The organism is Rhizobium sp. WYCCWR 11128 (assembly GCF_013416305.1).
Classification (GTDB): domain Bacteria; phylum Pseudomonadota; class Alphaproteobacteria; order Rhizobiales; family Rhizobiaceae; genus Rhizobium; species Rhizobium indicum.
Genome location: NZ_JACCEZ010000017.1, coordinates 56,204 through 108,689, shown reverse-complemented (window position 1 = coordinate 108,689; position 52,486 = coordinate 56,204). Strand labels below are relative to the sequence as shown.

The window sequence follows — 52,486 nt, the reverse complement described above, 5'->3', positions numbered from 1 at the left end:
CGTTTCCGGGCGGCCCGTTGCGGCCCGCGCGGAAAGCGAAGCCGACGGAAATCGCAAGCGCAAGCGCCGCAGGCGCCGCCGCGGCCGCAACGGCAATGCCGAACAGCCGGTATCGGCAGGCGAAGCCGGCGACGAGGATGAGGACGGCGACGACGAGGGCGGCGAAGGTGATGAAAACACCGAAGCCACGCCCGAGACACGCGCTGAAAGCGAGGAATCGCAGCGCCGCAAGCGCCGCCGTCGCGGCAAGCGTGGCGGCCGTCGCAATCGCGCCGAGGATGGTTCCGAACTGACGGCTGGCGAAGCCGGTGAAGACAATGGTGGCGACGAGGACGAAGGCGACGACGTTTCGAACGACGGCGCTCCGGGCGAAGCCGTAGCGGTCGAAGCGATTGCCGAACAGGCCGACGAAGGCCAGGCCGCGATGGCAGCCGTGGAGAGCGCGCCTGTCATAACCGAAGAGGTGAAGCCCGCCCGTGCCCGCGGCCGCCGCAAACCGGCTGCAGCGCCGGTCGAGGAACCGGTTGCAGCGCCGGTCGAGGAACCGGTTGCAGAGACGGCCCCTGCGGTCGAGCCCGAACCGGAATTGGTGGAAGCCTCCGCCGATCTCGAAACGGCCGTTCAGGAAGAAGCAAAGCCGGTTCGCGCCAACCGCGAATCCAACATCTCCTCCTCCGAGCCGACGGTGAAATCCACCCGCGTCGAGAATGGCGAAGGCGATGACGGCAAGCCCAAGAAAGCCGGCTGGTGGCAGCGCCGTGGCTTCTTCTGAACGCTGATTTTCGGACGTAAACACTGAAATCCGGCCGCGGCGACGTGGCCGGATTTTCGTTTATGACGAGGGCTCGTGGCCGAGCTTGAATAACGTGGCGCAGATGTGTATATTTTGCGATATTCATACACATGAGGCGCGATCGTGCGGACAAATATAGATATCGATGATGCCTTGCTCGACGCGGCAATGACCGCCACCGGACTGGCGACAAAAAAGGCCACCGTCGAACAAGCGTTGCAAAATCTTGTCGAGAGGCACCGCCGTGGCAATGCCATCGCAAACCTTGCAGGAATAGGTTGGGAAGGCGACCTGGACGTGATACGTCGCGACCGGCCCGACGATAAACGGTGATCGTCGTCGACAGTTCGGTCTGGATTGCGCATCTGCGTGGGATAGAAAGCGCCGCCAGATGGCGGCTGCAGAACATCGAGGATCCGCTGGATATTGTTGTCGGGGACCTGATCCTTTTGGAAGTGCTTCAGGGCGCGCGCAATGAACGCCATGCAACGGTGGTCGAAGAAAGCCTACGCCAGTTCACAGTCCGCCCGATGCTTGGCGACAGCCTCGCCGTCAAGGCGGCTCGTAACTATCGCCTGCTGCGAGAACGCGGCATCACGGTGCGCAAGACCATCGATGTGATCATCGGCACCTTCTGCATTGAGGAAGGCTATGCGCTCTTGCACGATGATCGCGACTTCGATCCGATGACCGAGCATCTCGGCCTCAGGATCGCCTGACTTCAGAGAGCCCGATCGGACAGATCGGTTGCTCCCCATGGAAAGTGAGGAACAGGTGCTCTCGCCATCCTACCATCCCGACAGATGAGCGGCATCAACGGCCGCCATCGAGGGTAACGAGACGGCGCAAAGCGCTTCTATATCGCTTGGTTCCACTCAGCGAAGCGCGATCATCATCCCTCGGCGGCGATCAGGCGGCCGGGGGATAGAGCAGGTCGACGATATAGCTGGCGTCGAAGCGGGAATCGAGCATGCCGTAGGTGGAGCGCCAGCCGCCGGCAAGACGCGTCTCGATGAAGGCATCGGCAATGCGCCCTGCCCCCAGGCGATAGAGCTCAGCGGCACCGGCGGCGAGCGCCAGCTGCTCGACGAGCAGGCGCGCGGCGCCCTCATCCTGTTCGCACAGCGCGATTGCGGCGCGCAGCACGTCGATCGTCTTCTTGCCGGCGGGGCCAAGATCGCGGGCAAGGCCGGCAAAGACCGTTTCGAACAGATCCTTGCCGCGGTTGAGCACGCGCAGCACGTCGAGCGCCATGACGTTGCCCGAGCCTTCCCAGATGGCGTTGACGGGAGCCTCGCGGTAATGGCGGGCGATCGGGCGCTCTTCGATGTAGCCGTTGCCGCCGATGCATTCCATCGCCTCGTAGATCAGCGCGGGCGCGATCTTGCAGCACCAGTATTTGGCGACCGGCGTCATGACGCGGGCATAGGCCGCCTCCTCGGCGTTGCCGCGCGCCTTGTCGAAGGCGTCGGCTAGACGGAAGGACAGTGCCGTCGCGGCGGCGACATCGAGTGCCATGTCGGCGAGCACGCGCGTCATGATCGGCTGGTTGACGAGCATCTTGCCGAAGACGCTGCGGCCGCGGGTGTGGTGCACGGCTTCGGCGAGCGAGGCGCGCATCATGCCTGACGAGGCCAGCGCGCAGTCGAGCCGGGTCAGCGTCACCATGTCGAGGATGGTGCGGATGCCGGCATCCGGCCCACCGAGCAGGAAACCGAACGTGTCTGTAAACTCGACCTCGGAAGAGGCGTTAGAGCGGTTGCCGACCTTGTCCTTCAGCCGCTGGAATTGCAGGCCGTTGGCGGAACCATCCTCCAGAAGGCGCGGCACGAGAAAGCAGCCCATGCCCTCCTTCGTCTGCGCCAGCATGATGAAGGCATCGCTCATCGGCGCCGACATGAACCACTTGTGCCCGGACAGCCGGTAGATGCCCTCGCTGACCTTTTCGGCAGCGCTCCTGTTGGCGCGCACATCCGTGCCGCCCTGCTTTTCCGTCATGCCCATGCCGATGGTCACGGCGGATTTCTGCATGGCGGGCTTGTTCGACGAATCATATTTGCGCGAGAGGATTTTCGGCGCCCAGTCCTTCTGGACCGCGGGCGAAGCCGAGAGCGCCGCAACGGAGGCGCTCGTCATCGTCAGCGGGCAGAGATGGCCGGATTCCAGCTGCGACGTCAGATAAAACCGCGCGGCACGAACCTTGTGGGCCTCGTCCTTGGCTTCCGTATCGGCCTGGGGATCCCAGACGGAGGAATGCAGGCCGACCGACATGGAGCGGCGCATGAGCGCATGCCAGGCGGGGTGAAACTCGACGACGTCGACGCGTTCACCACGCGGACCGTGGGTGCGCAGCTGCGGCGCGCCCTGGTTTGCCATGCGCGCCATCTCCTGCGCCTCCGGCGAGGTGACGTAGCGGCCCATGTTTTCCAGGTCTTCGCGGATGCCGCGCGGCAGGGCCGCCGTCAGGTCGACGATCAGCGGATCGGACCGATAGGCGTTGATGCCGGACCACAGGCTCGGCTGGTTGAGTTCTGCGAGTTTGTCGTCAGTCCGGTTGGCGGAGGTCATAATTCGCTTCTAGTGTAAGAGCCCGGCAAAGGGAAACCGGAAGTTATGATTCGGTTCATTCTGCTCTATCGGAATTCGGGCGAAAATGCATGGGGACATAAGCCTTTGCCCACAGCACATGCTTGCCCCGGCGGGCAGCACTCTTTATAGACCCGCCAGACACAGCAAGAGGCAGGGTCATGGTCTTTTTCCCCCACCGCCACCTCATCGGCATCAAGGGCCTCACCGAGCAGGATATCACCTATCTTCTCGACAAGGCGGACGAGGCCGTCAAGATCAGCCGCCAGAGAGAGAAGAAAACGTCGACGCTGCGCGGGCTGACGCAGATCAACCTCTTCTTCGAGGCATCAACCCGCACGCAGGCCTCCTTCGAGCTTGCCGGCAAGCGGCTCGGCGCCGACGTCATGAACATGTCGGTCGGCAACTCCTCTGTGAAGAAAGGCGAAACGCTGATCGATACGGCAATGACGCTGAATGCGATGCGCCCCGACGTGCTGGTGATCCGCCATTCGAGCGCCGGTGCGGCCGCCCTTCTTGCCCAGAAGGTCTCCTGCTCGGTCGTCAATGCCGGCGACGGGCAACACGAACATCCGACCCAGGCACTGCTCGACGCGCTGACGATCCGCCGCGCCAAGGGCAAGCTGTCGCGCATCATCGTGGCGATCTGCGGCGACGTGCTGCATTCGCGGGTGGCGCGCTCCAATATCCTGCTGCTCAACGCCATGGGCGCCCGCGTGCGTGTCGTTGCGCCCGCGACTCTCCTGCCTGCGGGCATCGCCGAGATGGGCGTCGAGGTCTTCCATTCGATGAAGGAAGGGCTGAAGGACGCCGACGTGGTGATGATGCTGCGGCTGCAGCGCGAGCGCATGTCCGGCGCCTTCGTGCCTTCAGTGCGCGAATACTATCACTTCTACGGGCTCGACGCCGAAACGCTGAAGGCGGCCAAGGAGGATGCGCTGGTCATGCATCCCGGCCCGATGAACCGCGGCGTCGAAATCGCTTCGGAAGTGGCGGACGGGCCGCAGAGCGTGATCGCCGAACAGGTGGAAATGGGGGTCGCGGTGCGCATGGCCGTCATGGAGACGCTGCTCGTCTCGCAGAACCAGGGTCCCCGAAGCGATGGAATGATGGCATGAGCAACCCGATCGTCCTCAAGAACGTCCGCATCATCGACCCGTCGCGCAATCTCGACGAGGTCGGGACGATCATTGCCGAAAACGGCGTGATTCTCGCCGCGGGCCACAAGGCGCAAAACCAGGGTGCACCTGATGGAGCCGTCATCCGCGACTGCACGGGCCTTGTCGCGACGCCCGGCCTTGTCGATGCGCGCGTCCATGTCGGCGAACCCGGCGGCGAGCACCGTGAGACGATCGCCTCGGCGAGCCGGGCGGCGGCGGCCGGCGGCGTCACCTCGATCATCATGATGCCGGACACCGATCCCATCATCGATGACATCGCGCTCGTCGAATTCGTCAAGAAGACGGCGCGGGATACGGCCGACGTCAACGTCTATCCAGCAGCCGCCATCACCAAGGGCCTTGCCGGCGAGGAGATGACGGAGATCGGCCTGTTGATGCAGGCGGGCGCCGTTGCCTTCACCGATGCCCATTCCAGCGTCCACGACACGCAGGTGCTGCGCCGGATCATGACCTATGCGCGCGAATTCGGCGCCGTCGTCTCCTGCGAGACGCGCGACAAATATCTCGGCGCCAACGGCGTCATGCATGAGGGGCTTTTTGCCAGCTGGCTCGGGCTCTCCGGCATTCCAAAGGAAGCCGAGCTCATCCCGCTCGAACGCGATCTCAGGATCGCGCAGCTGACGCGCGGCCGTTATCACGCCGCGATGATCTCTGTGCCGGAATCGGTCGAGGCGATCGAGCGTGCCCGCAGCCGCGGCGCCAAGGTGACCTGCGGCATCTCGATCAACAATCTGGCGCTCAACGAAAACGACATCGGCGAATACCGCACCTTCTTCAAGCTCTATCCGCCGCTGCGCCCGGAAGACGACCGGGTGGCGATGGCCGACGCCGTTGCGAGCGGTGCGATCGATATCATCGTCTCCTCGCACGACCCGCAGGATGTCGATACGAAGCGCCTGCCCTTCGGCGAGGCAGAGGATGGCGCGATCGGCCTCGAAACCATGCTGGCGGCAGCGCTCAGACTTCATCATGGCGGCCAGGTGAGCCTAATGCGCCTGATCGACGCTATGTCGACCCGCCCCGCTCAGATTTTCGGCCTGAATGCCGGCACGCTGAAGCCGGGCGCTGCGGCCGATATCGCGCTGATCGATCTCGATGAGCCTTGGCTTGTCGCCAAAGACATGCTTCTCTCCCGCTCGAAGAATACGCCGTTCGAGGATGCGCGCTTCAGTGGGCGGGCGGTCGCGACATACGTCTCGGGAAAGCTTGTCCACGCAATTTAGAACCGACACGATCGCCGTCCATCCCGCAACGGGAGAAGGCTGACTCGAGGATAGGCCACGGAGAGGCTGAGGGGACATATGTTATCCAATCTCATGTCATGGCAGATCACGCTGCCGATCGCGCTTGCCGCCGCCGTTATCGGTTATCTCTTCGGCTCGATCCCGTTCGGCCTGATCCTCACGCGCGCCGCCGGCCTCGGCGACGTGCGCAGCATCGGCTCCGGCAATATCGGCGCGACCAATGTGCTGAGAACAGGAAACCGGACGCTCGCCGCGGCGACGCTGCTGCTCGATGCGCTGAAGGCATCGGCCGCGGCCTGGGTCGTCGGCTATTTCCTCGGTGAGGAGGCCGCGATCATCGCCGGCTTCTTCGCCTTTATCGGCCATCTTTTCCCGGTCTGGATCGGCTTCAAGGGCGGCAAAGGTGTCGCCACCTATATCGGCACCCTGCTCGGCGTCGCGCCGATCATGGTCGTGCTCTTCGCCGCCGTCTGGCTGGCGGTCGCCTTCACCACCCGCTACTCCTCGCTTTCGGCGCTGGTTGCCATGCTTGTCATTCCAGTTGCCCTGTGGATATTGGGCAATGAAAAGGTTGCGGCTGTCATGGCGATCATGACCCTCATCTCCTACTGGAAGCACAAGGCGAATATTTCGCGCCTGATGGGCGGGACGGAAAGCAAGATCGGGGCAAAGGGATAATGGATACGCTGAGCGCCGGACCAAAAGGCGTCGTGCTGACCGAACGGCAAAGAATTGCCTGGCTGCGTCTCATCCGTTCCGACAATATCGGCCCTGCCACCTTTCGTGACCTCATCAATCATTTCGGTTCGGCCGAGGCAGCACTTGCCGCACTGCCGGAGCTTTCGGCGCGCGGCGGCGCCACGCGGGCAATCCGCATCGCCAGCGAGGCCGAAGCGCATCGGGAGCTGGAGGCGGCGCGTCGCTTCGGCGCCCGCTTCGTCGGCATCGGTGAACCGGACTATCCGCAAGCGCTCAAGCAGATCGACGGCGCGCCGCCGCTTCTGGCCGTCAAGGGCGCGCTGGCCGCTGCCAAACGACCGGCCGTCGGTATCGTCGGCTCGCGCAACGCCTCGATCGCAGGCGCGAAATTCGCAGCGATGGTGGCGCGTGACTGCGGCCGGGCGGGTTACACCGTGGTCTCCGGCCTGGCACGCGGCATAGACACCGCTGCCCACCGGGCAAGCCTTGACACGGGCACGATCGCAGCACTCGCCGGCGGTCTCGACCAGCCCTACCCGCCGGAGAATATCGGCCTGCTCGAAGAGATAACCGGTGGCAATGGCCTGGCGGTGAGCGAGATGCCCTTCGGCTGGGAACCCCGCGCCCGCGACTTCCCACGCCGAAACCGGCTGATCGCCGGCATCGGACTCGGCCTCGTCGTCATTGAAGCGGCGACGCGTTCGGGCTCGCTGATCACGGCGCGGCTTGCCGGCGAGTTCGGCCGCCTGGTGTTTGCCGTGCCCGGCTCGCCGCTCGATCCGCGCTGCCATGGCACCAACGGCCTGCTGAAGGACGGCGCTTCGATCGTCACCGCACCCGACGATGTCATCGAGGCCCTGGCGCCGCTTGCGCAATTCGAGCTGTTCCCGTCATCGATGGCGGAGGATCCGGCGCCTGACGGCAAGGCAATGTCGGTGCCACCCGGCGATTCCGATCGAAACAGCATCATCGATGCACTTGGGCCGACGCCGGTCGAGGTCGACGACGTCATCCGCCATACCGGCCTGTCGGCATCCGCGGTCTATCTCATCCTTCTGGAACTCGATATATCAGGCAGGCTGCACCGGCATCAGGGTGGCCTCGTCTCGCTTTCCGATTGAACCTGGGTACACATGAGGCGGCGGCTTTGCTAATTGCCGAAACCCTGAGTCGACGACCTTCTGCAACCAATCTGGAATTGTATTTTCCAAGAACTCTCCCTTCGGCTGCAGCAGACGCAAGAGGTAAAATTGTAGCAAACCCCTTGACCGCGGCGATTTCCCTGTCCATGTCGGAGGGCCGATATCCATGTTGCGGTGTGTGTCGCGCTGGCTTCAACGCTGGCGTCGTTTCCTTTTTAGAGAATCATCATGAATGTTGTAGTGGTGGAATCGCCTGCCAAGGCCAAGACGATCAATAAGTATCTGGGTCCGGGATACAAAGTGCTCGCCTCCTTCGGCCATGTGCGCGATCTGCCTGCCAAGGACGGCTCAGTTCTTCCTGATCAGGACTTCGAAATGCTTTGGGAGGTCGACAGCGCCTCCGCCAAGCGCATGAAGGACATTGCCGACGCGTTGAAATCCTCGGACGGCCTCATTCTCGCGACCGACCCGGATCGCGAAGGCGAAGCGATTTCCTGGCATGTTCTCGACATGCTGAACAAGAAGCGCGCGCTCACCGGCAAGTCGGTCAAGCGCGTCGTCTTCAACGCGATCACCAAAAAGGCAGTGCTCGACGCGATGGCTGCGCCACGCGATCTCGATGTGCCTCTGGTCGACGCTTATCTCGCTCGGCGCGCACTCGACTACCTCGTCGGCTTCAACCTTTCACCGGTTCTCTGGCGCAAGCTGCCCGGCGCGCGTTCGGCCGGCCGCGTCCAGTCGGTGGCACTGCGCCTCGTTTGCGACCGCGAATCCGAGATCGAGCGCTTCATCTCGGAAGAATACTGGAACATCTCGGCGCTGCTGAAGACGCCGCGCGGCGACGAGTTCGAGGCGAGGCTGGTTTCGGCGAACGGCAAACGGCTGCAGCCGCGCGCAATCGGCAACGGCGAAGATGCCGGCCGGCTGAAGGCATTGCTCGAAGGTGCGAGCTACGTCGTCGACTCAGTCGAGGCGAAGCCGGTCAAGCGTAATCCCGGACCGCCCTTCACGACCTCGACGCTGCAACAGGCCGCCTCCTCCAACCTCGGCTTCTCGGCCTCGCGCACCATGCAGGTTGCCCAGAAGCTCTATGAGGGCGTCGATATCGGCGGCGAGACGGTCGGTCTCATCACCTATATGCGAACCGACGGCGTGCAGATGGCGCCCGAGGCGATCGACGCGGCGCGCAGCGCCATCGTCGACCAGTTCGGCGAGCGCTATATGCCGGAAAAGCCGCGCTTCTACTCGACCAAGGCGAAGAACGCCCAGGAGGCGCACGAGGCGATCCGACCGACTGATTTCTATCGTTCGCCCGACCGTGTGCGCAAATTCCTCGATGCCGACCAGATCCGGCTCTACGAGCTGATCTGGAAACGCGGCATCGCCAGCCAAATGGCGTCGGCCGAGATCGAGCGCACGACGGCTGAAATCACCGCCGACAACAAGGGCGAGAAGGCCGGTCTGCGCGCCGTCGGTTCGGTCATCCGCTTCGATGGTTTCATCGCCGCCTATACCGACCAGAAGGAAGATGGCGAGCAGAGCGACGACGGCGACGAGGATGGCCGCCTGCCGGAGATCAATGCGCGCGAGGCGCTCGCCAAGCAGAGGATCAATTCGACGCAGCATTTCACCGAACCGCCGCCGCGCTATTCGGAAGCCTCGCTGATCAAGAAGATGGAAGAGCTCGGCATCGGCCGCCCCTCCACCTATGCCGCGACGCTCGCGACACTGCGCGACCGCGACTATGTGACGATCGACAAGCGCAAGCTGATCCCGCAGGCCAAGGGCCGGCTGGTGACCGCCTTCCTCGAGAGCTTCTTCACCAAATATGTCGAATACGACTTCACCGCCGATCTCGAAGAGAAGCTTGACCGGATTTCCGCCGGCGAGCTGAACTGGAAGCAGGTGCTGCGCGATTTCTGGAAGGATTTCTTCGCCCAGATCGAGGACACCAAGGAACTGCGCGTCACCAACGTGCTCGATTCGCTGAACGAGGCGCTGGCACCCCTCGTCTTCCCGAAACGGGAGGACGGTAGCGATCCGCGCATCTGTCAGGTCTGCGGCACCGGCAACCTGTCGCTGAAGCTCGGCAAATACGGCGCCTTCGTCGGCTGCTCGAACTATCCGGACTGCAACTACACCCGCCAGCTCTCTTCCGAAAACGGCGGAGAAGCGGACGGTGCGGCACTCAACGAGCCGAAGAACCTCGGCACCGATCCGACGACAGGCGAGGAGCTGACGCTGCGTTCCGGCCGCTTCGGCCCCTATATCCAGCGCGGCGACGGCAAGGAAGCCAAGCGCGCTTCGCTGCCGAAGGGCTGGAAGCCCGAGGACATCGATTATGAAAAGGCGATGGCGCTGATCTCGCTGCCGCGCGATATCGGCAAACATCCCGAATCGGGCAAGATGATCTCGTCCGGCATCGGCCGCTATGGGCCGTTCCTCCTGCATGACGGCTCCTATGCCAATCTGGAAACCGTCGAGGACGTTTTCTCGGTCGGCCTCAACCGCGCCGTGACTGTTATCGCCGAAAAGGCGAAACAGGCCCCGGGCCGGGGTGCGCGCGGCACGCCGGCAGCGCTGAAGACGCTCGGCGATCATCCTGATGGCGGCGCCATCACCGTTCGCGACGGCAAGTACGGCCCTTATGTCAATTGGGGCAAGGTCAACGCTACACTGCCGAAGGGCAAGGATCCCCAGGCGATCACCGTCGAGGAGGCGCTTGCGCTGATCGCCGAGAAGGCCGGCAAGGCCCCTGCGGGCAAGGCGGCCAAGGCGAAAGCCAAGCCGAAGGCGGCCGCCGCCGAAGCCAAGAGCACCAAGACGGCTGCCAAGCCGAAGACAACGAAGGCGAAAGCGCCCGCGAAATCGAAAAAGGGCTGACGTGAGCAGAATACCGCGCGAGAGAACGAACCCTGCGGGCAAGCGCCCGGGCAAGACCGGCCGCGCCGGCAAGGATGCTCCCGCCGTCGAGCCGCTGAACATCGTCCACGGCGCGCTGCCTTCGCGCGAGGTGATCCTGCGCTTCATCGCCGATCATCCGCAGAAAGCGTCCAAGCGTGAACTCGCCAAGGCTTTCGGCCTGAAGGGCGACAACCGCGTTGAGCTCAAGCACATGCTGCAGGAGCTCGAGCAGGAAGGCATGCTGCAGAAGAACCGCAAGTCGCTGATCCGGCCCGGTGCGCTGCCGCCTGTCACCGTCCTCGATATCACCACGCGCGACAAGGACGGCGATCTGATCGGCCGGCCGGCGGAATGGCCGGAGGACCAGGGCGTGGCACCCGCCGTCGCCATCCGCCAGCAATCGCCGGCAGGCCGCCAGGGCAAGGGCAAGGCGCCCGTCGCCGGGCTCGGCGACCGCATCCTGGCGAAGATCTTCCCGGCTGTCGATCGCGGCGGGCCGGCCTATACGGCGCGGATCATCAAGGTGATCGACAGGCGCCGCGGCGCCTCGATGGGCGTTTTCCGCACTGCACCCGGCGGCGGCGGCCGACTGCTGCCGATCGAACGGCGCGGCGAGGAGATGGTGATCGATCCCGACTTCACCGGCGGCGCCACGGACGGCGACCTGGTCGAAGTCGAAATCGCCCGTCTCGGCCGTTTCGGCCTGCCGCGCGCCAAGGTGCTTTCCGTCGTCGGTTCCGTCGGTTCGGAAAAGGCGATCTCGATGATCGCGATCCATGCGCACGGCATCCCGCATGTCTTCCCGCCGGCCGTTATCGCCGAGGCGGAGGCCGCAAAGGCTGCGACCATGTCGCATCGGGAGGATTGGCGCGACGTGCCGCTGATCACCATCGACCCGGCCGATGCCAAGGACCATGACGACGCCGTCTATGCCGAGCTCGACCCCTCGCCCGACAATCCCGGCGGCGTCATCGTCACTGTGGCGATTGCCGACGTCTCCTGGTATGTCCGCCCCAATTCACCGCTCGACCGCGAGGCGCTGAAGCGCGGCAACTCGGTCTATTTCCCGGATCGCGTCGTGCCGATGCTGCCGGAGCGCATCTCCAACGATCTCTGCTCGCTGAAGGAAGGCGTCGACCGCCCGGCGCTCGCCGTGCGCATGAGCTTTTCCGGGGAAGGCCGCAAGATCGGCCATACTTTCCATCGCATCATGATGAAGAGTGCCGCCAAGCTCTCCTACCAGCAGGCGCAGGCAGCCATCGACGGGAAACCGGACGATCAGACCGGACCGATGCTCGAGCCGATCCTGAAGCCGCTCTGGCACGCCTATGAGGTGATGAAGCGCGGGCGCGACCGGCGCCAGCCGCTGGAACTCGATATGCCGGAGCGCAAGATCCTGTTGAAGCCCGATGGCACGGTCGACCGGGTTGTCGTGCCGCCACGCCTCGATGCGCATAAGCTGATCGAAGAGATGATGATTCAGGCGAACGTCTGCGCCGCCGAGACCTTGGAAAAGAAGCGTCAGCCGCTGATCTACCGTATCCATGACGGCCCGACGCTTGCCAAGCAGGAGATCCTGCGCGAGTTCCTGGCCACGCTCGGCATCTCGCTTGCCAAGGGCGGCAACATGCGCGCCAACAACTTCAACGGCATTTTGGCGAAGGCGGACGGCACGCCGCATCAGACCATGGTGAGCGAGATGGTGCTGCGTTCGCAGAGCCAGGCGATCTACGGCCCGGAGAATATCGGCCATTTCGGCCTCAACCTGATGAAATACGCCCACTTCACCTCGCCGATCCGCCGCTATGCCGACCTCATCGTCCATCGAGCCCTTGTCGGCTCGCTCGGCTTCGGCGAAGGCGGCATCACGCCCGAAGAAGAGGCGGCACTCGACGATATCGCCGCCGAAATCTCGACCTTCGAGCGCCGGGCTATGGCAGCCGAGCGAGAGACCGTTGACCGGCTGATCGCGCATCACCTCAGCGGCCGTGTCGGTGAGGAATTTGCCGGGCGGGTCTCGGGCGTGACAAAATCGGGACTTTTTGTTTCCCTGCCGGACTATGGCGCCGACGGTTTCGTCCCTATATCTACGCTCGGCAGCGATTATTTCATCTATGACGAGGCGCATCAGGCACTCTCGGGTGAACGAACAGGGCTCGGCTATCGCCTGGGCGATAGCGTCACCGTGAAACTTGCCGAAGCGATCCCGCTTGCCGGTGCACTGCGTTTCGAGATGATTAGCGAGGGCCGAGAAATGCCGGCTGCGGTGCGTTCCTTCCACAAGGCGGGGCGCCGCGACAGGGGCCAGGTTCGTAAGAAGCCCGGAACGAGGCCGCCGCGCGGACGGCACTAAAGCGCGTCGCAATCTTTCAGATTGGCTCCCCCGCGCTGTAGGTCCTTGTTTTTACGCGTGTCGTTATCGCGAAACCGCTGCACAGTTTGCGCGACATGTTTTAGATCCGAAGAGGAACATGCGATGAGCACACCGACCGATCCGGCCGTCCGCTACGGCGATACGCCCGAGGTCGAGCGTCCGCTTGGGCGCTCCATCATGCGCGGGCTGATGAACCGCTGCCCGGCCTGCGGCAACGGCAAGCTCTTTCGTGCCTTCCTGAAGCCGGCCGATCATTGCGCGGCCTGCGGCGAGGCGATGCATCACCAACGCGCCGACGACCTGCCGCCCTATATCGTCATCCTGGTCCTCGGCCACGTCGTGGTCGGCGGCTATATGCTGACCGACCTAACTTTCGTGCTGCCGGTCTGGGTGCATCTCGCCATCTGGGCGCCGATCACCGTCATCACCGCGCTTGCCTCGATCCAGCCGATCAAGGGCGGGGTCATCGGCCTGCAATGGGCGCTGCGCATGCACGGCTTCGGTGGCGAGAGTGACGGTCCGGACGATTATGACATCCCCGGCCGGCCGAATTAGCGCCTTCACCTTCCAGACATATTTAACGTGTAGTGCCAGCCCTCCACCGACCACCACCCAAATGCGGGAGCCAACGATCCTCAAGACCTGACATGGTTAGCATTTCTTGCCCGAACGGGCTTTACATTCCGCAGATGGTCACTCACATCGGAAATACTGCGAAGCGGCATCCGTCACCTGGATTTGGCACGTCCGTGTCTATCTATCTGACGGGATCGGTCGATTCGTTCGCGCACCTCTCTAAGGATGGATAAATGTCTCAGCCGAGAACCGGCACACCGGGCGATGTCGAAGAAATCCATTGGCCTTCTCTGGTGGCAGCCATCTCGTCCATCTCAGCCGTTGGCATAGCAATCGGCCTCGGTCTGCCCCTCCTCAGCATCATCCTCGAAAAACGCGGTATCTCGTCCACCCTGATCGGGCTCAACACGGCGATGGCCGGGGTCGCGGCGATGGCCGCCGCACCAATCACCACCAAGCTCGCCCATAAATACGGCGTTGCGCCGACGATGATCTGGGCTGTGCTGATTTCGGCGCTGAGCGCGCTTGGTTTCTATTACGCCCAGGATTTCTGGATGTGGTTTCCGCTGCGTTTCGCCTTCCACGGCGCGACGACGACGCTGTTCATCCTCTCCGAATTCTGGATCAACGCCGCTTCGCCGCCTTCCAAGCGCGGCTTCGTGCTCGGCATCTACGCGACGGTGCTTTCCCTTGGCTTCGCGGCCGGACCGCTGCTGTTTTCGATCCTCGGCAGTGACGGCATCTTCCCCTTCCTGATCGGCGCCGGCGCCATCCTGCTTGCCGCCATCCCGATCTACATCGCCCGCGACGAAAGCCCGGTGCTCGAGGAAAAACCGGAGCTGCATTTCATGCGCTACGTTTTCCTGGTGCCGACGGCGACAGCGGCGGTCTTCATCTTCGGCGCGGTCGAAGCGGGCGGGCTGTCGCTTTTCCCGATCTTTGCCGTGCGCGCCCATTTCACCGAATCGCAGGCCGCACTGCTGCTCACCATGATGGGCGTCGGCAACGTCATCTTTCAGATCCCGCTCGGCCTGCTTTCCGACCGCATCGCCGACAAGCGGCCGCTTCTGGCCGGCATGGCGCTGATGGGCTTCATCGGCTCGATGATGTTGCCGCTGTTGCTCGACAACTGGCTGCTGATGGCCGGGCTCCTGCTTTTCTGGGGCGGCTGCGTCTCAGGCCTCTATACGGTCGGCCTCAGCCATCTCGGCTCGCGGCTGACGGGCTCCGATCTTGCTGCGGCCAATGCTGCCTTTGTCTTCTGTTATGCGATGGGAACCGTGGCCGGGCCGCAGGCGATCGGCGCAGCGATCGATGTCGCTGGAAATAACGGTTTTGCCTGGGCGATTGCGGCTTTCTTCGGTCTTTACGCCCTACTTTCCGGCATCAGACTGATGTTCATTCGAAAACGGGCTTGACTTTTCGGGCGGGATTCGTAGTTTCGCGCCAGGATTTGCCGTGGAGCCCATCCGGCTTCCACGGCTTTCATTTTCTTAGAGGCAGGACGACCATGGCCAAGGCTACAACAATCAAGATCAAGCTGCTGTCGACGGCTGACACCGGTTTCTTCTACGTCACCACGAAGAACAGCCGCACGATGACGGACAAGATGACGAAGACGAAGTACGACCCGGTTGCGAAGAAGCATGTCGAGTTCAAGGAAACCAAGATCAAGTAATCACTTGGCCTGACGGATTTCAAAAAAGCGCGCGCCTTCGGGTTGCGCGTTTTTTATTGCCCGGATTAATCGTCTTTAAAAAATGATAGCGCAAACAGACAAAACGCCGCCCTTCCATCTTCGGGAAGTGGCGGCGTTTTCGTGAAAGGGGGTCGGCCAGCATGCAAAACGGCACGAGGAACCGCTATAACTTGCCTACTAGCCGACCGACCCCACGACCCAGGAGATGCGGCGGACCTGAGCATCATGGGGTATCGACAACTCCTCAACGGGAGCGCTTCTCTTATGAGCGATAATTTGCGCAAAAATGAAAGAAAATCAACAAATTCTTAATGATGAATTTTCTCATCTTGATTCTATGGTTAAAAGTCCAGATTTGGGACATACAAAGATTTGTCGCCTCTGCTTTGGATCGAAGCGTAGCGCCTGCTCTTTCCAAGAAATTCGACAATATAACTTAATAACTTACGCCACCCTTCCCCTTACGTGAGGTGACGCCGCCGCAATCTATTTGACCCCGTCGGCGATAGGCATTTTTTATAGTCTTCATTTCATATTGAGCTACGGCCTGCCGCTCTCAAGACTATCGCGCGGCAACACATCCGCGGCAACGCGGCGAGTCCAATTTTGGGCTATTGGGCTGCAATTTTTTCGCCCCGTAGTGCACAGGCGGAGATTAAAAATCGGTAACAATTCGCTTACCGCAGTGGAAAACCCGCAAATGGCGCCTAATGGCGGAAAATGATTCGTCACGCGGCCGCGGCGACCACGCGGTTGCGGCCGGTATTCTTTGCCTCGTAAAGGGCCAGATCCGCCTGTTTCATCAGTTGGTCCGGGGTCAGCACCGACGTAATGCGCGAGGCGATGCCGAAGGAAGCAGTGACGTTCAGTGCTTCCCCGGCGTGTTTCAGCATGAAGGGAGCGTTTTCGATCGCCGCACGAAGGCGCTCGGCGACGGCGGCGGCAATTTCCGGCGAGGTGTCGGGCATCACGACGACGAATTCTTCACCACCGTAGCGGCAGGCGAGATCGGCGCCGCGGATGGTCGAACGGACGCGATTTGAAAATTCCCGCAGCACTTCGTCGCCGCCATCATGGCCGTAGGTGTCGTTCACGTGCTTGAAGCGGTCGATATCGGTGATCAGCACCGAAAGCGGCCTGCCCCGCGCCATCGAACGGTTGAAGAGCACGTTCAGGTGGTTGTCGAGATAGCGCCGGTTATAAAGGCCGGTCAGCGCATCGGTCACGGCAAGCTCGATCGTCTGCTTGACGCTGGCGCGCAGCCGGTCGTTGTAACGCTTACGGCGGATCTGCGTCAGGCTGCGGGCAACCAGTTCGTTGGGATCGACCGGGCGGATGATGTAGTCGTTGACGCCGAGATCCAGCGCGCGCACGACCATTTCGTCAGCGCCCTGCTCGGTGATAATCAGGATCGGCAGAAAGCGGGTGCGCTCCAGCGAACGCAGCTGCGAGCAGAGGCGAAGCGGATCGTAATCGTCGAAGTTGGCGTTAACGATGACGAGATCGAACGCGCTTTCGGCCGCCTCGAAGAGGGCGGCCTGCGGATCGGAAAGGGCAAGCACGTCGGCGACGGGCTTCAGCGCCTTGATGATGCGCTCCTGCGAATTGGCGCGGCCGTCGACGAGCAACACTTGTGCGGTTTCGTCGGCGCGGCCCTCGCCTGCCCGTGTGAGGTCGTCAACGCCCATCGTATGGGCGGTGTCGGCGCGGATGCGCAGCTCATCGCTCAACGTCTTCAGCCGCAGCAGGCTCTTCACCCGGGAGATCAGTTGCAGATCGTTGACCGGCTTGGTGAGAAAATCGTCAGCGCCGGCCTTCAGGCCGCGCACGCGATCGGTCGGCTGGTCGAGCGCGGTGACCATGACGACTGGAATATGGGCGGTCTTCTGGCTGGCCTTCAGCCGCTCGCAGACCTCGAAACCGTCTATGCCGGGCATCATGATGTCGAGCAGGATGAGATCGACCTGGTTGCGCTCGCAGATCGCCAGTGCCGTGTAGCCGTCGGCTGCGGTCATCACGTCGAAATACTCCGCAAGCAGCCGCGCTTCGAGCAGCTTCACGTTGGCCGGAATATCGTCAACCACCAGTATTCGCGCAGTCATCAGCGTCTTTCCGATGCGTCAGGCATCGCCCAGATAGGTCTTGATCGTCTCGATGAATTTCGGAACCGAGATCGGCTTGGAAACATAGGCCTCGCAGCCGCCCTGGCGGATCCGCTCCTCGTCGCCCTTCATCGCGAAAGCCGTAACGGCGATGACGGGAATCACGTGCAACTCGTCGTCTTCCTTCAGCCATTTCGTGACTTCGAGGCCGGAGACTTCGGGAAGCTGAATATCCATCAGGATGAGGTCGGGGCGATGCTTGCGCGCCAGATCGAGCGCCTCCATACCGTTTCTGGTCTGGATCGTCGTATAACCGGACGCCTCGATGAGGTCGCGAAAGAGCTTCATGTTGAGCTCGTTATCTTCTACAATCATCACCTGTTTGGGCATGACAAGCTGTCCCTACGTCCGTTCGCGCAGCGGTTCGTCCCATGAGAAAGGCACATGCGGACAAATAGCTCGTGAAACCGATAGCGCACGCTACCGGTATTTGGTTGAAGAAAAGGTAACTTACCCAGCGAAATGCAAAGCAACTTCAAGACTTCGAAACAACAGGCCGCCGACCCGCACGAGACAGCGATCGCCGTGCTCGGCTGGCTTGCCGACGATCCCGACATGTTCGGCCGCTTCCTCGCGTTGACGGGTGTGGCGCCCGGCCAGGTGCGCAACGCCGTAAACGATCCGGGATTCCTTGCCGGCTTGATGGATTTTCTGATGAACCACGAACCGACGGCCATGGCCTTCTGCGCGGCGAGCGGCATAAGCCCGGAGACGGTGACCGCCGCCTGGCGGCATTTCTCGTCACCGGGCCTCGATTCCGGAGAATACTGACCGTGACCTCCGGGGAATTCGACATCTCGCATATCCGCCTCGGCGAACGGCCGTTGATCGTCTGCGACGTCGACGACGTCGTGCTGCAGTTCATCGGTCCCTTCCAGCTTTTCCTTCAGAGCCAGGGCCACGCGTTTCTGCCGCGATCGTTCCGGCTTCACGGCAACATCGTCTCGCAAGCGGACGGCGTGGAGATCGAGGATCAAGAGGTCAGCCGGCTGATCGAGGAATTCTTCGAGGCCCAAGAGCTGTGGCAGACGCCGCTCGACCGCGTGGTCGAAACGCTCGACCGACTTTCGGAAGAGGCCGATGTGCTTTTCCTGACAGCCATGCAGCCGCGGTTCCAGGACCAGCGCCGACGCCTGCTGGACAGGATGGGCCTCGTCTTTCCGCTGCTTGCCACCGAACAACCCAAGGGGCCGATCGTTCACGCATTGCATGCCAGCCGCTCCCTTCCCGTCGTCTTCATTGATGATATGGCGCGCAATCTGCATTCCGTTAGGGATCACGTCGCCGATTGCCTGCTGATTCACCTGATGCCGAACTCGCCCGTCCATCGTTTCGCACCGGCGGTTGCCGACGAGATCACCCGCGCCACCGACTGGACGCATGCGGCCGAGCTGATCGAGGCGCATTTTCTTTCCGGCACCTTCACGCACGCAGTTCCAGCCGCATGAGCGGCCGGCCGTCCTTGCGCCGTGCTATCGTCTCGAAACCGGCGGCATCGAAGATCGCCGTCGAGCCGATGCAGAGCGTCACGGATTTCGACTGCTTCACATGATCGATCGGACAGGCTTCGAGCAGCCGCGCTCCCTGGCGCCGCGCATGGTCGATCGCGCCGGCGAGCAGACGGTGGCTCATTCCCTTGCCGCGCAGTTTGGGCAGCAGGAAGAAGCAACTGACGGCCCAGATGGATGGATCATGCGCATCGCTCTCCTCCAGCGGCCGCGAGACGGTGCGCGGCGAATTGAACTGCGACACGTCGTGGCGCGGCCCGACCTGCACCCAGGCGACCGGCGCGCCGTCGGCATAACAGAGGATGCCAGGCGGCGGACCCGCCTTGATCCGCTCCCGCATATGCGCCTTGCGCTCGTTGGCCGCCATCTTGGTCCTCACCGCATGTGGCAGGCGCAACGCGACGCACCAGCAGTTATAGAAGCCACCCTGTGGCCCGAACACGATTTCGAAGTCATCCCAGCGTTCTGGCGTTACCGGCTCGAAACGAAGATCGTTATCCAAAGGCAAAGCTTCCACCCTATCTTGTGACTCGGAAGCTTAAGGCGTAACCTCACAATGTTCAATCTTTGTTCCCATGATGACGCCCACGCCTGACAAGACACCCGGCTTCTGTCGCGCCTGCCTTGCCGAGCAGAAGGGCGAGGCGCGCCGTTGCGTTTCCTGCGGCAGCCCGCGCCTCGTGCGCCATCGCGAACTCTACGCGCTGACGCTCGCCCATATCGACTGCGACGCCTTCTACGCAGCCGTCGAGAAACGCGACAATCCCGAGCTTGCCGACAAGCCTGTCATTATCGGCGGCGGCAAACGCGGCGTCGTCTCCACCGCCTGCTATATCGCCCGTATCCATGGCGTGCGGTCGGCCATGCCGATGTTCAAGGCGCTGGAGGCATGCCCTCAAGCGATCGTCATCCGCCCCGACATGGAGAAATATGTCCGGGTCGGACGGCAGGTGCGCGCCATGATGCAGGATCTGACGCCGCTGGTGCAGCCGCTGTCGATCGACGAGGCCTTCCTGGAGCTCGGCGGCACCGAGAGGCTGCATCACGATCCGCCGGCGCGCACGCTCGCCAAATTCGCCCGTCGCATCGAAAGGGAGATCGGCATCACCGTTTCGGTCGGGCTTTCCTATTGCAAATTTCTCGCCAAGGTCGCCTCCGATCTGCAGAAGCCGCGCGGCTTTTCGGTCATCGGCCGCGAGGAAGCGGTCGAATTCCTGGCACCGCGTCCCGTCACCACGATCTGGGGCGTCGGCAAGGCCTTTGCGGCGACGCTGGAGGCGGACGGTATCCGCACCATCAGCCAGTTGCAGCAGATGGAAGAAAACGACCTGATGCGCCGCTACGGCAGCATCGGCCAGCGGCTCGCACGGCTGTCGCGCGGCATCGACGACCGCGAAGTGCATCTCAATGATGCGGCCAAAAGCGTTTCGTCCGAGACGACCTTCTTCGACGACATCTCGCGTTACGACGATCTGGTGCCGATCCTGCGCAACCTCTCCGAAAAGGTCTCCTGGCGGCTGAAGAAAAACGGCATTGCCGGCCAGACCGTCGTCCTGAAGATGAAGACCGCCGATTTCAAATCGCGCACCCGCAACCGCAAGCTCGAAGACCCGACCCAGCTTGCCGACAGGATCTTCCGCACCGGGCTCGAGCTTCTCGAAAAGGAAACGGACGGCACGAAATTCCGCTTGCTTGGCATCGGCGTCACCGATCTCGGCGATGCCGGTCGCGCCGATCCGCCCGATCTCATTGACCAGCAATCAGGGCGGCGAGCGGCTGCCGAAGCGGCGATGGACAAGCTGCGCGACAAGTTCGGCAAGAAGACGGTCGAGACCGGCTACACCTTCGGCAGCAAGCGCGATCACTAAGGCGTGAAACCTGCGGGTGATCCAGCCTATAAAATCTTCGTTAAACTTCGTCCCATAATGTGCCGGGCAAGTATTGCGTATGGTTGGGTATCATGTTCTCGCGTCTCGTCTTCGGCCTCGGCTTGCTGTCGGCCACCGCACTCGTGCACCCCGCTCTTGCCGCGGATGCGCGCACACTGCAGATCATCGTCTCGAAGGACAAGCAGTCGCTTGCGGTCTATGATGGCACCGAGGTCGTCGCGACCTCGAAGGTCTCGACCGGCAAGGACGGCCACACGACGCCGAGCGGCATCTTTTCTGTGCTGGAAAAGCAGAAATACCACGAATCCAATCTCTATTCCAACGCCCCGATGCCGTTCATGCAAAGGCTGACATGGTCAGGCATCGCGCTCCATGAATCGAATTCGGTGCCGCGTTATCCGGCCTCGCATGGCTGCGTGCGTATGCCCGGCGCCTTCGCAAAAATGCTCTATGGGATGACCGACCGCGGTGTCCCCGTCATTATCAGCGACGGTGAACTGGCGCCGCAGCCGATCGAGCATCCGACGCTTTTCCATCCGGATGCACCGGCGATGCCGCTGCTTTCGGATGTCGAACTGCGGCCCTCCATGCCCGACAGCCCCGAGAAGCCTGTGCAGGTGGCGATGAACGACACGGCTGCGATGCCGATGCCGGCAGCGCTGCCGATTGCAGCGCCCGAACCCGAGCCGCCATCTGAGCCGATCAGCATGCTCGTTACGCGCCGGACGCTGCGCGAGACGGTGATCGACATCCAGACCCTCCTTAACCAGCTCGGCTTTTCCGCTGGCAATCCGGACGGGTTCCTCGGTCCGTCGACCGTGCAGGCGATCAAGGCTTTCAGGACATTGCGGCCGGCGGAATTCGCCGCCGACAGGAGCCTGGTCTCCGACACATTCCTCAGGGAAGTCTATGCCGCGGCCGGCAAGGGCGAGCCGCCGAACGGCGTCATCATGGTGCGGCAGGCCTTCAAGCCCCTCTTCGAAGCGCCGGTGACGATCGCCGATCCGGGACTGGCGCTTGGCACGCATTTCTTCACGTTGCATGCCGTCGATGCAAAGGCCGGCACAGCGGACTGGCTCGGTATCACGCTCGAGAACAATCTTTCCCGCGAGACGATGAAGCGGCTTGGCATCACCAATCAGGAAAGCTCGATCATCACAGGCAAGCCGATCGCCCGTTCGCTCAGCCGGATTACCATCCCCGATGAGACCCGCCGCAAGATCGACGCCCTCATCGCGCCGGGCTCGACGCTGACGATCTCCGATACCGGCCTCGGCCGGGAGACCGGCGAAGGCACGGATTTCATCACAATCACCCGCGGGTGATCAGACAAGCTCGACGTCGACGACGCCCGGGGCGGCGCGAAGGGCGGCGGCAATCTCCGGCGTGATGCGGTATTTCTCCGACAGCGCCACTTCCACTTCGCGTTTGCCATCCTCCTTGATGACGATGAAGGAAACCAGGCCGTCGCCCTTGGCGTTCAAATGGCCGGCAACCATCCTCAGCGGTCCTGAATCGCGGACATAGACGCGCAGCGCCTTCTGCATCTGCAGCGACTTTTCCTCCAACGACTGGATCGTCTGGATGCGCAGGCCGATGCCCTCCGGCCGCTCCTCGCCCGTCGCGGTCAGCACGAAAGATTTTCCCGATTCGAGCACATCGCGATACTGGTTCAGCATTTCCGAAAACAGCACGGCTTCGAACTGGCCTGAAGAATCCGAAAAGACGATGATGCCCATCTTGTTGCCGGTGCGGGTCTTGCGCTCCTGCTTCGAGATGACCGTACCGGCAAGCCGCGCATTGGCCGCGCCCTGTTTGATGGCGGCGGAAAACTCGGCAAAGGTCTGCACCCGCATCTTCTGCAGGATGTTGTTGTAGGAATCGAGCGGGTGAGCTGTCAGATAAAAGCCCAGCACCTGGAATTCCTTGAGCAGCCGCTCGGAGGGGAGCCAGGGCGAGAACGGCGGAAGGGAGATCTTCTCAGGCCCCGACGTCAGCGTGCTGCCGAAAATGTCCGACTGGCCGCTCAGCTTGTTCTCCTGGGCACGCTGGGCATAACCGAGAACACGGTCGAGGCCGGCTGCCAGCTGGGCGCGGTCCATGTCGAAACAATCGAAGGCGCCGGCATAGATCAGGCTTTCGAGCACGCGACGATTGACCTGACGCGGATCGATGCGCAGGCAGAAATCCTCAATGCTGGCAAAGGGCTTGTCGCCGCGCACCTCGACGATATGGTCGACGGCGGATTCGCCGACACCCTTGAGGGCGGCGAGCGCGTAATAGATGCGGTTGTCGCCGGTCTCGAAATGGCGGAAGGAGCTCTGCACCGAGGGTGCGATCACCTCGATGCCGAGGCGCTTGGCATCCTGACGGAAATCATTGACCTTTTCCGTGTTGGACATGTCGAGCGTCATCGAAGCGGCGAGGAATTCGACCGGGTAATGCGCCTTCATGTAGGCCGTCTGGTAGGAGACGATGGCATAGGCGGCGGCATGCGACTTGTTGAAGCCGTAATTGGCGAACTTCGCCAGCAGTTCGAAGATGTTGTCGGCCTGCGGTTTCGATACGCCGTTCTTGACCGCGCCAACGACGAAGCGTTCGCGCTGCTGGTCCATCTCGGCCTTGATCTTCTTACCCATGGCGCGGCGCAGAAGGTCGGCTTCGCCCAGCGAATAACCTGATAGTACCTGGGCGATCTGCATCACCTGTTCCTGATAGACGATGACGCCTTGCGTTTCCTTGAGCAGGTGGTCGATCATCGGATGGATCGACTCCAGCTCTTCGTCGCCGTGCTTGCGGGCATTGTAGGTCGGGATATTCTCCATCGGGCCTGGACGATAGAGCGCCACCAGCGCGATGATGTCCTCGATGCAGTCCGGCTTCATGCCGATCAGCGCCTTGCGCATGCCGGCACTTTCCACCTGGAACACGCCGACCGTCTCGCCGCGCGACAGCATCTCGTAGGTCTTCTTGTCGTCGAGAGGAATGGCCGCGAGATCGACCTTGATACCGAGCTTAGCGACGAAATCGACCGCAACCTTCAGCACGGTCAGCGTCTTCAGGCCGAGGAAGTCGAATTTGACCAAGCCCGCCTGCTCGACCCATTTCATGTTGAACTGGGTAACCGGCATATCGGAGCGCGGATCGCGATACATCGGCACCAGCTTGGAAAGCGGCCGGTCGCCGATGACGATACCGGCGGCATGGGTCGAGGCGTGGCGGTAAAGCCCCTCGATCTTCTGGGCGATATCGAGCAGGCGCGCGACAACCGGTTCCTTTGCCGCCTCCTCCTGCAGCTTCGGCTCCTCCTCGATCGCCTTGGACAGCGGCGTCGGATTGGCGGGATTATTCGGCACGAGTTTGCAGATCTTGTCGACCTGGCCATAGGGCATCTCAAGCACGCGGCCGACATCGCGAAGGGCGGCGCGTGCCTGCAGCGAACCGAAGGTGATGATCTGCGCCACCTGCTCGCGGCCATATTTGGCCTGGACATAGCGGATCACCTCTTCGCGGCGGTCCTGGCAGAAGTCGATGTCGAAGTCGGGCATCGAGACGCGTTCGGGATTGAGGAAGCGCTCGAAGAGCAGCGAAAAACGCAAGGGATCGACGTCGGTGATCGTCAAGGCATAGGCGACCAGCGAACCGGCGCCCGAACCACGGCCGGGACCGACCGGAATGTCATGCTGCTTGGCCCATTTGATGAAGTCGGCAACGATCAGGAAGTAGCCGGGGAAACGCATGCGCTCGATGACGCTGAGCTCGAAATCCAGCCGTTCGCGATAATCCTTTTCCTCGTAACCCGGCGACATGCCGAGCGTTGCAAGCCGCATGTCCAGCCCTTCGACCGCCTGGCGGCGCAGCTCGCTCGCCTCGGCGCGTTCGGCCTCCTCGGCATCGTCGGTCGCACCGGTGAAGCGTGGCAGGATCGGCTTTCGCGTCTTCAGCACGAAGGAGCAGCGCGTGGCGATCTCGATCGTATTTTCCAGCGCTTCCGGCAGGTCGGCGAAGAGCTTGACCATCTCGGCCCGGCTCTTCAGATAGTGATCCGGCGTCAGGCGAAAGCGGCTGTCGTCGGAGACGATGGCGTTGTGCGCGACCGCCATCAGCGCATCATGGGCGTCGTAATCGTCGCGTGTCGGAAAGAAAGCCTCATTGGTCGCAACCAGCGGTAGGTCGTGGGCATAGGCGAGCCCGATAATCTTCTGTTCGTGCCGCTTGTCGTAGGTGCCGTGCCGCTGCAGCTCGACATAAAGCCTGTCGCCGAAGAGACGCTTCAGCGTGAGCAGCCGGACTTCCGCCTGAGCGGGATGGCCTTCCTTGATCGCCACGTCGACCGGCCCGGTCAAGGCGCCGCTCAATGCGATCAGCCCTTCCGTGCCCGCCTCCTCCAGCCAGGAGGCGCTGATATGAACGGCCTGGTTGCTCTCGCCGCCGAGATAGGCCCGACTGACGAGATCGACCAGCCTTTCATAACCGGCATCCGTCGCGGCGAGAAGAACGATCGACGGCAGCTTGACCAGGGCCTGCTGGCCGCCGCGCTTTTCCGTTTCCAACCCGTCTTCCATGTCGATCGAGACCTGGCAGCCGATGATCGGCTGCAGACCGTCTTCCATCGCCTTCTGGGAGAATTCGAGGGCGACGAACAGATTGTTGGTGTCGGTAATCGCAATCGCCGGCTGACTGTCGCCGGTCGCCTTGTAGAGGATCTTCTTCAGTGGCAGGGCGCCCTCGAGAAGCGAATAGGCGGAATGGACCCTCAGGTGGATGAAGCCTGGCGTGCCGCCGGTCGCCTCACCCGTTGAACCCTTTGCCGTATCCGCCATGACATGCCTTCCCAATCACCCGAATGAATCGGACGCATTGTCGGCATAGAGGGCGATGATGTCCAGAAGAAGTCCCGCGCCCGGACCGCATGATTGCCATGCGGTCCCCTGAAAACTTTAGAGCGCCATGACGATGAGCGAGAAGCTGGCAACGAACATTGCGATGGAGGTGAATGCTGCGATATCACGGATCATGTCAGTCATCGGGCTCTCCTTTACTCGTTATGTTTTCAATTTGTTCCATGTATGTTCTGTTGTCAACAGGAATCTTTTCCTTCTTTGTTGTGTTCGAAAAATGCCGGGATGTGCACCTGCGAATCGCTGGGAGCCAGTACCCGATGTGATGGGCAGCAGGTTGCCCCTTCTCGGCCTGTCCCAGATCGGTCACGGCGCCTAGACGGCCAACCTCCTCGGTGGCCCGTTTATTTCCAACCTACGTTCCCTTTTTGTTCTTTACACATCGCAGCATATTTGCCAGCATCAGGCTGAGAGGAGAAGGACATGTTGGATATTGCGATGCTGAACCAATTCGTCGTGGAGGCGAAGGCTGCGACCTATGTCGGCGGCGGCGTGGCGCGCGCGCCCTGCCGGCCGGGTGCCCACGATATCGGTTTCGAACGCGGCGACTGGCGCTATCTCGACAGCTATTTCGGCGGGACCGATTTCGCCGGACAGGAAGTGGTGTGGCTCGCCGACGAGCCCGTCTGGGCGATGAATTATTTCGGCTGCATCATTGCGCCTGAGCTTATCGACGGCGCAGCAGCCGGAACGGTGATCAAGGCTGCACTTTCTGCGATGTATCGCGAGGGCCGGTTTCTTGGCGGGATGGAATTCGACCATCCGTTCGGCCACTATATCGACAGCAGCGAAGGCGGCTGCGAGCGGTTCATCGGCCACGAATGCATCATGGTCGATGGCCAGAAGGCCTATATGCTCGACTATCGCGGCGGACTGGTCATCCCCTGATCGCGGCCCGCTGCACCTTCCCCGCTCGCGGGGCGAAGGGATATGCCGCACCGGCTTTCTCTAACCTCGACGCTGCGTTTGGCACGTTCCCTCGCCCCGCTTTTACGGGGGTCCGAAGGACGGGGCGAGACGAGTGGCTCGCCCCCGGTAGGTTAGGGTGAGGGGCAGCCATCGGCGCAAACCGGACATCCTGGACCGCAGTCTCAGAAATCGACGATCTTGCCGTCGGAGATCGTCACGCGCCGATCCATGCGGCGGGCGAGTTCGTGATTGTGGGTGGCGATGAGGGCAGCAAGGCCGGACTGGCGCACCAGCGCTTCCAGTGCGTCGAAGACGTAGCTTGCCGTTTCAGGGTCGAGATTGCCGGTCGGCTCGTCGGCAAGAAGCAGGGTCGGCGCATTGGCGACGGCGCGAGCAATCGCAACGCGCTGCTGCTCGCCGCCGGAGAGCTCGCCCGGGCGATGCGAGCCACGATGGCCGATGCGCATATAATCGAGAAGCTGGCCGGCCCGCTCTCCGGCTTCCTTCCAGGAAAGCCCGGCGATCAGCTGCGGCATCATGATATTTTCGAGCGCCGAGAATTCCGGCAGCAGGTGGTGGAACTGATAGACGAAGCCGATTTCGCTGCGGCGGATGGCGGTGCGTTTCTCGTCGCTCAGGCCGTCGCAGGCATGGCCGTTGATGTTGACCTCACCGCCGTCCGGATGCTCCAGGAGGCCGGCGACATGCAGCAGTGTCGACTTGCCGGTGCCGGAAGGGGCGACGAGAGCGACAATCTCCCCCTTCGATATCGAAAAATCCGCGCCCTTCAGGATCGAGAGCAGCGTACCGCCCTGCCCGTAATGGCGCTCGACGCCGGTAAGCTGGAGAACGACGTTGCGTTTCATGAAGGCGGCATTCCTTATTCGTAGCGCAGGGCCTGCACCGGATCGAGCCTGGAGGCACGCCAGGCCGGGAAGATGGTCGCGATGAAGGAGAGCGTCAGCGCCATGACGACGATCGAGATCGTTTCGCTGAGATCCATCTCGGCCGGCAGCTGGCTGAGGAAATAGACCTGCGGATTGAACAGTACGGTGCCTGAAATCCACGAGAAGAACTGGCGGACGGATTCGATGTTGACGCAGACGAGAACGCCGAGCAGCACACCGGCAATGGTGCCGACGATGCCGATCGCCGCCCCAGTCATGAAGAAGATGCGCATGATAGCGCCGGCGCTGGCGCCCATGGTGCGCAGGATGGCGATATCGCTGCCCTTGTCCTTCACCAGCATGATGAGGCCGGAGATGATGTTCAGCGCCGCGACAAGCACGATCAGAGTCAGGATCATGAACATGACGTTGCGCTCGACCTGCAGCGCCGAGAAGAAGGTCTGGTTGCGCTGGCGCCAGTCGGTGATGGCGATCTGGCGGCCGGCCGCTTCCTCCACCTTGGGCCTCAGATCGTCGATATCGTCGGGGTTGTCGACGAAGAGCTCGATCGACTGCACCAGTCCCTCGGCATTGAAATAGAGCTGCGCTTCCTCGAGCGGCATGAAGATGATCGAGGAGTCATATTCCGACATGCCGATCTCGAAGAGACCGGAAATCTTGTAGGACTTGATACGCGGGCTGACGCCCATCGGCGTAATGTCGCCATCCGGTGACGTCAGCGTAATGAGATCGCCAACACGCAGACCGAGTTGGTCGGCCATGCGGGTGCCGATCAGCACGCCGTCGCCGGAGGCATACCCCACCATATCGCCTGATTTGATGTTGTCGGAGACCGTTTTGAGCTTGGTCAGATCCTCGGCGCGGGCGCCGCGCACCAGAGCGCCGGTGCTGCCGCCGGCCTGGGCGGAGGCGAGCACCTGGCCTTCCACGAGCGGTAGCGCCATCTTGACGCCAGGTACGGCGGCGAGCTTGCTGCTGAGGACCGGATAATCGGTGAAGGGGCCGTCGACCGGCTGGACGATCATGTGGCCGTTGATGCCGAGGATGCGCGAGACGAGTTCGGTGCGGAAGCCGTTCATCACGGCCATGACAATGATCAGCGTCGCAACGCCAAGCATGATGCCGACGAAGGAGAAGCCGGCGATGACCGATATGAAGGCTTCCTTGCGGCGGGCGCGTAGATAACGCCACGCCACGAGGCGTTCAAAGGTGGAAAATGGCTTGCCAGCCGGACCCAAGCCGGATTTCGAACTCCGGTCCACTGCTGCCTCTGCCATTTCGCCTCCGTTTCCTTAAGCCACGAACCGATTGATCGCCGCTTCGATGGTCATCGTTTCGCGGGCGCCGGTCTTGCGGTCCTTCACTTCCACCTCGCCGTTTGCGACCGCGCGCGGGCCGGCGATAATCTGTACGGGTACACCGATCAGGTCGGCGGTCGCGAATTTCGTGCCGGCCCGGTCGTCGGTATCGTCATAGAGCACATCCTTGCCGGCCTTGCTCAGCGCGGCATAGATCAACTCGCAGGTATCGTCACAGGCCTGATCGCCCGCCTTCATGTTGATCACAACGATATCGAAGGGTGCGACCGATGCCGGCCAGATGATTCCGTTATCATCATGCGATGCTTCGATGATGGCGGGAACAAGGCGTGTCGGGCCGATACCGTAGGAACCCATGTGAACGAAGTGTTCCTTGCCATCAGGTCCCTGCACTTTCGCGCCCATCGGCTCGGAATATTTCGTGCCGAAATAGAAGATGTGGCCGACCTCGATGCCGCGCGCCGACAGGCGGTCGCCTTCGGGAACGGCGTTGAAAGCCGCCTCGTCGTGCATTTCCGAGGTCGCCGCATAGAGCGAGGTCCACTTGTCGAAGATCGCCTGCAAACCCTCGACGCTGTCGAAATCGGTATGTTCACCAGGAATATCGAAGTCGACGAAATCCTTGTGGCAGAAGACTTCGGATTCGCCGGTATCGGCGAGGATGATAAATTCATGGCTGAGCTTGCCGCCGATCGGGCCGGTATCGGCGCGCATCGGGATGGCGCGCAGGCCGAGTCGGTCGAAGGTTCTGAGATAGGCGGCGAACATCTTGTTATAGGAATGCTCCGCCGCTTCGCGCGTCAGATCGAAGGAATAGGCATCCTTCATCATGAATTCGCGCGAGCGCATGGTGCCGAAGCGCGGACGGATCTCGTCACGGAACTTCAGCTGGATATGATAGAGATTGAGCGGCAGGTCCTTGTAGGACTTGACGGAGGAGCGGAAAATATCCGTCACCATCTCCTCGTTGGTGGGGCCGTAAAGCATCGGCCGATCCTGACGGTCCTTGATGCGCAGCATCTCCTTGCCGTAGGCGTCGTAGCGGCCGCTTTCCTGCCAGAGCTCGGCCGATTGCAGGGTCGGCATCGACAGCTCGATGGCACCGGCGCGGTTCTGCTCGTCGCGGATAATGGCGTTGACCTTGTCGAGCACACGCTTGCCGAGCGGCAGCCAGGAATAAATGCCCTGCGACTGCTGGCGGATCATGCCGGCGCGCAGCATCAGCCGGTGGGAGACGATTTCCGCCTCCTTGGGGTTTTCCTTGAGGATGGGCATGAAATAGCGGGACAGACGCATGGCGGATTCCGGAGCAGTTGAGATCCCGCAGCAGGCGGAATCGAAAGACCATTGTTAATGTCGGGAGCGTTCATAGCCGCTTCGCGGCAGGAAGGAAACCCGCAACGGATGCCGGCAACCTCCCGGAAGCGCATGTTCGCACCCGCAAAATGAAAGGGCATGAAAAAGCGCGTGTTTATAAGGGCTTGAACGAAAATCTTGTCAACAGAAAAATTTTGCTAGAGTGTAGCAAAAATGCAAAAAAAGCTGATGACAAAGCCCAATGTTTGAGCTAGTTTTAGCTCACAAAACAGGCAGGAAGTTAAATTCTTGCCGAATTCGCGGTCAAGTCTTGGGAGGATCAGATCTTAGGCGCGCTCGTCGCAGCCCCGGCAACGGTTACAGATCACGCGATACTTAAAACAAGGCTTTTAGCCTTGTTTTTTTTTGGCTTTTCGGCCTCCACCCCACCCAGAAATCCAACCGGCTTCCGTAAGGGGATGGCCATCATTCCGTTACGAGAGCTCTTTGCCGCAACAGTATGACGCTGGTATGACGAAATTCGCTTTCAATAGGGTTACATCTGCTCAAAGTTTGAGCAAAAGCCACACTCAATAGAAGCTGGGGCCGAGTTGCGGCAGGGCATCGAAGCCCCAGCCGAAATAGGTGTCGCAGAGGTACCAGAGGCCGTAGACCAGGGCCGAAATCAGCGTCGTCAGCGAAAACACGAAAGCGGCGCGAAACCGGGTGGGCGCGCTCGGAACGGTGCCGAGCACGACATCATTGTCGTCCGCCTGGGTGCGCAGGCCGATCGGCAGGACGGCGAAAAGCGTCATCCACCAGATGATGAAGTAGACGGCAAATCCCTGAAGAAAGATCTGGAGCATTCTGGTTCCCGTTGGTGTGGCGCTGCTGCATTCCTTAAATCGGAATCGATTTAAGGAATGCAGCAATTTAAATTGTTACAGCGTCCTTTGCGCGTCTTAGAAGACACGCGGCGCTGTAATATCGCGTCCTTATACGGTGGAATGGCGACCAACTCAAAGCGGACGAAAGGTTTTGCGGTCTTCGGGTCACTCTGCCGCAGCAGGGCTCAGGCCTGTTCGAGTTCGATCAGCGTGCCGAAGAAATCCTTGGGGTGCAGAAAGAGCACCGGCTTGCCGTGCGCGCCGGTCTTCGGCTGGCCATCGCCAAGCACCCTTGCGCCCGCCGTGACCAGCCGGTCACGGGCGAGAAGGATATCGTCCACCTCGTAGCAGATGTGATGCATGCCGCCGGATGGGTTCTTTTCGAGGAAGGCTGCGATCGGCGAAGTATCGCCGAGCGGTTGCAGCAATTCGACCTTGGTGTTCGGCAATTCGACGAAGACGACGGTGACGCCGTGTTCCGGCAGAGCCTGCGGCTGCGATACGGCAGCACCCAGCGTATCGCGATAGGCCGCCGTCGCTGCGGCCAGATCGGGCACGGCGATGGCGATATGGTTGACCCGGCCGAGCATGGTCAGACCTTGGTGACGAAGGCGGTGACAAGAGGTTTCTTGCCCCAGGTGTTGTTCGCGGCCGAGCGGATGGCGCGGCGCACGGCCTCCTGCAGCATGTCGATATCCTTGCGGCGGGCGCGCGGAATGCTCTCGATGGCGCTGACCGCCGCGTCGAAGAGCGTATCCTCCATATCCTCGCCCTCATCATCGTAGGTCGGCAGGCCGATCGAAATGAGGTCGGGTTCGCCGACGATGTCATAGCGGGCGTCGAGCAAGACGTTGACCGCGACATGGCCGACATAGGAGAGCTTCTTGCGCTCGCCGATACCCATCTCGTCGAAATCGCCGATCAGCGTACCGTCCTTATAAATCCGGCCATGCGGCGCCTCGCCGATCACCTCGACGGGACCGGGCGCCAGCCGCAGGATATCGCCGTTGCGCACCCGCGGCACCAGTGCGATGCCGGATTGCTCGGCAAGTTCCTTATGCGCCGTCAGATGTGTTGCCTCGCCATGCACCGGCACGACGATCTTCGGCCGTGTCCACTCATACATCCGCTGCAACTCGTTGCGGCGCGGATGGCCGGAAACGTGGACCAATGCCTCGGTATCCGTGATGATGTGCACACCCTGCTCGACGAGGCCGTTCTTGATGTCCTGGATCGCCTTCTCGTTGCCGGGAATGGCGCGCGAGGAAAAGACGACGATATCGCCTGCCGTAAACGCCACATTGCGCATCTCATCGCGCGAGAGTTTGGCAAGGGCTGCCCGCGCCTCGCCCTGGCTGCCGGTCAGGATGACGACGACCTTGTCGCGCGGGATATAGCCGTATTCGTCCTCGGAGATGAAGGGCTTCACACCTTCCATCAGGCCGATGTCCTGGGCAACGTTCACGACGCGCTTCAGCGAACTGCCGAGCAGCAGCACTTCGCGGCCTGCCGCCTCTGCAGCCTCGGCAACAGTACGGATGCGCCCGACATTCGACGAGAAGGTGGTGATCGCCACCCGGCCCTCGGCATTCTCGATGATCTTACGCAGGCTTTCGGACACATCCTTCTCGGAAGGCGAAACACCGTCGCGCAGCGCATTGGTGGAATCGCACATCAGCGCCAGCACGCCCTCGTCGCCGAGTTGGCGGAAACGTGTCTCGTCGGTCAGGGGCCCGAGCGAAGGCTCGTGGTCGATCTTCCAGTCGCCTGTATGGATGACATTGCCGACCGGCGTGCGGATCATCAGCGACATCGGCTCGGGGATCGAATGGTTGACGGCGACACCTTCGATGCTGAACGGGCCGACATTGATCGTATCGCCGGCCTTGAACGGCGTCACCGGCACTTCGCCGATCGTCGCCTTCTCGAAATTGCGTTTGGCTTCGAGCAGACCTGCGGTAAAACCAGAGGCATAGACCGGCACGTTGAGGCCGGGCCAGAGATCGGCGAGCGCACCATAATGGTCTTCATGCGCATGGGTGATGATGATCGCCTTGAGGTTCTTTCGTTCGCTGGCGAGGAAGCGGATATCCGGCAGTACGAGGTCGACGCCCGGCAGGTCAGGCCCGGGAAAAGTGACGCCACAATCGACCATGATCCACTGGCGATGCTCGGGCGGGCCGTAGCCGTAGAGAGCGAGATTCATGCCAATCTCACCGACACCGCCCAGAGGCAGGAATACCAGTTCGTCCTGTTTCGCCATAATTTTCGTTTTTTCCGCTATCCAAAAAACACATCACCGGCAGCAATGGGCATTATCCTGCCAGCGCCGGTATCGAGCATCAACAAGCCATTATCATCAATTCCGGCGAATTGTCCGGAAATCGATCGGTCCGGCAAATTGACCGTAATCTTTTCGCCGATGCCGCAGGCGATGGCGCGCCAGAGCGTCGTGATCTCGCCGACGCCACGGCCCTGGTCCCATATTTCAAGCACTTCCGCCGTGGCGGCGAAGAGATGCGCGAAAAGTTCCTCCGGCGACGCCGCACTTCCCTGCTGACGCAGGCAGGTAACGGGGTAGAGCGGATTGTCGGGCATTATCGAGATATTGATGCCGATGCCGACGATCAGCGCGTAACGGCCGTCCGGCAGCCCCTCGCCTTCGACGAGAATGCCGCAGGTCTTCTTTCGGCCGATGAGGATATCGTTCGGCCATTTGACCTCGAGCGGTTCGGCGCCCAGTGGCAACACCCTGCGGATCGCCTGGTGCACGGCAACGGCGATTGCCAGCGGCAGCGAGCCCAGCCGCTCCATCGGCGCCGGGTCGATCAGGAGAAGGGAAGCGTAGAGATTGCCGCGCTCGGAAACCCAGAGCCTGCCGCGGCGGCCGCGACCGCCCGTCTGCCTCTCGGCGGTCACCCAGAGATTACCGCCATCGCCCGCCCGAGCCCGGGCGAGGCATTCGCTGTTGGTGGACGATGTTTCCGACAGAGCCTCGTGCCTGAAATCGCCGAGCGATATCCGGCGCCGTCCGTCGGAAGCCATCAAAAGAGCGTCGCAGCAGCTAGCTCTGCCGCACCGCCGATCGGGCCGCCGATGAGGACATAGGCGGTGACGAAGAGACCGGAGAGACCGAAGACCAGACGCAGAGAACCGGAGACACGGGCGAATTCGCCGGTCGCCTCATCGAACCACATCAGCTTGATGACACGCAGATAATAGTAAGCGCCGACGACCGAGGCGAGAACGCCGATGATGGCGAGCGCATAGAGCTTGGCCTCGATGGCGGCAACGAAGACGAAGTACTTCGCGAAGAAGCCGGCGAGCGGCGGGATGCCGGCGAGCGAGAACATCAGCGCCGTCAGCACCACGGCCATGAACGGGTTGGTTGTGGAGAGGCCGGCGAGATCGTCGACATTCTCGACGACGGTGCCGTCCTTGCGGCGCATCGACATGATGATCGCAAAGGTGCCGAGCGTCATGACCATGTAGATGACCATATAAAGCATGACGCCGGTGACGCCGGTCTGGTTGCCGGCGGCAAGGCCGACCAGCGCATAACCCATGTGGCCGATAGAGGAATAGGCCATCAGTCGCTTGATGTTCTTCTGGCCGATCGCGGCAAACGAACCGAGCAGCATCGAGGCGATCGAGATGAAGACGACGACCTGCTGCCAGTCCGCCAGAACCGGCTGGAAGGCGGTAATGACGATGCGGGTCATCATCGCCATGGCAGCAACCTTGGGTGCTGCGGCAAGGAAGGCGGTCACCGGCGTCGGCGCGCCCTCGTAAACATCCGGCGTCCACATATGGAAGGGAACAGCGGAGATCTTGAAGGCGATGCCGGCGAGGATGAAGACCAGGCCGAAGATCAGACCGAGCGAACGCGCGCCCTCGACGGACAGCGCCTGGGCGATTTCGGAGAAGTGGGTGTGGCCGGTGAAGCCGTAGACCAGCGACATGCCGTAGAGCAGCATGCCGGAGGAAAGCGCGCCGAGGACGAAATATTTCAGGCCGGCTTCGGTCGACTTCAGGCTGTCGCGGTTGATCGCGGCGACGACATAGAGCGCCAGCGACTGCAGTTCCAGCGCCAGATAGAGCGAGATCAGGTCATTGGCCGAGATCATCAGCAGGATGCCGAGGGTCGCAAGCACCAGGAGAACCGGGAACTCGAACTTGTCGAGCTGGTTTTCGCGGGCGTGGCCAATCGACATGAACATGGCGACCAGCGAACCAATGAGCGCTACCAGCTTCATGAAGCGCGAGAAGCCGTCGGCCATGTAGACGCCACCATAGGCAAGGCCTTCTGCCGGCACGAAGAGCAGCCACAGGCCGGAGGCCAGCAGCAGGACGATGGCCAAGCCGGTGACGACAAGGCCCGACCGCTCGCCTGAGAAGACGCCGACCATCAACAGGACAAGGGCGCCGACCGCGAGGATGAGCTCCGGCGCGGAAAGATGCAGACTGAGGAGAATTGTTTCAGCGGTCATGTCCAATAAGTCCCGTCATCATTTCATAGACAGCGCAACATTCTGCGCTGCGTGCACGGCGGCCGTGTAGTTGTTGACCAGCAGATCCACCGAGGCGGCCGTCGCATCGAAGACCGGAGCCGGATAAACGCCGAAGAAGATGGTCAGCGCGACTAGCGGGTAGAGGATCAGCTGTTCGCGCGGCGAAAGATCGAGCAGCGCCTTCAGCTTCTCCTTCTCCAGCGCACCGAAGATCACCCGGCGATAAAGCCAGAGCGCGTAGGCGGCCGAGAGGATGACGCCGGTGGCGGCAAAGAGCGCCACCCAGGTGTTGACCCGGAAGACACCGATCAGCGTCAGGAATTCGCCAACGAAGCCGGACGTGCCGGGAAGCCCGACATTGGCCATAGTGAAGACCATCATCGCCACGGCATATTTCGGCATGTTGTTGACGAGGCCGCCATAGGCGTTGATCTCGCGGGTGTGGGTGCGGTCGTAGACGACGCCGACGCAGAGGAAGAGCGCGCCGGAGACGATGCCGTGCGAGAGCATCTGGAAGATCGAGCCTTGGACGCCCTGCATATTGGCGGCAAAGATGCCCATGGTCACGTAGCCCATGTGGGCCACGGAGGAATAGGCGATCAGCTTCTTGATATCGTCCTGCATCATCGCCACCAGAGAAGTGTAGATGATGGCGATGACGGACATGGCAAAGACGAGCGGCGCGAAATAATCGGACGCGACCGGGAACATGCCGAGCGAGAAGCGGATGAGACCGTAGCCGCCGAGCTTCAGCAGTACGCCGGCCAGGATCACCGAGCCAGCCGTCGGCGCCTGAACGTGGGCATCGGGAAGCCAGGTATGGACCGGCCACATCGGCATCTTCACCGCAAAGGAGGCGAAGAAGGCAAGCCATAACCAGGTCTGCAGCGCCGGCGGGAACTTGTAGGCGAGCAGCGCGGTGATGTCGGTCGTGCCGGCCTGCCAGTACATCGCCATGATGGCGAGCAACATCAGCACCGAGCCGAGTAGCGTATAGAGGAAGAACTTGTAGCTCGCATAGACGCGGTCCTTGCCGCCCCAGACGCCGATGATCAGGAACATCGGAATAAGGCCCGCCTCGAAGAAGACGTAGAAGAGCACGATATCGAGCGAGACGAAGACGCCGATCATCATCGTTTCGAGGATGAGGAAGGCGATCATGTATTCCTTCAGGCGCTTCTCGATCGAGAGCCAGCTCGCCAGCACGCAGAAGGGCATAAGGAAAGTCGACAGGATGACGAACAGCATCGAGATGCCGTCGATGCCGACGTGGTAGCCGATGCCGGTGCCGAGCCAGTTATGCTTCTCGACCATCTGGAAGCCGGGATTGGCATTGTCGAAGCCGATCCAGATGAAGAGCGAGACGACGAAGGTGAAGACGGTGGTGATCAGCGAGATCCACAGCACGTTCTTCCGGCCGGTTTCGCTCTCGCCGTTCATCAATAGCAGGAGCACCACGCCGACGAGCGGCAGAAAGGTGACCGTTGAAAGAATAGGCCAATCGGTCATCAGAAGGAACTCCCGAGCATCATCCAGGTAACGAGCGCCGCAACGCCGATCAGCATGGCGAAGGCGTAGTGATAGAGGTAACCGGTCTGCAGGCGCACCACCCGATCGGTGACTGCGACGACGCGGGCAGCGACACCGTTCGGGCCGTAGGTGTCGATGACGCCGACATCACCCTTCTTCCACAGGAAGCGCCCGAGCGCCTTGGCGGAGCGGACGAAGAGGAAGTCATAGAGCTCGTCGAAATACCACTTGTTCAACAGGAACTGGTAGAGCACGCGATGCTGCTGCGCGAGGATGCGCGGCGTCTGCGGCGAGCGGATATACATGTACCAGGCGGTGACGAAACCGAGCACCATGGCGATGAAGGGGCTCAAGGCCACGAGCGCCGGCACATGGTGGAACTCTTTAACCAGTTCGTTCTCAGCGCCGGTAAAGAGCGCACCCTTCCAGAACTCGGCATATTCCTCGCCGTAGAACCTGCCTTCGAAGAAGTACCCGGCGAAAACTGCTCCAATTGCGAGGAGATAGAGCGGTACCAGCATGACCTGCGGCGACTCGTGGACGTGGTGCATCACCTCGTGCGAGGCGCGCGGCTTTCCATAGAAGGTCATGAAGATCAAGCGCCAGGAATAGAAGCTGGTGAACAGAGCCGCAATGACCAGCAGCGTGAAGGCAAAGCCGGAGACCGCCGAATGCGAAGCATAGGTCGCCTCGATGATCACGTCCTTGGAGTAGAAGCCGGCAAGACCGACCGGTGTGAAAGGAATGCCGACGCCGGTGATTGCCAGCGTACCGACAATCATCATACGGAACGTCCACTTAATATGCGGCCGCAGGCCGCCCATGTAGCGCATGTCCTGCTCGCCATCGACGGCATGGATGACCGAGCCGGCGCAAAGGAAGAGCAGCGCCTTGAAGAAGGCATGGGTGAAGAGATGGAAGATCGCCGCGCCATAGGCCCCTACCCCGAGCGCCACGAACATGTAGCCGAGCTGCGAGCAGGTGGAATAGGCGATGACGCGCTTGATGTCGTTCTGCACGAGGCCGACGGTTGCCGCGAAGAAGGCGGTGATGGCGCCGATCACGGTGACGACAACCAGCGCATCCGGCGACAGTTCGAAGAGCGGCGACATGCGGGCGACGAGGAAGACGCCGGCGGTGACCATGGTGGCGGCATGGATCAGGGCCGAGACCGGGGTCGGGCCTTCCATGGCGTCAGGCAGCCAGGTGTGCAGCAGGAACTGCGCCGACTTGCCCATCGCGCCCATGAAGAGCAGCAGGCAGATGCCGGTCAGCGCATGCGCCTTGTCGAGCTGCATGCCGAAGAGATTGAGGAACACCTCGCCCGCTTCGCCGCCGCCTTCATGCGGGGCGAAGTTCGAGGCGTTGGCGAAGATCGTGTCGAGGTTGATCGAGCCGAACAGCACGAAGACGCCGGCAATGCCGAGCACGAAGCCGAAGTCGCCGACGCGGTTGACGATGAAGGCCTTCATCGCCGCAGCCGTCGCCGACGGCTTCTTGAACCAGAAGCCGATCAGCAGATAGGAGGCGAGACCAACGCCTTCCCAGCCGAAGAACATCTGGGCAAGGTTGTCAGCTGTCACCAGCATCAGCATGGCGAAGGTGAAGAGCGAGAGATAGGCGAAGAAGCGCGGACGATGCGGATCGGTATGCATGTAGCCGATCGAATAGACATGCACCAGCGTCGAGACCGTGTTGACGACGATCAGCATCACTGACGTCAGCGTATCCACACGCAGCGACCAGGAGACGTCGATGCCGCCGGACTGGATCCAGCGCAACACCTCGACCTTGATCGGACCGCCTTCGGCATGGCCCATGCCGACAGTGAAGAAGACGACCCAGGACAGGATGGCGGCGATGATCATCAGGCCGCTGGTGACATATTCCGAAGCCTTGGCGCCGATCGCGCGGCCGAAAAGGCCGGCGACGATCGCACCGATCAAGGGAAGAAAGACGATAGCCTTATAGAGGAACATGAGCCACTCAGCCCTTCATCATATTGACGTCTTCGACCGCGATCGAGCCACGGTTGCGGTAGAAGACAACGAGAATTGCAAGACCGATCGCCGCTTCGGCAGCCGCGACCGTCAGGATGAACAGCGCGAAGACCTGGCCGACGATGTCGTTCAGGAAGGAGGAGAAGGCGACCATGTTGATATTGACGGCAAGCAGGATCAGCTCGATCGACATCAGGATGACGATGACGTTCTTCCGGTTCAGGAAGATGCCGAAGACGCCAAGCGTGAAGAGGATGGCGCTGACCGTCAGGTAGTGGGAAAGTCCGATGACCATGTTCTTTGTTCCTTGACCTGCCCTTTAGACGCCCTGCCCGGGCTTGACCGACACCACCTCGACGGCGGTGGCGGGCGTGCGGGCAACCTGCCTGGGAATATTCTGCCGCTTGATGTTGGTGCGGTGTCTCAACGTCAGCACGATCGCGCCGATCATGGCGACCAGGAGCACCAGACCAGCGATCTGGAAGAAATAGACGTAGTTGGTGTAGAGCACGTCGCCGAGGGCGGCCGTATTGGTGCGCTCGCTCAGCGCCGGGATCGGCATGGCGACTGATTTGGCGATCTCAGGCGAGATGACGCTGCCGCCGATGACGACGATCAGTTCGGCTGCGAGGATCACCCCGATCAGCCCGCCGATCGGCGCATATTCGAGAACGCCGGCCCTCAATTCGGTGAAGTCGATATCGAGCATCATCACCACGAAGAGGAAGAGCACGGCGACGGCGCCGACATAGACGACAAGCAGGATCATCGCCAGGAATTCGGCACCGAGCAACAGGAAGAGGCCGGCGGCATTGAAGAACACCAGGATCAGGAAGAGAACCGAGTGAACCGGGTTCTTCGCCCAGATGACCATGAACGCCGACGCCACCGCGACAAAGGCGAAAAGATAGAAAAATAGAGCCTGCAGACCCATGTTGGTGCCTTTTTCATCTTCCCCCGGGCAGCCGGGAGTTTTTCTGCCCGATAGAACTTTGCGCGGCTGACCGGCAAAACTCCTGTGCATATTGACCGCGACCGAAGCGCTCAAGCTCCATTACGGCATTTCAAAAACTCGATCAGCGGTACGGCGAGTCGATCGCGATGTTGCGGGCGATTTCGCGCTCCCAGCGGTCTCCGTTATCCAGAAGCCGCGCCTTGTCGAAATAGAGCTCTTCGCGGGTTTCCGTCGCAAATTCGAAATTCGGGCCTTCGACGATCGCGTCGACCGGGCAGGCTTCCTGGCAGAAGCCGCAATAGATGCACTTCACCATGTCGATGTCGTAGCGCACCGTGCGGCGCGTGCCGTCATTGCGGCGCGGACCGGCCTCGATGGTGATCGCCTGGGCAGGACAGATCGCCTCGCAGAGCTTGCAGGCGATGCAGCGTTCCTCGCCGTTAGGATAACGGCGCAACGCATGCTCGCCGCGGAAACGCGGGGAGACCGGACCCTTTTCGAAGGGATAGTTGATCGTCGCCTTCTGGCGGAAGAAATAACGCATCGACAGAAAGAACGCGCCGACGAATTCCTTGAGAAACAGCGAGCTGATGGAGCCGGACAAGCTTGCCATCTTCAACCTCCAATTTTGCCGAAAACGAGAGTGGGCACCATCATGCCCAACCCATCAGTTTCAGCACGAATGCAACGATGACGACCATGGCGAGCGACAGCGGCAGGAAGACCTTCCAGCCGAGGCGCATGAGCTGGTCGTAGCGGTAGCGCGGAACGAAGGCCTTGACCATCGCGAACATGAAGAACACGAAGCAGGCCTTCAGCGTGAACCAGATGATGCCTGGGACCCAGTTGAGGATCCAGATATCGACCGGGGGCAGCCAGCCGCCGAGGAAGAGGATCGTCGTCAGCGCGCACATCAGGCAGACGGCCGCATATTCGCCGAGCATGAACATCATGTATGGCGAGGAGCCGTATTCGACCATAAAGCCGGCAACGAGTTCCGATTCAGCTTCCGGAAGGTCGAAGGGCGGACGGTTCGTCTCGGCGAGCGCCGAAATGAAGAAGATGATGAACATCGGGAACAGCGACAGCCAGTGCCAGTCGAGGAACGACGCCGGTAGGCCGAGCATGGTGCCGAGGCCGGTATGCTGCGCATTGACGATATCAGTCAGGTTCAGCGAGCCGACGCAGAGAAGCACGGTGACGATGACGAAGCCGATCGAGACTTCATAGGACACCATCTGTGCCGCCGAGCGCAGCGCGCCGAGGAACGGATACTTCGAGTTCGAAGCCCAGCCGCCCATGATGATGCCGTACACCTCGAGCGAGGAGATCGCGAAAATATAGAGGATGCCGACATTGATGTTGGCGATCACCCATCCGTCGGCCAGCGGCACCACCGCCCAGGTGGACAGCGCCAGAAGCACCGTCACCAGCGGAGCCAGCAGGAACACCGCCTTGTTGGCGCCGGCCGGAATGATCGGCTCCTTGAAGACGAACTTCAGAAGGTCGGCGAAGGACTGGAACAGGCCGAAGGGACCGACGACGTTCGGGCCGCGGCGCAGCTGAACGGCCGCCCAGATCTTGCGGTCGGCGAGCAGCACATAGGCGATGAAGACAAGCAGGCAGACGAGAAGCAGCAGCGACTGACCGATCATGATGATCGCCGGCCAGACATAGGTCGAAAAGAAAGAATCCATAGTCCCCTGCCCTTACTCTGCCGCGACTTTGAAGTTGTTGCGGGCCAATGCCGAGCACTCCGCCATGACAGCCGAGGCACGCGCTATCGGGTTCGTCAAATAGAAGTCTTTCACCGGCGACGCAAACCCGGATTTGTTCATCTTGCCGGCTTTTTTCGCAACTGCGGCAATTTGGGCGCTATCGGTTTCAGCGATCTCGTCGATGGCAGCGAAATGCGGGAAAGCGGCATAGAGCCGGACACGCAATTCGCTGAGCGAATCGAAGGGAAGCTTCTTGCCAAGCACGTCGGAAAGGGCACGGATGATCGCCCAGTCCTCGCGGGCGTCACCCGGCGCAAAACCTGCGCGGTTGCCCATCTGGACGCGGCCCTCGGTGTTGACCCAGGTTCCGGACTTCTCGGTATAGGCTGCGGCCGGCAGGATGACATCGGCATGATGCGCGCCGTTATCGCCATGCGAGCCGATATAGACGGTGAGCTTGGCCTTCTTCGCGGTGAAGTCGAGTTCGTCTGCGCCGAGCAGGAAGAGCACGTCCATCGCCGTCAGCATCTCGGCGGCATTGACGCCCTTGGCGCCCGGCACGAAGCCGAGGTCGAGTCCGCCGACGCGCGAGGCAGCGGTGTGGAGGACGGCAAAGCCGTTCCAGCCTTCGGAGACCGCGCCGACCGAGCCGGCGAGCTTGGCAGCGCTGGCGAGAACGCCGGCGCCATCGGTGCGCGACAGCGCGCCCTGGCCGATGATGATCATCGGCTTGGCGGCGTTCTTCAGGACTTCGGCGAAGGCATGGGTGCCGTCGACCAGATCCTTCAGCGTGTCGGGACCGCCGCCGAGGTAATCATAGCTGTAGCGCAGTTCACCCAGCTCGCCGATCACGCCGATCGGGAACTTGCCGCGGCGCCAGCGCTTGCGGATGCGGGCGTTGAGGATGGCTGCCTCGAAGCGCGGATTGGCGCCGATGATCAACAGCGCATCGGCCTGGTCGATGCCCGATATGGTCGGGTTGAAGAGATAGCTTGCACGGCCCAGCGACGGATCGAGTGCCGCCCCATCCTGGCGACAGTCGAGATTGGCCGATCCCAGCGACTTCACCAGTTCGGAGAGCGCATACATTTCCTCGACGGAAGCAAGGTCGCCAGCAATGGCGCCGATCTTGTCGCCCGAGGTGGCGCCGACGGCGGCCTTGATGGCGCCGAAGGCTTCGGCCCAGGTGGCCGGCTGCAGGCGACCGTCGCGGCGGACGTAGGGCCGGTCGAGGCGCTGGGTCTTAAGGCCGTCCCAGATGAAGCGGCTCTTGTCGGAGATCCACTCTTCATTGATCGCCTCGTTGACACGCGGCAGGATGCGCATGACTTCGCGGCCGCGGGTATCGACGCGGATCGCCGAACCGACGGCATCCATGACGTCGATCGATTCGGTCTTGTTCAGCTCCCAGGGGCGCGCGGTGAAGGCGAAAGGCTTCGAGGTCAGCGCGCCGACCGGGCAAAGGTCGACGACGTTGCCCTGCAGCTCGGAGGTCATCGCCTGTTCGAGATAGGTGGTGATCTCGGCATCCTCACCACGGCCAATCAGGCCGAGTTCGGAAATGCCGGCGACCTCGGTCGTGAAGCGGACGCAGCGCGTGCAGTGGATGCAGCGGTTCATCACCGTCTTGACGAGCGGGCCGATATACTTGTCCTCGACGGCGCGCTTGTCTTCCTGATAGCGCGAGGTGTCGATGCCGAAGGCCATCGCCTGGTCCTGCAGGTCGCATTCGCCGCCCTGGTCGCAGATCGGGCAATCGAGCGGATGGTTGATCAGCAAGAATTCCATCACACCTTCGCGGGCCTTCTTGACCATCGGGGTGTTGGTGAAGACCTCGGGCAGTTCGCCGTTCGGGCCGCCGCGGATATCGCGCACGCTCATGGCGCAGGAAGCCTGTGGCTTCGGCGGGCCACCCTTCACCTCGACAAGGCACATGCGGCAATTGCCGGCAACCGACAGGCGCTCATGGAAGCAGAAGCGCGGAACCTCGGCACCGGCATCCTCGCACGCCTGCAATAGCGTGAAATGATCCGGAACTTCGATCTCGTTGCCGTCAATCCTCAGTTTTGCCATCGTCGCTCAGTCCTGTTTCCCGTTTGCCTGATGACGGCAAACAAACCTATTTTTGCAGCACTCTCATTGCCAAGCCGGATCTTTCGTCCTGCCGACATCTGATGTCGCCCAAATTCTCTATCGCGCGTTCCAGACCCGGAACCCGCACCGGCATCTTCAGGCCCCCGCCCGTCCGCCGACCTGCCCATCTTTCCGGCCGATCGACACGGCCGGACAGTTCATTTCTTTCTGCGGCCCCGCCCTGCCAGAACTTTCGCCTGGCCGGTCCAGTCGTCACGGCCGATGCGGCCATTGAAGCCGAGTTCAGCGTCGAACCGGGCGATTTCCTCGTCGGTCCAGGCAGCGATATCGGCGAAGCTGCGAATGCCCTTGGCGTTCAGCACCTGCTCCAGCTTCGGGCCGATGCCGGCGATCAGCTTGAGGTCGTCGGTCTTCCCCCGCGCAACCGGTTTTGCCTTCACGGCCGGCTTTGGCTGGCTGGCCTTCGCTTGGCTGGCTGGCTTGGCTTGGCCGGCTGGCGTCGGCTCGCTGACCGGCTTGACGACAGTCAGTGTCGGCTTTGCCTTCTTCTCGGCCGGCGGCTTGGTGAAAGCCTTGACCTCCGAGCGAATATTCTCCGGCCGGATATCGACATCGGGCTTCAGTTCGTCCGGAGGCGTGTCATCGAGGGCGGCCGCGACCTTGCCGGTGGTTTCCAGGGCGCTCTGCCAGGCACCGAAGAAAGCGCCGGCCATCTGGGTCGAGAAACCAAAGCCGATCGCCGTTGCGGCGGCAAAGGCTGCCGCGGGCTGCGCCATCAGCGGATGCACCGGCATCGCCCGTGCATTTTCCAGCATCTCGGCGGCTAGACGGCCGAAACCGGCCGCGAAATCGGCGACTTCTTCCTTCTTCCCACTCTTGGATGCGTTGTCCGCCATGATTATTCAGCCGCCTCCAGAACCGCACCGTGATCAAGCGCGCTCGCGGTATACTGGTCGATGCGCTTTTCGATCTCGGGACGGAAGTTACGGATCAGACCCTGCACCGGCCACGCGGCGGCGTCGCCGAGCGCACAGATGGTATGGCCTTCGATCTGCTTCGTTACCTGGAACAGCATGTCGATTTCGCGCTTCTGGGCATTGCCCTTGGCCATGCGTTCCATGACGCGCCACATCCAGCCCGTGCCTTCGCGGCAGGGCGTGCACTGGCCGCAGCTCTCATGCTTGAAGAAGGCGGAGATGCGGGCAATCGCCTTGATGACGTCGGTGGACTTGTCCATGACGATCGCGGCGGCCGTACCGAAGGAAGAGCCGACGCCGCGCAGGCCGTCGAAATCCATCGGGCAATCGATGATGTCCTTGGCCGGAACGATCGGGCAAGATGCTCCGCCTGGAATGACGGCAAGCAGGTTGTCCCAGCCACCGCGGATGCCGCCGGCATGGCGGTCGACCAGTTCGCGGAAGGTGATGCCCATTTCCTCTTCGACCGTGCACGGCTTGTTGACGTGGCCGGAGAGCATGAACAGCTTGGTGCCCACATTGTTCGGACGGCCGATGGCCGAGAACCAGCCGGCGCCGCGGCGCAGGATCGTCGGCGCGACAGCGATCGATTCGACGTTGTTGACCGTCGTCGGGCAGCCGTAAAGGCCCATATTGGCCGGGAACGGCGGCTTCAGGCGCGGCTGGCCCTTCTTGCCTTCGAGGCTTTCGAGCAGGGCAGTTTCCTCGCCGCAGATATAGGCACCGGCGCCGTGATGGACGAAGATGTCCATGTCCCAGCCGAGCTTGTTGTTCTTGCCGAGCAGGCCAAAATCATAGCATTCGTCGATCGCCGCCTGCAGCGCTTCGCGCTCGCGGATATATTCGCCGCGCACATAGATGTAGGCCGCATTGGCGCCCATCGCGAAGCTCGCGATGACACAGCCTTCGATCAGCGTATGCGGATCGTGGCGCATGATGTCGCGGTCTTTGCAGGTGCCGGGTTCCGATTCGTCGGCGTTGACGACGAGGTAATGCGGCCGCCCGTCGCTTTCCTTCGGCATGAAGGACCATTTGAGGCCGGTCGGGAAACCGGCGCCGCCGCGACCGCGAAGGCCAGACGCCTTCATCTCATTGATGATCCAGTCGCGGCCCTTTTCGAGGATCTGCTTGGTGCCGTCCCAGTGGCCGCGGCTCATCGCGCCCTTCAGGGATTTGTCCTTGAGGCCGTAGATGTTGGTAAAGATGCGGTCTTTATCTTGTAACATGCTTCACCTCTTACCGCGGCTTCTTGCCGAAGACCTTGATATATTCCGCTTCCCCGCCCTTGGCGAGCGCCTTGGCCTGCTTGACCCAGTCATCGCGCTCGATGCGGCCGCGGAAGTTCAGATAGCCGTCGACCCATTCGCGTTCGGCCTTCTTCCAGCCTGCGACCTGCGCGAAGGTGAAGATGCCGATTTCGTTCAATGTCGCCTCGATCTTCGGGCCGACACCCGAGATCATCTTCAGATCATCAGGTGCGGCAGGCTTTTCGACGCCGGCCGGACGGTTCTTGTCAGTCAGGGCAGGCTTTGCCGCCGGGGCAGCTTCAGCCTTGACGGCCGCTTTCGGCGCCGGTTCGGCGGCCGCAGTGCCTGATATCGGCTGCTGCTCGGCAGCCTTGGCGTTTTTCGCAGCCGCCTTCGGCGCCGTTGCCGGCGTCTTCAGGGCAGCATTAGTCTCGGCATCGGTGCTCTTCGGGCGGGCGGCCTCCGAGGGCGGAACCGGCGCGGCGTCGACCGGAGCCGACACGGTTTCGGCATCGGCCTTCTTGGCGCGCGTCCTTGCCTTCGGCTCTTCGGTCGTCAGCGAGGTCGGGCCGCCTTCGGGCGCCGAAAACACCCGGTCGATCTGGGTGCCGGGCTTGATGCTGGCGCCATTGCCGGCGGCAAAAACGTCGATAATCTCTTCGAGACGCTGGGGCGTTAGGTCCTCATAGGTGTCCTTGCCGATCATCACCATCGGGGCGTTGACGCAGGCCCCGAGACATTCGACCTCTTCCCAGGACAGAGTGCCTTCGGCATTGCGCTCGAAGGCATGGGCATGGATCTTGCTCTTGCAGACCGACATCAGCGCTTCCGAGCCGCGCAGCATGCAAGGCGTCGTGCCGCAGACCTGCACATGGGCGCGGGTGCCGACAGGATGCAGCTGAAACTGCGTATAGAAGGTCGCGACCTCGAGCACGCGGATATAGGCCATATCCAGCATGTCGGCGATCTTTTCGATCGCCGCGCGCGTGACCCAGCCGTCCTGCTCCTGCGCCCGCATTAACAGCGGAATGACCGCCGATTGCTGGCGGCCGGCGGGGTATTTCTGGATCGTCTTGTCCGCCCAGACCGCATTCTCATCGCTGAAGGCGAATGCGGCAGGCTGAAATTGATCTTCGGCTAATCGACGAACGGACATTCTTTCTCACGCCTTGTCAGTTTAGGGTTCCACACCGCGAAGCGGTCAAAGACTGCATTTCGCAGGCATAGGCCGACTGGTCTTTTTGCATAAACACTACGAATTTGCTGCCGTTCGGAATGGCAGCCTTGATCTGATAGCCCTTGGACAAAAGCTCACCCATGGACGATTGCTGCGCCGGCGGCGTCTCTTCCTTGTGGCCCAGCGGCGTGCCGAGGCTATCGGACTCCTGAGCCGAAACCCCGGATGCCGAAAGAAGGATTGCGACGGCCAGAGGCAGAAGCTGCATCAGCGATCCACCTCGCCGAAGACGATGTCGAGCGAGCCGAGGACGGCCGCGACGTCGGCAAGCTGGTGGCCGCGGCACATGAAGTCCATCGCCTGCAGATGGGCATAACCGGGGGCGCGGATCTTGCAGCGATAGGGCTTGTTGGTGCCGTCGGAGACGAGATAGACGCCGAATTCGCCCTTCGGCGCCTCGACAGAGGCGTAAACCTCGCCGGCCGGCACATGGTAGCCTTCGGTATAGAGCTTGAAGTGGTGGATCAGCGCTTCCATCGAGCGCTTCATCTCGCCGCGCTTCGGCGGCACGACCTTGCCGTCGATCGACGAGAAAGGACCGGTCTTCGCATCCGAGAGCAGGCGGTTGACGCATTGCTTCATGATGCGGACCGATTCGCGCATCTCGATCATGCGGATCAGATAACGGTCATAGTTGTCGCCATTCTTGCCGATCGGGATATCGAATTCGAGATCGGAATAACATTCATAGGGCTGGGCGCGACGCAGATCCCAGGCCGCACCGGAACCGCGCACCATGACGCCGGAGAAGCCCCAGGCCCAGCATTCCTCCAGCGAGACGACGCCGATATCGACGTTGCGCTGCTTGAAGATGCGGTTGCCGGTCAACAGGTTGTCGATGTCGTCGAGCGCCTTCAGGAACGGGTCGCACCAGGCGCCGATATCCTGCACGAGCTGTTCGGGCAGATCCTGGTGGACGCCGCCCGGACGGATATAAGCGGCATGCATGCGTGAGCCGCTGGCGCGCTCGTAGAACACCATCAGCTTTTCACGCTCTTCGAAGCCCCAGAGCGGCGGCGTCAGCGCGCCGACGTCCATGGCCTGCGTCGTGACGTTCAGGAGGTGCGAAAGGATGCGGCCGATTTCCGAATAGAGAACGCGGATCAGCTGGCCACGAATCGGGATCTCGATGCCGAGCAGCTTTTCGACGGCCATCGCATAGGCATGTTCCTGGTTCATCGGCGCGACGTAGTCGAGACGATCGAAATAGGGCACGGCCTGAAGATAGGTCTTGGTCTCGATCAGCTTCTCGGTGCCGCGATGCAAAAGGCCGATATGCGGATCGACACGCTCCACAATTTCGCCGTCAAGCTCCAGGACAAGACGAAGAACGCCGTGCGCCGCCGGATGCTGCGGTCCGAAATTGATATTGAAGTTGCGGACGTTATGTTCGGTCATGGCGATGGGCTCGCGTTCTCAGATAACCAGTGAATGGCGGGCTAAGCCCACCAACCACCTTGAATTTATTGCTTCGCTTTTTCGTCGCCCGGCAGCACATACTCCGTGCCTTCCCATGGCGACATAAAGTCGAAGTTGCGGAATTCCTGCTTCAGCTCGACCGGCTCATAAACGACGCGCTTTGCCGCATCGTCGTAACGCACTTCGACAAAACCGGTGGTCGGGAAATCCTTGCGCAGCGGATGGCCCTCGAAGCCGTAGTCGGTCAGGATGCGGCGTAGGTCCGGATGGCCGGTGAAGAGCACGCCGTACATGTCCCAGGTCTCGCGCTCGAACCAGTCGGCACCCGGATAGACGGGGCAGGCCGACGGAACCGGCGTATCCTCGTCGGTCGCGACCTTGACGCGGATGCGCAGGTTCTTCTTCGGCGACAGCAGGTGGTAGACGACGTCGAAACGCAGCTCGCGCTGCGGCCAGTCGACGCCGCAAATATCGATCAGATTGACGAAACCGCATTTGGCGTCGTCGCGCAGGAAGGTCAGAAGCGCAACCAGGTTTTCACCCGTCGTCGTCAGCGTCAGCTCGCCATACTTCATCTGCGATGCGGCGATCAAGTTGCCGCGCGCTTCGCCAAGGTAGGACGCAAGCTCAGTCAGGGCTTCACTCATATGCCTTGTCCTTAACCCTTAGCGTTCGATCGTGCCGGTACGCCGGATCTTCTTCTGCAGCAAAAGCACGCCGTAAAGCAGCGCCTCTGCCGTGGGGGGACAGCCCGGCACGTAGATGTCGATCGGCACGATGCGGTCGCAGCCACGCACGACCGAATACGAATAGTGATAATAGCCGCCGCCATTGGCGCAGGAGCCCATCGAGATGACGTAGCGCGGCTCGGGCATCTGGTCGTAGACCTTGCGCAGCGCCGGCGCCATCTTGTTGGTCAGCGTGCCGGCGACGATCATTACGTCGGACTGGCGCGGCGAAGCGCGCGGCGCAAAACCGAAGCGCTCGACGTCGTAACGCGGCATCGACAGCTGCATCATTTCGACGGCGCAGCAGGCAAGACCGAAGGTCATCCACATCAGCGAGCCGGTACGGGCCCAGTTGATCAGCTCGTCGGTCGAGGTGACGAGAAAACCCTTGTCGGCGAGCTCATTGTTGATCTCACCGAAAAATGGGTCGTTGCTGCCGATCGGCTTGCCGGTCGAGGGATCGATGATCCCCTTTGACTGCTGTGCGACGAGCGGCTGATTGCTCACAGGGGCTACTCCCATTCCAGGGCTCCCTTCTTCCATTCATAGATAAAGCCGATGGTCAGCACGAGAAGGAAGACCATCATGGACCAGAAGCCGAACCAGCCGATGGCGCCGAAAGACACGGCCCAGGGAAAGAGGAAGGCGACTTCGAGGTCGAAGATGATGAAGAGGATCGACACGAGATAGAAGCGGATGTCGAACTTCATGCGGGCGTCGTCGAAAGCGTTGAAGCCGCATTCGTAAGCCGAGAGCTTTTCCGAATCAGGCGCTTTGAAAGCCACGGCGAACGGCGCAATGAGCAGCGCCAGGCCGATAACGAGCGCAATAGCAATGAAGATAGCGATCGGAATATAAGAACTGAGCAGTTCAGTCATCATGTTCATCCCTGCTTGCCGGAGACGCCAGGGGGCGCATTTGGGCAAATGCCCGGCAAGCGAACGTGCGTTGCAACAAGCCGTGGTTAGCGCAGCCGAAGCCCCGGCGCAAGACTTTTACAGAGGCAATTCGACGCGTGTCGCGCGGACATTATCAAGCAGATGCAACGATGTCGCGACAAATCCGTGCAAGCCGTTTGAACCTGCATGCCTGACCATCGGAAACTGCATGGCTTTCGGAAGAAATGGCGCGAGTGACGGGGCTCGAACCCGCGACCTCCGGCGTGACAGGCCGGCACTCTAACCGACTGAGCTACACCCGCGCATTGATCGGCCATTTCGCGGCCGCGAGGAAGAAGAGAACCGGACAAACGACAAATCGCATTTGCGTTTTACAAGACTTGAAATGGCGCGAGTGACGGGGCTCGAACCCGCGACCTCCGGCGTGACAGGCCGGCACTCTAACCAACTGAGCTACACCCGCAATTCATTTCAAGCAGTCCGGATGCCTTCGCACCCTCTCCAAAACGGCTGCCCGTTTCGATGAGCGGCTAACTACGGGGTTCGCCTTTTAGTGTCAAGCAGGTTTGGAGACAAAACCATGACAGTTCGTGAATTGTTTCGGCGACTTGGGCCCCGGACGAACAAAAGCCGGCACTTCCGTATTCCGCAGCGATGCTCAGGCGCAGACGCAGCGCCTTCGAAACGGAGATGCTCGCCACCCTCCCCTCACTTTTCCACAGCCGAGCCGAAGCTAAGCGGCATCGCAAGACACGGGACCACCACCAAAAAAATCAAAAAATCTTCACAAACACTCTTGCGGTTTTGCCGCGATCCGCATAGATCACGGCCACCAACGCGGCAGGCCGATCCGGCTTCGTTTGCGATGGGCGATTAGCTCAGTTGGTAGAGCGCCTCGTTTACACCGAGGATGTCGGCGGTTCGAGTCCGTCATCGCCCACCATTACCAAACTTTCCCGCAACTTGTTCATCAGAGTTAGGCTCCCGAATTAGCTCGCTAATCCGGTCACGATCTGCGCAAGGTGTTTTGTCAGGAGACACCTCATGAAAACCGTTGCCATCATCTCTGCGCTGCTTCTCGCCAGCGTGGCTGCGCCGCCGTGCATTGCCAGAGAGCCGGCGCAAGAGGTGTTCCTGTCTACCGGGGATCAGGCTATTACAACCTCGGGAGAAACCCCGGCGCGTCAAGCCAGAACATATCTCCTGAGAATGCAGGCAGATCGGCCGATTGTCTTTTCGGTCGATGCCGACAATTCAGCCTGCAGCCTGGAAATCATGAAAACCAGCCAGCGCGGCGTCTTAAGCACCATCAGCCGATTCCCCGCATCTTTCAGAGACAGCGGTCAAAGTGGCGATGAATATACGTTTTCGTTTTTCCAAAACCGCGTTTCATTTATGAGCGGCGCCCGATGCGCCTTCTCATTTTCTCTCACTCAAATGTGACTGTGTGATGTGGGTAATGGTCACGTCTTGCCGTTTTGGAGGACGCCCATCGTCTGCCATTTCATGGTGATTACATCCACGCCGTAAACTCACCGCTGCCTATCGGTTCGTTACAACTCTTCGTATCCGGTGAACCGGCTGGCCGATGCCCCGCGCGGCGGCACACCACGATCCGAGTTGTGGGCAGGTCTGCGTTCTCCAGGTGGCATTCGGCGAAACGTTCCGGCGCAGCAAGGCGTTGCGCCCGGCGGCTTCAGCTGCGCGCCGTCCGAAAGCCAGCGCTCCATAAAACGGACTACTCCCAATCGCCGCGCCACCTCCTATTGGGCGAATGGATAGGGGCCGGAAAAAGTGGGAATATTCGTCGCCCGGAAAGTCTCCGCGCTTGAAGGTTCATCACGCCTGGAGGTGTCCCATGAGGACCCTGCGCTCCGCATTGATGATGTGCATCGCGATTGCCCTTGGCACGCCAAGTGCCACATACATCGCCCTGCCCGGATATGCATTCAAGACGAATCCGCAATGCCAGCGCCACGAACCAAAGACGAAATTCGACAAGAGGTGCGACTGGCCGAGAGTGGGCTTCAAGGACTTTACGCCTCCGCTTGTGACCGTGCTTGGGATCTGAGGATCTTTGAACGGCGCCGGATGCGCTTTCTCATTTTCTCCGACTGAGATGTGAGAGCGTGATCGGGGTAATGAGCATCCCGTTGTCCGGTGGGTGCTCATCGCCCACCATTCATACCTTCGC

General features: G+C 61.5%; 47 protein-coding genes, 3 tRNA genes and 1 pseudogene (1 of these 51 only partly in view). 20 read left to right on the top strand and 31 right to left on the bottom strand.

The window, feature by feature from the left end; translation table 11 throughout:
- From HX898_RS31505 to HX898_RS31495, 3 genes and pseudogenes are all read left to right on the top strand, one after another.
- A pseudogene (locus HX898_RS31505) lies at nucleotides 1-772 on the top strand (ribonuclease E/G); the annotation flags it as partial.
- Nucleotides 773-916: 144 nt separating this feature from the next.
- Nucleotides 917-1,126: a type II toxin-antitoxin system VapB family antitoxin gene (locus HX898_RS31500; protein WP_003547469.1), complete on the top strand. Its 210-nt coding sequence runs from the start codon at nucleotides 917-919 to the stop codon at nucleotides 1,124-1,126.
- Nucleotides 1,123-1,512: a PIN domain nuclease gene (locus HX898_RS31495; RefSeq protein WP_138387537.1), complete on the top strand. Its 390-nt coding sequence runs from the start codon at nucleotides 1,123-1,125 to the stop codon at nucleotides 1,510-1,512. Before HX898_RS31500 ends, HX898_RS31495 begins: the two co-directional genes overlap by 4 nt.
- Nucleotides 1,513-1,702: 190 nt before the next feature.
- Here the strand turns inward: HX898_RS31495 and HX898_RS31490 are convergent, their stop codons facing one another.
- Nucleotides 1,703-3,361 (bottom strand): acyl-CoA dehydrogenase family protein, encoded by a 1,659-nt coding sequence (locus HX898_RS31490; RefSeq protein WP_028741374.1) that lies wholly within the window; start codon nucleotides 3,359-3,361, stop codon nucleotides 1,703-1,705.
- 179 nt (nucleotides 3,362-3,540) lie between these two features.
- Between HX898_RS31490 and HX898_RS31485 the strand changes: the two genes are divergently transcribed.
- The 9 genes from HX898_RS31485 (at nucleotide 3,541) to rpmG (ending at nucleotide 15,177) form a co-directional block, all read left to right on the top strand.
- Nucleotides 3,541-4,497: an aspartate carbamoyltransferase catalytic subunit gene (locus tag HX898_RS31485; protein WP_007626148.1), complete on the top strand. Its 957-nt coding sequence runs from the start codon at nucleotides 3,541-3,543 to the stop codon at nucleotides 4,495-4,497.
- Nucleotides 4,494-5,783: a dihydroorotase gene (locus tag HX898_RS31480; RefSeq protein ID WP_138328231.1), complete on the top strand. Its 1,290-nt coding sequence runs from the start codon at nucleotides 4,494-4,496 to the stop codon at nucleotides 5,781-5,783. The genes HX898_RS31485 and HX898_RS31480 overlap by 4 nt, the downstream gene beginning before the upstream one ends.
- 78 nt (nucleotides 5,784-5,861) lie before the next feature.
- Nucleotides 5,862-6,482, top strand: coding sequence for a glycerol-3-phosphate 1-O-acyltransferase PlsY (gene plsY, locus HX898_RS31475; RefSeq protein ID WP_072638785.1), 621 nt, complete (start codon nucleotides 5,862-5,864; stop codon nucleotides 6,480-6,482).
- On the top strand, nucleotides 6,482-7,624 hold the full coding sequence (dprA, locus tag HX898_RS31470; RefSeq protein WP_138328232.1) for a DNA-processing protein DprA: 1,143 nt from the start codon (nucleotides 6,482-6,484) through the stop codon (nucleotides 7,622-7,624). The genes plsY and dprA overlap by 1 nt, the downstream gene beginning before the upstream one ends.
- Before the next feature lie 249 nt (nucleotides 7,625-7,873).
- Nucleotides 7,874-10,528, top strand: a complete 2,655-nt coding sequence (gene topA / locus HX898_RS31465) for a type I DNA topoisomerase (protein ID WP_180196702.1) — start codon at nucleotides 7,874-7,876, stop codon at nucleotides 10,526-10,528.
- Nucleotide 10,529: 1 nt separating this feature from the next.
- Nucleotides 10,530-12,902: a ribonuclease R gene (gene rnr / locus HX898_RS31460; RefSeq protein ID WP_180196701.1), complete on the top strand. Its 2,373-nt coding sequence runs from the start codon at nucleotides 10,530-10,532 to the stop codon at nucleotides 12,900-12,902.
- Between the two features lie 123 nt (nucleotides 12,903-13,025).
- Nucleotides 13,026-13,478: a DUF983 domain-containing protein gene (locus tag HX898_RS31455; RefSeq protein WP_138328235.1), complete on the top strand. Its 453-nt coding sequence runs from the start codon at nucleotides 13,026-13,028 to the stop codon at nucleotides 13,476-13,478.
- Between the two features lie 254 nt (nucleotides 13,479-13,732).
- Nucleotides 13,733-14,917, top strand: a complete 1,185-nt coding sequence (locus tag HX898_RS31450; RefSeq protein WP_029872828.1) for an MFS transporter — start codon at nucleotides 13,733-13,735, stop codon at nucleotides 14,915-14,917.
- Between the two features lie 92 nt (nucleotides 14,918-15,009).
- Nucleotides 15,010-15,177: a 50S ribosomal protein L33 gene (gene rpmG, locus HX898_RS31445; protein WP_003547442.1), complete on the top strand. Its 168-nt coding sequence runs from the start codon at nucleotides 15,010-15,012 to the stop codon at nucleotides 15,175-15,177.
- A gap of 749 nt (nucleotides 15,178-15,926) precedes the next feature.
- Here rpmG and HX898_RS31440 read toward each other — a convergent pair.
- Nucleotides 15,927-17,300 (bottom strand): PleD family two-component system response regulator, encoded by a 1,374-nt coding sequence (locus HX898_RS31440; protein WP_180196700.1) that lies wholly within the window; start codon nucleotides 17,298-17,300, stop codon nucleotides 15,927-15,929.
- Nucleotides 17,301-17,318: 18 nt separating this feature from the next.
- A complete protein-coding gene (locus tag HX898_RS31435; RefSeq protein WP_003547430.1) occupies nucleotides 17,319-17,690 on the bottom strand; it encodes a response regulator in 372 nt (123 codons plus the stop codon).
- Nucleotides 17,691-17,822: 132 nt separating this feature from the next.
- Here HX898_RS31435 and HX898_RS31430 point away from each other — a divergent pair, with 132 nt between their 5' ends.
- Together HX898_RS31430 and HX898_RS31425 are read left to right on the top strand one after the other, a co-directional pair.
- Entirely contained in the window at nucleotides 17,823-18,131 is a 309-nt protein-coding gene (locus HX898_RS31430; RefSeq protein WP_003558471.1) for a DUF3572 domain-containing protein, read from the top strand.
- A gap of 2 nt (nucleotides 18,132-18,133) precedes the next feature.
- Nucleotides 18,134-18,808 carry a hypothetical protein gene (locus HX898_RS31425; RefSeq protein ID WP_138328238.1) on the top strand — a complete coding sequence of 225 codons (675 nt, stop codon included), beginning with the start codon at nucleotides 18,134-18,136 and terminating at the stop codon, nucleotides 18,806-18,808.
- Here HX898_RS31425 and HX898_RS31420 read toward each other — a convergent pair.
- A complete protein-coding gene (locus HX898_RS31420; protein ID WP_138328239.1) occupies nucleotides 18,783-19,370 on the bottom strand; it encodes a GNAT family N-acetyltransferase in 588 nt (195 codons plus the stop codon). The genes HX898_RS31425 and HX898_RS31420 overlap by 26 nt on opposite strands.
- A 76-nt stretch (nucleotides 19,371-19,446) precedes the next feature.
- Between HX898_RS31420 and HX898_RS31415 the strand changes: the two genes are divergently transcribed.
- Nucleotides 19,447-20,736 carry a DNA polymerase IV gene (locus HX898_RS31415; RefSeq protein ID WP_180196705.1) on the top strand — a complete coding sequence of 430 codons (1,290 nt, stop codon included), beginning with the start codon at nucleotides 19,447-19,449 and terminating at the stop codon, nucleotides 20,734-20,736.
- Between the two features lie 92 nt (nucleotides 20,737-20,828).
- Nucleotides 20,829-22,082, top strand: coding sequence for a L,D-transpeptidase family protein (locus tag HX898_RS31410; protein WP_180196699.1), 1,254 nt, complete (start codon nucleotides 20,829-20,831; stop codon nucleotides 22,080-22,082).
- Here the strand turns inward: HX898_RS31410 and dnaE are convergent, their stop codons facing one another.
- On the bottom strand, nucleotides 22,083-25,580 hold the full coding sequence (dnaE, locus tag HX898_RS31405) for a DNA polymerase III subunit alpha (protein WP_180196698.1): 3,498 nt from the start codon (nucleotides 25,578-25,580) through the stop codon (nucleotides 22,083-22,085). It abuts the gene before it with no gap.
- Between the two features lie 501 nt (nucleotides 25,581-26,081).
- On the opposite strand from dnaE, the gene HX898_RS31400 reads away from it, so the two are divergent.
- Nucleotides 26,082-26,546 carry a DUF5680 domain-containing protein gene (locus tag HX898_RS31400; RefSeq protein WP_180196697.1) on the top strand — a complete coding sequence of 155 codons (465 nt, stop codon included), beginning with the start codon at nucleotides 26,082-26,084 and terminating at the stop codon, nucleotides 26,544-26,546.
- Between the two features lie 203 nt (nucleotides 26,547-26,749).
- Here the strand turns inward: HX898_RS31400 and HX898_RS31395 are convergent, their stop codons facing one another.
- The 25 genes from HX898_RS31395 to HX898_RS31275 all read right to left on the bottom strand — a co-directional run bounded on the left by HX898_RS31395 (nucleotide 26,750) and on the right by HX898_RS31275 (nucleotide 50,755).
- The gene (locus HX898_RS31395) at nucleotides 26,750-27,433 is read right to left on the bottom strand and encodes an ABC transporter ATP-binding protein (protein WP_025394108.1); all 684 of its coding nucleotides are present in this window, start codon (nucleotides 27,431-27,433) and stop codon (nucleotides 26,750-26,752) included.
- Nucleotides 27,434-27,447: 14 nt separating this feature from the next.
- Nucleotides 27,448-28,752 (bottom strand): lipoprotein-releasing ABC transporter permease subunit, encoded by a 1,305-nt coding sequence (locus tag HX898_RS31390; protein WP_062943872.1) that lies wholly within the window; start codon nucleotides 28,750-28,752, stop codon nucleotides 27,448-27,450.
- Between the two features lie 15 nt (nucleotides 28,753-28,767).
- Nucleotides 28,768-30,090 (bottom strand): proline--tRNA ligase, encoded by a 1,323-nt coding sequence (gene proS / locus HX898_RS31385; RefSeq protein WP_138328244.1) that lies wholly within the window; start codon nucleotides 30,088-30,090, stop codon nucleotides 28,768-28,770.
- A 590-nt stretch (nucleotides 30,091-30,680) separates the two neighbouring features.
- Nucleotides 30,681-30,956: a DUF1467 family protein gene (locus HX898_RS31380; RefSeq protein WP_028741386.1), complete on the bottom strand. Its 276-nt coding sequence runs from the start codon at nucleotides 30,954-30,956 to the stop codon at nucleotides 30,681-30,683.
- Nucleotides 30,957-31,162: 206 nt separating this feature from the next.
- Nucleotides 31,163-31,567 carry a methylmalonyl-CoA epimerase gene (gene mce / locus HX898_RS31375; protein WP_180196696.1) on the bottom strand — a complete coding sequence of 135 codons (405 nt, stop codon included), beginning with the start codon at nucleotides 31,565-31,567 and terminating at the stop codon, nucleotides 31,163-31,165.
- Between the two features lie 2 nt (nucleotides 31,568-31,569).
- Entirely contained in the window at nucleotides 31,570-33,240 is a 1,671-nt protein-coding gene (locus HX898_RS31370; RefSeq protein ID WP_180196695.1) for a ribonuclease J, read from the bottom strand.
- 17 nt (nucleotides 33,241-33,257) lie between these two features.
- Nucleotides 33,258-34,022, bottom strand: coding sequence for a biotin--[acetyl-CoA-carboxylase] ligase (locus HX898_RS31365; protein ID WP_138328247.1), 765 nt, complete (start codon nucleotides 34,020-34,022; stop codon nucleotides 33,258-33,260).
- Nucleotides 34,022-35,467, bottom strand: a complete 1,446-nt coding sequence (gene nuoN, locus HX898_RS31360) for an NADH-quinone oxidoreductase subunit NuoN (protein ID WP_138387550.1) — start codon at nucleotides 35,465-35,467, stop codon at nucleotides 34,022-34,024. Before nuoN ends, HX898_RS31365 begins: the two co-directional genes overlap by 1 nt.
- A gap of 18 nt (nucleotides 35,468-35,485) precedes the next feature.
- Nucleotides 35,486-36,997, bottom strand: a complete 1,512-nt coding sequence (locus HX898_RS31355) for an NADH-quinone oxidoreductase subunit M (protein ID WP_130694340.1) — start codon at nucleotides 36,995-36,997, stop codon at nucleotides 35,486-35,488.
- The gene (gene nuoL / locus HX898_RS31350; RefSeq protein ID WP_138387551.1) at nucleotides 36,997-38,997 is read right to left on the bottom strand and encodes an NADH-quinone oxidoreductase subunit L; all 2,001 of its coding nucleotides are present in this window, start codon (nucleotides 38,995-38,997) and stop codon (nucleotides 36,997-36,999) included. Before nuoL ends, HX898_RS31355 begins: the two co-directional genes overlap by 1 nt.
- A 7-nt stretch (nucleotides 38,998-39,004) precedes the next feature.
- Nucleotides 39,005-39,313 (bottom strand): NADH-quinone oxidoreductase subunit NuoK, encoded by a 309-nt coding sequence (gene nuoK / locus HX898_RS31345; protein WP_003547388.1) that lies wholly within the window; start codon nucleotides 39,311-39,313, stop codon nucleotides 39,005-39,007.
- A 24-nt stretch (nucleotides 39,314-39,337) separates the two neighbouring features.
- Entirely contained in the window at nucleotides 39,338-39,952 is a 615-nt protein-coding gene (locus tag HX898_RS31340; protein WP_003547387.1) for an NADH-quinone oxidoreductase subunit J, read from the bottom strand.
- 142 nt (nucleotides 39,953-40,094) lie between these two features.
- Nucleotides 40,095-40,586, bottom strand: coding sequence for an NADH-quinone oxidoreductase subunit NuoI (gene nuoI, locus HX898_RS31335; protein ID WP_003547385.1), 492 nt, complete (start codon nucleotides 40,584-40,586; stop codon nucleotides 40,095-40,097).
- Nucleotides 40,587-40,626: 40 nt separating this feature from the next.
- Nucleotides 40,627-41,670 (bottom strand): NADH-quinone oxidoreductase subunit NuoH, encoded by a 1,044-nt coding sequence (gene nuoH, locus HX898_RS31330; protein WP_003547383.1) that lies wholly within the window; start codon nucleotides 41,668-41,670, stop codon nucleotides 40,627-40,629.
- A 12-nt stretch (nucleotides 41,671-41,682) separates the two neighbouring features.
- Nucleotides 41,683-43,764: an NADH-quinone oxidoreductase subunit NuoG gene (gene nuoG, locus HX898_RS31325; RefSeq protein ID WP_180196694.1), complete on the bottom strand. Its 2,082-nt coding sequence runs from the start codon at nucleotides 43,762-43,764 to the stop codon at nucleotides 41,683-41,685.
- Between the two features lie 218 nt (nucleotides 43,765-43,982).
- Nucleotides 43,983-44,681: a 5' DNA nuclease gene (locus tag HX898_RS31320; RefSeq protein ID WP_138328251.1), complete on the bottom strand. Its 699-nt coding sequence runs from the start codon at nucleotides 44,679-44,681 to the stop codon at nucleotides 43,983-43,985.
- A 2-nt stretch (nucleotides 44,682-44,683) separates the two neighbouring features.
- Nucleotides 44,684-45,988 carry an NADH-quinone oxidoreductase subunit NuoF gene (nuoF, locus tag HX898_RS31315; RefSeq protein WP_138328252.1) on the bottom strand — a complete coding sequence of 435 codons (1,305 nt, stop codon included), beginning with the start codon at nucleotides 45,986-45,988 and terminating at the stop codon, nucleotides 44,684-44,686.
- 10 nt (nucleotides 45,989-45,998) lie between these two features.
- Entirely contained in the window at nucleotides 45,999-47,165 is a 1,167-nt protein-coding gene (locus HX898_RS31310; protein ID WP_180196693.1) for an NADH-quinone oxidoreductase subunit E, read from the bottom strand.
- 16 nt (nucleotides 47,166-47,181) lie between these two features.
- Nucleotides 47,182-47,454, bottom strand: coding sequence for a hypothetical protein (locus HX898_RS31305; RefSeq protein ID WP_025394095.1), 273 nt, complete (start codon nucleotides 47,452-47,454; stop codon nucleotides 47,182-47,184).
- Nucleotides 47,454-48,644, bottom strand: a complete 1,191-nt coding sequence (locus tag HX898_RS31300; RefSeq protein WP_180196692.1) for an NADH-quinone oxidoreductase subunit D — start codon at nucleotides 48,642-48,644, stop codon at nucleotides 47,454-47,456. The genes HX898_RS31305 and HX898_RS31300 overlap by 1 nt, the downstream gene beginning before the upstream one ends.
- 65 nt (nucleotides 48,645-48,709) lie before the next feature.
- Complete coding sequence (locus tag HX898_RS31295) at nucleotides 48,710-49,312, bottom strand: NADH-quinone oxidoreductase subunit C (protein ID WP_003558447.1); 603 nt, start codon at nucleotides 49,310-49,312, stop codon at nucleotides 48,710-48,712.
- A gap of 18 nt (nucleotides 49,313-49,330) precedes the next feature.
- The gene (locus HX898_RS31290; RefSeq protein ID WP_027685149.1) at nucleotides 49,331-49,915 is read right to left on the bottom strand and encodes an NADH-quinone oxidoreductase subunit B; all 585 of its coding nucleotides are present in this window, start codon (nucleotides 49,913-49,915) and stop codon (nucleotides 49,331-49,333) included.
- Entirely contained in the window at nucleotides 49,906-50,271 is a 366-nt protein-coding gene (locus HX898_RS31285; RefSeq protein ID WP_010055493.1) for an NADH-quinone oxidoreductase subunit A, read from the bottom strand. The genes HX898_RS31290 and HX898_RS31285 overlap by 10 nt, the downstream gene beginning before the upstream one ends.
- Nucleotides 50,272-50,517: 246 nt before the next feature.
- Nucleotides 50,518-50,594: transfer RNA gene (locus HX898_RS31280), tRNA-Asp, on the bottom strand.
- Between the two features lie 84 nt (nucleotides 50,595-50,678).
- Nucleotides 50,679-50,755, bottom strand: a tRNA-Asp gene (locus HX898_RS31275).
- 404 nt (nucleotides 50,756-51,159) lie between these two features.
- Here HX898_RS31275 and HX898_RS31270 point away from each other — a divergent pair.
- The 3 genes from HX898_RS31270 to HX898_RS31260 all read left to right on the top strand — a co-directional run bounded on the left by HX898_RS31270 (nucleotide 51,160) and on the right by HX898_RS31260 (nucleotide 52,363).
- Nucleotides 51,160-51,235, top strand: a tRNA-Val gene (locus HX898_RS31270).
- Nucleotides 51,236-51,336: 101 nt separating this feature from the next.
- The gene (locus tag HX898_RS31265) at nucleotides 51,337-51,735 is read left to right on the top strand and encodes a hypothetical protein (protein ID WP_138328254.1); all 399 of its coding nucleotides are present in this window, start codon (nucleotides 51,337-51,339) and stop codon (nucleotides 51,733-51,735) included.
- A 415-nt stretch (nucleotides 51,736-52,150) separates the two neighbouring features.
- Nucleotides 52,151-52,363, top strand: coding sequence for a hypothetical protein (locus HX898_RS31260; RefSeq protein WP_180196691.1), 213 nt, complete (start codon nucleotides 52,151-52,153; stop codon nucleotides 52,361-52,363).
- Nucleotides 52,364-52,474: 111 nt separating this feature from the next.
- Here HX898_RS31260 and HX898_RS31255 read toward each other — a convergent pair whose 3' ends face one another.
- Nucleotides 52,475-52,486 carry the 3' portion of a glutathione peroxidase gene (locus tag HX898_RS31255; protein WP_180196690.1) on the bottom strand. It continues 537 nt past the right edge of the window, so the window shows 12 of its 549 coding nt (coding positions 538-549); the start codon falls outside the window, past its right edge; it ends in the stop codon at nucleotides 52,475-52,477.

Bases quoted from the DNA above. Each gene is read 5' to 3' on its own strand.
- dnaE (WP_180196698.1), bottom strand. From the start codon at position 25,580: ATGGCGGATACGGCAAAGGGTTCAACGGGTGAGGCGACCGGCGGCACG.
- nuoF (WP_138328252.1), bottom strand. From the start codon at position 45,988: ATGTTACAAGATAAAGACCGCATCTTTACCAACATCTACGGCCTCAAG.
- nuoL (WP_138387551.1), bottom strand. From the start codon at position 38,997: ATGTTCCTCTATAAGGCTATCGTCTTTCTTCCCTTGATCGGTGCGATC.
- HX898_RS31455 (WP_138328235.1), top strand. From the start codon at position 13,026: ATGAGCACACCGACCGATCCGGCCGTCCGCTACGGCGATACGCCCGAG.
- HX898_RS31450 (WP_029872828.1), top strand. From the start codon at position 13,733: ATGTCTCAGCCGAGAACCGGCACACCGGGCGATGTCGAAGAAATCCAT.
- nuoK (WP_003547388.1), bottom strand. From the start codon at position 39,313: ATGGTCATCGGACTTTCCCACTACCTGACGGTCAGCGCCATCCTCTTC.
- HX898_RS31305 (WP_025394095.1), bottom strand. From the start codon at position 47,454: ATGCAGCTTCTGCCTCTGGCCGTCGCAATCCTTCTTTCGGCATCCGGG.
- nuoN (WP_138387550.1), bottom strand. From the start codon at position 35,467: ATGACCGCTGAAACAATTCTCCTCAGTCTGCATCTTTCCGCGCCGGAG.
- mce (WP_180196696.1), bottom strand. From the start codon at position 31,567: ATGCTCGGCCGGGTCAACCATATCGCCATCGCCGTGCCCGATCTGGCC.
- HX898_RS31485 (WP_007626148.1), top strand. From the start codon at position 3,541: ATGGTCTTTTTCCCCCACCGCCACCTCATCGGCATCAAGGGCCTCACC.
- HX898_RS31290 (WP_027685149.1), bottom strand. From the start codon at position 49,915: ATGGGAGTAGCCCCTGTGAGCAATCAGCCGCTCGTCGCACAGCAGTCA.
- HX898_RS31300 (WP_180196692.1), bottom strand. From the start codon at position 48,644: ATGACCGAACATAACGTCCGCAACTTCAATATCAATTTCGGACCGCAG.
- HX898_RS31355 (WP_130694340.1), bottom strand. From the start codon at position 36,997: ATGACCGATTGGCCTATTCTTTCAACGGTCACCTTTCTGCCGCTCGTC.
- nuoI (WP_003547385.1), bottom strand. From the start codon at position 40,586: ATGGCAAGCTTGTCCGGCTCCATCAGCTCGCTGTTTCTCAAGGAATTC.
- proS (WP_138328244.1), bottom strand. From the start codon at position 30,090: ATGCGTCTGTCCCGCTATTTCATGCCCATCCTCAAGGAAAACCCCAAG.
- HX898_RS31310 (WP_180196693.1), bottom strand. From the start codon at position 47,165: ATGTCCGTTCGTCGATTAGCCGAAGATCAATTTCAGCCTGCCGCATTC.
- nuoH (WP_003547383.1), bottom strand. From the start codon at position 41,670: ATGGATTCTTTCTTTTCGACCTATGTCTGGCCGGCGATCATCATGATC.
- rpmG (WP_003547442.1), top strand. From the start codon at position 15,010: ATGGCCAAGGCTACAACAATCAAGATCAAGCTGCTGTCGACGGCTGAC.
- HX898_RS31380 (WP_028741386.1), bottom strand. From the start codon at position 30,956: ATGCTCCAGATCTTTCTTCAGGGATTTGCCGTCTACTTCATCATCTGG.
- nuoG (WP_180196694.1), bottom strand. From the start codon at position 43,764: ATGGCAAAACTGAGGATTGACGGCAACGAGATCGAAGTTCCGGATCAT.
- HX898_RS31265 (WP_138328254.1), top strand. From the start codon at position 51,337: ATGAAAACCGTTGCCATCATCTCTGCGCTGCTTCTCGCCAGCGTGGCT.
- HX898_RS31430 (WP_003558471.1), top strand. From the start codon at position 17,823: ATGCAAAGCAACTTCAAGACTTCGAAACAACAGGCCGCCGACCCGCAC.
- HX898_RS31285 (WP_010055493.1), bottom strand. From the start codon at position 50,271: ATGACTGAACTGCTCAGTTCTTATATTCCGATCGCTATCTTCATTGCT.
- HX898_RS31435 (WP_003547430.1), bottom strand. From the start codon at position 17,690: ATGCCCAAACAGGTGATGATTGTAGAAGATAACGAGCTCAACATGAAG.
- HX898_RS31370 (WP_180196695.1), bottom strand. From the start codon at position 33,240: ATGGCGAAACAGGACGAACTGGTATTCCTGCCTCTGGGCGGTGTCGGT.
- HX898_RS31410 (WP_180196699.1), top strand. From the start codon at position 20,829: ATGTTCTCGCGTCTCGTCTTCGGCCTCGGCTTGCTGTCGGCCACCGCA.
- HX898_RS31440 (WP_180196700.1), bottom strand. From the start codon at position 17,300: ATGACTGCGCGAATACTGGTGGTTGACGATATTCCGGCCAACGTGAAG.
- HX898_RS31320 (WP_138328251.1), bottom strand. From the start codon at position 44,681: ATGGCGGACAACGCATCCAAGAGTGGGAAGAAGGAAGAAGTCGCCGAT.
- topA (WP_180196702.1), top strand. From the start codon at position 7,874: ATGAATGTTGTAGTGGTGGAATCGCCTGCCAAGGCCAAGACGATCAAT.
- HX898_RS31395 (WP_025394108.1), bottom strand. From the start codon at position 27,433: ATGAAACGCAACGTCGTTCTCCAGCTTACCGGCGTCGAGCGCCATTAC.
- HX898_RS31295 (WP_003558447.1), bottom strand. From the start codon at position 49,312: ATGAGTGAAGCCCTGACTGAGCTTGCGTCCTACCTTGGCGAAGCGCGC.
- HX898_RS31415 (WP_180196705.1), top strand. From the start codon at position 19,447: ATGACGCCCACGCCTGACAAGACACCCGGCTTCTGTCGCGCCTGCCTT.
- HX898_RS31260 (WP_180196691.1), top strand. From the start codon at position 52,151: ATGAGGACCCTGCGCTCCGCATTGATGATGTGCATCGCGATTGCCCTT.
- plsY (WP_072638785.1), top strand. From the start codon at position 5,862: ATGTTATCCAATCTCATGTCATGGCAGATCACGCTGCCGATCGCGCTT.
- HX898_RS31390 (WP_062943872.1), bottom strand. From the start codon at position 28,752: ATGGCAGAGGCAGCAGTGGACCGGAGTTCGAAATCCGGCTTGGGTCCG.
- HX898_RS31365 (WP_138328247.1), bottom strand. From the start codon at position 34,022: ATGGCTTCCGACGGACGGCGCCGGATATCGCTCGGCGATTTCAGGCAC.
- dprA (WP_138328232.1), top strand. From the start codon at position 6,482: ATGGATACGCTGAGCGCCGGACCAAAAGGCGTCGTGCTGACCGAACGG.
- HX898_RS31490 (WP_028741374.1), bottom strand. From the start codon at position 3,361: ATGACCTCCGCCAACCGGACTGACGACAAACTCGCAGAACTCAACCAG.
- HX898_RS31340 (WP_003547387.1), bottom strand. From the start codon at position 39,952: ATGGGTCTGCAGGCTCTATTTTTCTATCTTTTCGCCTTTGTCGCGGTG.
- HX898_RS31400 (WP_180196697.1), top strand. From the start codon at position 26,082: ATGTTGGATATTGCGATGCTGAACCAATTCGTCGTGGAGGCGAAGGCT.
- HX898_RS31480 (WP_138328231.1), top strand. From the start codon at position 4,494: ATGAGCAACCCGATCGTCCTCAAGAACGTCCGCATCATCGACCCGTCG.